Annotated in this window: 53 protein-coding genes (1 of these 53 cut by a window edge); 26 read left to right on the top strand and 27 right to left on the bottom strand. The window is 61.1% G+C overall.

The window, feature by feature from the left end; all coding sequences use genetic code 11:
- Window positions 1–191 carry the 3' portion of a phosphatase PAP2 family protein gene (locus BV106_RS31835; protein ID WP_038171659.1) on the top strand. Its footprint begins 625 nt before the window's first position, so the window shows 191 of its 816 coding nt (coding positions 626–816); the start codon falls outside the window, past its left edge; the stop codon is at window positions 189–191.
- Between the two features lie 187 nt (window positions 192–378).
- On the opposite strand, the gene BV106_RS31830 is transcribed toward BV106_RS31835, so the two are convergent.
- Entirely contained in the window at window positions 379–2,103 is a 1,725-nt protein-coding gene (locus tag BV106_RS31830) for a glycosyltransferase family 39 protein (protein ID WP_051946664.1), read from the bottom strand.
- Window positions 2,104–2,267: 164 nt separating this feature from the next.
- Window positions 2,268–2,621: a hypothetical protein gene (locus BV106_RS31825; protein ID WP_038171657.1), complete on the bottom strand. Its 354-nt coding sequence runs from the start codon at window positions 2,619–2,621 to the stop codon at window positions 2,268–2,270.
- Between the two features lie 210 nt (window positions 2,622–2,831).
- Here BV106_RS31825 and BV106_RS31820 point away from each other — a divergent pair, with 210 nt between their 5' ends.
- On the top strand, window positions 2,832–4,589 hold the full coding sequence (locus BV106_RS31820) for a cation:proton antiporter (protein WP_038171683.1): 1,758 nt from the start codon (window positions 2,832–2,834) through the stop codon (window positions 4,587–4,589).
- Here BV106_RS31820 and BV106_RS31815 read toward each other — a convergent pair.
- Window positions 4,570–5,019 carry a helix-turn-helix domain-containing protein gene (locus BV106_RS31815; RefSeq protein ID WP_038171656.1) on the bottom strand — a complete coding sequence of 150 codons (450 nt, stop codon included), beginning with the start codon at window positions 5,017–5,019 and terminating at the stop codon, window positions 4,570–4,572. The two genes, BV106_RS31820 and BV106_RS31815, sit on opposite strands and share 20 nt — an antisense overlap.
- A gap of 128 nt (window positions 5,020–5,147) precedes the next feature.
- Between BV106_RS31815 and BV106_RS31810 the strand changes: the two genes are divergently transcribed.
- Entirely contained in the window at window positions 5,148–6,377 is a 1,230-nt protein-coding gene (locus BV106_RS31810; RefSeq protein ID WP_038171655.1) for an MFS transporter, read from the top strand.
- Here BV106_RS31810 and BV106_RS31805 read toward each other — a convergent pair.
- Together BV106_RS31805 and BV106_RS39085 are read right to left on the bottom strand one after the other, a co-directional pair.
- Window positions 6,367–7,188, bottom strand: a complete 822-nt coding sequence (locus BV106_RS31805) for a hypothetical protein (RefSeq protein ID WP_038171653.1) — start codon at window positions 7,186–7,188, stop codon at window positions 6,367–6,369. The two genes, BV106_RS31810 and BV106_RS31805, sit on opposite strands and share 11 nt — an antisense overlap.
- A 31-nt stretch (window positions 7,189–7,219) precedes the next feature.
- Window positions 7,220–8,305 carry a L,D-transpeptidase family protein gene (locus BV106_RS39085; protein ID WP_265596283.1) on the bottom strand — a complete coding sequence of 362 codons (1,086 nt, stop codon included), beginning with the start codon at window positions 8,303–8,305 and terminating at the stop codon, window positions 7,220–7,222.
- 33 nt (window positions 8,306–8,338) lie between these two features.
- On the opposite strand from BV106_RS39085, the gene BV106_RS31795 reads away from it, so the two are divergent.
- Window positions 8,339–8,947 (top strand): YdeI/OmpD-associated family protein, encoded by a 609-nt coding sequence (locus tag BV106_RS31795; RefSeq protein ID WP_038171652.1) that lies wholly within the window; start codon window positions 8,339–8,341, stop codon window positions 8,945–8,947.
- Window positions 8,948–8,956: 9 nt separating this feature from the next.
- Here the strand turns inward: BV106_RS31795 and BV106_RS39080 are convergent, their stop codons facing one another.
- The 4 genes from BV106_RS39080 to recG form a co-directional block, all read right to left on the bottom strand.
- Window positions 8,957–9,325, bottom strand: coding sequence for an OmpA family protein (locus BV106_RS39080; protein WP_051946661.1), 369 nt, complete (start codon window positions 9,323–9,325; stop codon window positions 8,957–8,959).
- On the bottom strand, window positions 9,282–10,400 hold the full coding sequence (locus BV106_RS39075; protein WP_038171651.1) for a hypothetical protein: 1,119 nt from the start codon (window positions 10,398–10,400) through the stop codon (window positions 9,282–9,284). The genes BV106_RS39080 and BV106_RS39075 overlap by 44 nt, the downstream gene beginning before the upstream one ends.
- A 71-nt stretch (window positions 10,401–10,471) precedes the next feature.
- Window positions 10,472–11,635, bottom strand: coding sequence for a trypsin-like peptidase domain-containing protein (locus BV106_RS31780; protein WP_051946659.1), 1,164 nt, complete (start codon window positions 11,633–11,635; stop codon window positions 10,472–10,474).
- A 133-nt stretch (window positions 11,636–11,768) separates the two neighbouring features.
- Window positions 11,769–13,877: an ATP-dependent DNA helicase RecG gene (gene recG, locus BV106_RS31775; protein WP_051946657.1), complete on the bottom strand. Its 2,109-nt coding sequence runs from the start codon at window positions 13,875–13,877 to the stop codon at window positions 11,769–11,771.
- Between the two features lie 103 nt (window positions 13,878–13,980).
- Between recG and BV106_RS31770 the strand changes: the two genes are divergently transcribed.
- The 3 genes from BV106_RS31770 to BV106_RS31760 all read left to right on the top strand — a co-directional run bounded on the left by BV106_RS31770 (window position 13,981) and on the right by BV106_RS31760 (window position 17,476).
- Window positions 13,981–14,931 (top strand): histone deacetylase, encoded by a 951-nt coding sequence (locus BV106_RS31770; RefSeq protein WP_038171674.1) that lies wholly within the window; start codon window positions 13,981–13,983, stop codon window positions 14,929–14,931.
- A 62-nt stretch (window positions 14,932–14,993) separates the two neighbouring features.
- On the top strand, window positions 14,994–16,286 hold the full coding sequence (bioA, locus tag BV106_RS31765) for an adenosylmethionine--8-amino-7-oxononanoate transaminase (RefSeq protein WP_038171672.1): 1,293 nt from the start codon (window positions 14,994–14,996) through the stop codon (window positions 16,284–16,286).
- Between the two features lie 104 nt (window positions 16,287–16,390).
- Window positions 16,391–17,476, top strand: a complete 1,086-nt coding sequence (locus BV106_RS31760) for a hypothetical protein (RefSeq protein ID WP_038171650.1) — start codon at window positions 16,391–16,393, stop codon at window positions 17,474–17,476.
- 458 nt (window positions 17,477–17,934) lie between these two features.
- Here BV106_RS31760 and BV106_RS36555 read toward each other — a convergent pair whose 3' ends face one another.
- A complete protein-coding gene (locus tag BV106_RS36555; protein ID WP_051946655.1) occupies window positions 17,935–19,062 on the bottom strand; it encodes a M23 family metallopeptidase in 1,128 nt (375 codons plus the stop codon).
- Window positions 19,063–19,101: 39 nt separating this feature from the next.
- Complete coding sequence (locus BV106_RS31750) at window positions 19,102–19,860, bottom strand: hypothetical protein (protein WP_038171649.1); 759 nt, start codon at window positions 19,858–19,860, stop codon at window positions 19,102–19,104.
- 103 nt (window positions 19,861–19,963) lie between these two features.
- Between BV106_RS31750 and BV106_RS31745 the strand changes: the two genes are divergently transcribed.
- Together BV106_RS31745 and BV106_RS31740 are read left to right on the top strand one after the other, a co-directional pair.
- Window positions 19,964–22,276: a dienelactone hydrolase family protein gene (locus BV106_RS31745; RefSeq protein WP_038171648.1), complete on the top strand. Its 2,313-nt coding sequence runs from the start codon at window positions 19,964–19,966 to the stop codon at window positions 22,274–22,276.
- A gap of 212 nt (window positions 22,277–22,488) precedes the next feature.
- On the top strand, window positions 22,489–23,673 hold the full coding sequence (locus BV106_RS31740) for an SGNH/GDSL hydrolase family protein (protein ID WP_038171646.1): 1,185 nt from the start codon (window positions 22,489–22,491) through the stop codon (window positions 23,671–23,673).
- A 25-nt stretch (window positions 23,674–23,698) separates the two neighbouring features.
- Here BV106_RS31740 and BV106_RS31735 read toward each other — a convergent pair whose 3' ends face one another.
- Complete coding sequence (locus BV106_RS31735; RefSeq protein ID WP_050029861.1) at window positions 23,699–23,941, bottom strand: DUF4332 domain-containing protein; 243 nt, start codon at window positions 23,939–23,941, stop codon at window positions 23,699–23,701.
- A gap of 164 nt (window positions 23,942–24,105) precedes the next feature.
- Between BV106_RS31735 and BV106_RS31730 the strand changes: the two genes are divergently transcribed.
- The gene (locus tag BV106_RS31730) at window positions 24,106–25,344 is read left to right on the top strand and encodes a class I SAM-dependent rRNA methyltransferase (RefSeq protein ID WP_038171644.1); all 1,239 of its coding nucleotides are present in this window, start codon (window positions 24,106–24,108) and stop codon (window positions 25,342–25,344) included.
- Between the two features lie 9 nt (window positions 25,345–25,353).
- On the opposite strand, the gene BV106_RS31725 is transcribed toward BV106_RS31730, so the two are convergent.
- Complete coding sequence (locus tag BV106_RS31725; RefSeq protein WP_038171642.1) at window positions 25,354–25,737, bottom strand: prepilin-type N-terminal cleavage/methylation domain-containing protein; 384 nt, start codon at window positions 25,735–25,737, stop codon at window positions 25,354–25,356.
- Window positions 25,738–26,179: 442 nt separating this feature from the next.
- Complete coding sequence (locus tag BV106_RS31720; protein WP_038171640.1) at window positions 26,180–27,358, bottom strand: FG-GAP and VCBS repeat-containing protein; 1,179 nt, start codon at window positions 27,356–27,358, stop codon at window positions 26,180–26,182.
- Between the two features lie 90 nt (window positions 27,359–27,448).
- Here BV106_RS31720 and BV106_RS31715 point away from each other — a divergent pair, with 90 nt between their 5' ends.
- Entirely contained in the window at window positions 27,449–28,591 is a 1,143-nt protein-coding gene (locus tag BV106_RS31715; RefSeq protein WP_265596282.1) for a prolyl oligopeptidase family serine peptidase, read from the top strand.
- 78 nt (window positions 28,592–28,669) lie between these two features.
- Here BV106_RS31715 and BV106_RS31710 read toward each other — a convergent pair whose 3' ends face one another.
- The 4 genes from BV106_RS31710 to BV106_RS37830 all read right to left on the bottom strand — a co-directional run bounded on the left by BV106_RS31710 (window position 28,670) and on the right by BV106_RS37830 (window position 31,815).
- Window positions 28,670–29,362: a DedA family protein gene (locus BV106_RS31710; RefSeq protein ID WP_038171637.1), complete on the bottom strand. Its 693-nt coding sequence runs from the start codon at window positions 29,360–29,362 to the stop codon at window positions 28,670–28,672.
- Between the two features lie 68 nt (window positions 29,363–29,430).
- Entirely contained in the window at window positions 29,431–30,039 is a 609-nt protein-coding gene (locus tag BV106_RS36550; RefSeq protein WP_051946653.1) for an HAD family phosphatase, read from the bottom strand.
- A gap of 9 nt (window positions 30,040–30,048) precedes the next feature.
- The gene (locus tag BV106_RS31700) at window positions 30,049–31,146 is read right to left on the bottom strand and encodes a hypothetical protein (protein ID WP_081892499.1); all 1,098 of its coding nucleotides are present in this window, start codon (window positions 31,144–31,146) and stop codon (window positions 30,049–30,051) included.
- A gap of 102 nt (window positions 31,147–31,248) precedes the next feature.
- On the bottom strand, window positions 31,249–31,815 hold the full coding sequence (locus tag BV106_RS37830; protein ID WP_265596281.1) for an N-acetyltransferase: 567 nt from the start codon (window positions 31,813–31,815) through the stop codon (window positions 31,249–31,251).
- Between the two features lie 74 nt (window positions 31,816–31,889).
- Here BV106_RS37830 and BV106_RS31690 point away from each other — a divergent pair, with 74 nt between their 5' ends.
- The 3 genes from BV106_RS31690 to BV106_RS31680 all read left to right on the top strand — a co-directional run bounded on the left by BV106_RS31690 (window position 31,890) and on the right by BV106_RS31680 (window position 34,637).
- The gene (locus BV106_RS31690; protein WP_265596280.1) at window positions 31,890–32,732 is read left to right on the top strand and encodes a hypothetical protein; all 843 of its coding nucleotides are present in this window, start codon (window positions 31,890–31,892) and stop codon (window positions 32,730–32,732) included.
- 86 nt (window positions 32,733–32,818) lie between these two features.
- Window positions 32,819–33,712: a TIGR01777 family oxidoreductase gene (locus BV106_RS31685; RefSeq protein ID WP_038171633.1), complete on the top strand. Its 894-nt coding sequence runs from the start codon at window positions 32,819–32,821 to the stop codon at window positions 33,710–33,712.
- Window positions 33,713–33,758: 46 nt separating this feature from the next.
- On the top strand, window positions 33,759–34,637 hold the full coding sequence (locus BV106_RS31680; protein WP_038171631.1) for a haloacid dehalogenase-like hydrolase: 879 nt from the start codon (window positions 33,759–33,761) through the stop codon (window positions 34,635–34,637).
- Window positions 34,638–34,677: 40 nt separating this feature from the next.
- On the opposite strand, the gene BV106_RS31675 is transcribed toward BV106_RS31680, so the two are convergent.
- Window positions 34,678–35,109: a nuclear transport factor 2 family protein gene (locus BV106_RS31675; protein WP_038171629.1), complete on the bottom strand. Its 432-nt coding sequence runs from the start codon at window positions 35,107–35,109 to the stop codon at window positions 34,678–34,680.
- Window positions 35,110–35,291: 182 nt separating this feature from the next.
- Between BV106_RS31675 and mpl the strand changes: the two genes are divergently transcribed.
- The 3 genes from mpl (at window position 35,292) to BV106_RS31660 (ending at window position 38,530) form a co-directional block, all read left to right on the top strand.
- Window positions 35,292–36,674 carry a UDP-N-acetylmuramate:L-alanyl-gamma-D-glutamyl-meso-diaminopimelate ligase gene (gene mpl / locus BV106_RS31670; protein ID WP_038171626.1) on the top strand — a complete coding sequence of 461 codons (1,383 nt, stop codon included), beginning with the start codon at window positions 35,292–35,294 and terminating at the stop codon, window positions 36,672–36,674.
- A gap of 76 nt (window positions 36,675–36,750) precedes the next feature.
- Complete coding sequence (locus BV106_RS31665; RefSeq protein ID WP_038171624.1) at window positions 36,751–37,521, top strand: M14 family metallocarboxypeptidase; 771 nt, start codon at window positions 36,751–36,753, stop codon at window positions 37,519–37,521.
- Window positions 37,451–38,530: an alpha/beta hydrolase gene (locus BV106_RS31660; RefSeq protein ID WP_081892496.1), complete on the top strand. Its 1,080-nt coding sequence runs from the start codon at window positions 37,451–37,453 to the stop codon at window positions 38,528–38,530. Before BV106_RS31665 ends, BV106_RS31660 begins: the two co-directional genes overlap by 71 nt.
- Window positions 38,531–38,616: 86 nt before the next feature.
- On the opposite strand, the gene BV106_RS31655 is transcribed toward BV106_RS31660, so the two are convergent.
- From BV106_RS31655 to modB, 6 genes are all read right to left on the bottom strand, one after another.
- Entirely contained in the window at window positions 38,617–39,315 is a 699-nt protein-coding gene (locus BV106_RS31655) for a response regulator transcription factor (protein ID WP_051946646.1), read from the bottom strand.
- 8 nt (window positions 39,316–39,323) lie between these two features.
- Window positions 39,324–41,063: a PAS domain S-box protein gene (locus BV106_RS31650; protein ID WP_038171620.1), complete on the bottom strand. Its 1,740-nt coding sequence runs from the start codon at window positions 41,061–41,063 to the stop codon at window positions 39,324–39,326.
- 98 nt (window positions 41,064–41,161) lie between these two features.
- Window positions 41,162–42,070 carry an SMP-30/gluconolactonase/LRE family protein gene (locus BV106_RS31645; protein WP_038171618.1) on the bottom strand — a complete coding sequence of 303 codons (909 nt, stop codon included), beginning with the start codon at window positions 42,068–42,070 and terminating at the stop codon, window positions 41,162–41,164.
- 51 nt (window positions 42,071–42,121) lie between these two features.
- Window positions 42,122–42,982, bottom strand: coding sequence for an alpha/beta hydrolase-fold protein (locus BV106_RS31640; RefSeq protein WP_265596279.1), 861 nt, complete (start codon window positions 42,980–42,982; stop codon window positions 42,122–42,124).
- Window positions 42,983–43,027: 45 nt separating this feature from the next.
- A complete protein-coding gene (locus BV106_RS31635) occupies window positions 43,028–43,666 on the bottom strand; it encodes an ATP-binding cassette domain-containing protein (protein ID WP_038171612.1) in 639 nt (212 codons plus the stop codon).
- Window positions 43,663–44,334 carry a molybdate ABC transporter permease subunit gene (modB, locus tag BV106_RS31630; protein WP_038171609.1) on the bottom strand — a complete coding sequence of 224 codons (672 nt, stop codon included), beginning with the start codon at window positions 44,332–44,334 and terminating at the stop codon, window positions 43,663–43,665. The genes BV106_RS31635 and modB overlap by 4 nt, the downstream gene beginning before the upstream one ends.
- Before the next feature lie 143 nt (window positions 44,335–44,477).
- On the opposite strand from modB, the gene BV106_RS31625 reads away from it, so the two are divergent.
- A complete protein-coding gene (locus BV106_RS31625; protein WP_265596278.1) occupies window positions 44,478–45,104 on the top strand; it encodes a DUF4412 domain-containing protein in 627 nt (208 codons plus the stop codon).
- Window positions 45,105–45,219: 115 nt separating this feature from the next.
- Here the strand turns inward: BV106_RS31625 and BV106_RS31620 are convergent, their stop codons facing one another.
- Window positions 45,220–46,242: an alpha/beta hydrolase-fold protein gene (locus tag BV106_RS31620; protein WP_051946645.1), complete on the bottom strand. Its 1,023-nt coding sequence runs from the start codon at window positions 46,240–46,242 to the stop codon at window positions 45,220–45,222.
- A 215-nt stretch (window positions 46,243–46,457) separates the two neighbouring features.
- Here BV106_RS31620 and BV106_RS31615 point away from each other — a divergent pair, with 215 nt between their 5' ends.
- The 3 genes from BV106_RS31615 to BV106_RS31610 all read left to right on the top strand — a co-directional run bounded on the left by BV106_RS31615 (window position 46,458) and on the right by BV106_RS31610 (window position 48,254).
- Window positions 46,458–47,120 (top strand): hypothetical protein, encoded by a 663-nt coding sequence (locus BV106_RS31615; RefSeq protein ID WP_038171605.1) that lies wholly within the window; start codon window positions 46,458–46,460, stop codon window positions 47,118–47,120.
- Window positions 47,121–47,221: 101 nt separating this feature from the next.
- A complete protein-coding gene (locus BV106_RS39070; protein ID WP_265596277.1) occupies window positions 47,222–47,806 on the top strand; it encodes a hypothetical protein in 585 nt (194 codons plus the stop codon).
- Between the two features lie 157 nt (window positions 47,807–47,963).
- Window positions 47,964–48,254, top strand: coding sequence for a barstar family protein (locus tag BV106_RS31610; RefSeq protein ID WP_038171602.1), 291 nt, complete (start codon window positions 47,964–47,966; stop codon window positions 48,252–48,254).
- Window positions 48,255–48,595: 341 nt separating this feature from the next.
- Here the strand turns inward: BV106_RS31610 and BV106_RS39065 are convergent, their stop codons facing one another.
- On the bottom strand, window positions 48,596–49,018 hold the full coding sequence (locus tag BV106_RS39065; RefSeq protein ID WP_038171600.1) for a hypothetical protein: 423 nt from the start codon (window positions 49,016–49,018) through the stop codon (window positions 48,596–48,598).
- Between the two features lie 11 nt (window positions 49,019–49,029).
- On the opposite strand from BV106_RS39065, the gene BV106_RS31600 reads away from it, so the two are divergent.
- The 5 genes from BV106_RS31600 to BV106_RS31580 all read left to right on the top strand — a co-directional run bounded on the left by BV106_RS31600 (window position 49,030) and on the right by BV106_RS31580 (window position 55,578).
- Complete coding sequence (locus BV106_RS31600; protein WP_038171598.1) at window positions 49,030–49,476, top strand: hypothetical protein; 447 nt, start codon at window positions 49,030–49,032, stop codon at window positions 49,474–49,476.
- A gap of 64 nt (window positions 49,477–49,540) precedes the next feature.
- On the top strand, window positions 49,541–50,047 hold the full coding sequence (locus BV106_RS31595) for an ankyrin repeat domain-containing protein (RefSeq protein WP_038171597.1): 507 nt from the start codon (window positions 49,541–49,543) through the stop codon (window positions 50,045–50,047).
- 914 nt (window positions 50,048–50,961) lie between these two features.
- Entirely contained in the window at window positions 50,962–51,348 is a 387-nt protein-coding gene (locus BV106_RS31590) for a hypothetical protein (protein ID WP_265596276.1), read from the top strand.
- A 623-nt stretch (window positions 51,349–51,971) separates the two neighbouring features.
- Window positions 51,972–53,912 carry a DUF4838 domain-containing protein gene (locus tag BV106_RS31585; RefSeq protein ID WP_038171593.1) on the top strand — a complete coding sequence of 647 codons (1,941 nt, stop codon included), beginning with the start codon at window positions 51,972–51,974 and terminating at the stop codon, window positions 53,910–53,912.
- Between the two features lie 337 nt (window positions 53,913–54,249).
- Window positions 54,250–55,578 carry a hypothetical protein gene (locus tag BV106_RS31580; protein WP_038171591.1) on the top strand — a complete coding sequence of 443 codons (1,329 nt, stop codon included), beginning with the start codon at window positions 54,250–54,252 and terminating at the stop codon, window positions 55,576–55,578.
- Window positions 55,579–55,834 lie beyond the last annotated feature (256 nt).

Raw genomic sequence — 55,834 nt, 5'->3', positions numbered from 1 at the left:
CCCGCATGTACGGGAACCAGCATCATCCCTCAGATGTGGCGGTGGCCATCTGGATCGCCGTATTGTTTGGCATTCCGCTGGGGATTGCGGTGCGCCGCGTGCGCTACATGAAAGCTGCAGGCGATCCTGAGGAAGTGGTGGTGTCGGATGAGGATGAAGTGGTAGAGGCCGGTGAGGCTCGGGCGGGTTGATGGGGCTCTTGGCTAAACCACAGAGGCACAGAGAACACAGAGGGAATGCAAAACTTCAAAATCCAAACTTCAAATGGGGTGTCACGGCCGCCCCGGATTCTATCTTACTAATCCTGACCCAAATTCAGTCTCTGTGTTCTCTGTTCCTCTGTGGTTTAGATGATACCGGAACGAATCGCCGCTGACGTCACTTCTGTGCTTTGACCGGGATGATCAATGTGAGTTCTACCCAGCTGCTCCGGGCGAGGTTGTAGCCTTCCACATCGACGACCTTGGCACCTGGCAGGCTGGCTGAAAGAGCATCCACTTCCTGCTGATTATCCTTGCTGGTGGTGATGGCGCTGCCGTTGCGCCACTGCTTGATGCGGTCGCTCAAGGTCCATTCCCGCCGCAGCAGGACCACGGCACCGGTGCGGCCTTTGGTCAGACGTTCCTTCACCCGTTCCATTTTTGACAGCATGGTCCACTGGCGGTCGGCGTAGAAGACCAGGCTCGGCTCGGTGAAGCCCCAGGCGAGGAGGTCTTTGTCTCCTGGGACCTGCTTTAGTTCCGGAGTTAGTCGAATGATGGGGTGCTCGGTCCGCAAAGCCTTTCCGAAGGTCACTAGACAGCCCGCTGCCAACACAACCGCCAATCCCATGGCGACACGGTGGCCGCGCTCCACGGCGATCCCCAAGCTCACGAGCGCCAACAGCAGACCCGCACCGGCGGTGATCACCCAGCGCAGCGAATTCACGGTCACCCAGGAGCCGGACCAAGCCAGGCTGAGGGCAGCCACGGCAACGAGTGTCATCAGCCCGGCATAAATCCAGCCGAATCGGCCCCAGGAGATTCCTCTCTCGGAAGGTGCCGCAGCCAGCGTGCTGCCCAGCAGCAGGAAGAAGCCGGGGAATCCTGGCATCACGTAGTGGGGCAGTTGCGTGGCATAGGCCAGAAAGATCAGATACGGCGCGGTGAACCAAGCCAGCAGCAGGGTGGTCTGGGCATTCCAGGAGGCCCGTAGATGCTTCCATACGAGCGGCAGAAAGGCGATCCACGGTAGCAGGCTGAGGAAGGCGGTGGCGAAGTAGTAGAAGGGCAGGACGACGCGTCCGTTGAAGGCCTGCGTGCCGCGCTTTACGACGTGCTCTCCCATGCCCACCTTCCAGAATAGCCCATGTGTCTGCATCAACGCAGGGATGCCCCAGGATGCGACGATGGCCAGAGCGAGAAGGACTCCCCAGCCCAGCCCCAGCCGCCGCCAGGGGGCAGGTTTGCGCCAGAAGGCGAACCGCCACAACAACACGGCCAGCACAGGAACGAGCAGAGCGATGGGACCCTTGGCCAGGAAGCCCGCACCGATCGAAAGCCAGAGCATCCACCAGGACCAGGAAAAGGGTCGCCTGTTCACATCCGGCCCCGTGAGGAGCTCCAGCAGGGCGGCCATGGTCAGCGTGACACATAGAACCATGGGCATGTCTGCCACACAGAGCCGTCCGTGAATCAGCGCCTGGAGGCACGTGAGCCAGCCTACAGCCGCCCACCAGGCGGCCGCCGGGCTGAAGATGCGCTTCCCGGTGCGAAACACCACCAGCGCCACCAACCAGACGGCGACCACGGAATGCAAACGAGCGGCCAGTTCGTTGAAGCCGAGCAGCAGGTAGTGCAGGCGCATCCACCAGTAGGTCAGGGGCGGTTTATCAAAGCGGTACTCCCCATTGAAGTAGGGGATCAACCAGGTGTCCTTCTGCATCATCTCCATCGTCGCGTGTGCGAACCTGGGCTCATCGCGATCCATGAGGGGGATGTCCCCTGTGCCGGGTAGATAGAGCAGGGCTGTCAGCAGAATCAGCAGGAGCCAGGCTGGAAAGAGGCGCTTCTGAGGAAGTGAGGGCGAGGCGGGAGAAGGGGCAGTCTGCGGATCAGCGGTCATGGGTGCGTACCGCCGCCTCTCGACCTGAAACCCTTGCTCCGTCCATGAGGGGAAAGCAAAGATCTCGTGACATGGTTGACTGCCTCGTGGTCAGGCACAAAAAAACCGCCCCCTCGGGAGCGGGGGCGGTTGAGAGTGACTGGCAGATTCTGAGTGGCCGTGCTCTAGCCTTTGTGGACGCTGTGGCAGGCCTTGCAGTTGCCGGCGGTTTGCAGTTCCTGCAGTGCGCCGGGCTTCTTGGCGGCGACGTCTTCAGTGGCCTTGACCAGCTTGTCGGTCTTTTCCTTCCAGCTCGCCGCATCGCCCTTTTCCGGGGACTCAGCCGGGAGGGTCTTCACATAAGCCAGGAGCTTCTGGGCATCGTCATCAGAGCCCTTGCCGGTGGCCACCTTCTTGTAGAGGCTGGTTTCTCCCTTCATGGACTCCTTCATCATGGAGGAGATGTCTGCGAAGGCCGGGGCTGCGAGAGCGAAGGTGAGGCAGAGCAGGCCGGCGAATTTCAATGAGGTGGTTTTCATGGGGATGGCAATGACCCAAGGGAGCAGCCCGGGGATTTTTAGAGGGACAATTACAGGCAAAAACGCAACAGGAAGCAAGAAAAACTCCGCGAGGCCCCGCGATTTTATTTCCTCGGGAAACAATCGGGCAATTTTGCCACGAGATAGGTAAAAATTTCCCTAAATCGCCCTCGTGGGTTGCCTCACCAGCTCAACTGGGTATGGAAGACGATGCCCCACAACCTTGATCTCATCCTGACACTGACGGGAGGGTTGACCGCTGCGTTGGCCCTGGGTTTCATCACCCAAAAGCTCAAATTGTCCCCGATCGTCGGCTATCTGCTAGCTGGCATTCTGGTCGGCCCTTTTACTCCAGGCTTTGTCGCGGACAATGACATCGCGACGCAGTTCGCGGAGCTCGGCGTCATTCTGCTCATGTTTGGCGTGGGCCTGCACTTCCATCTCAAAGATCTGTTGGCCGTGCGGAAGGTCGCTATTCCCGGAGCGGTGGCACAGATCGCCGCGGCGACGGTGCTGGGAGCGATTGTAACGCACTTCTTCGGGTGGTCCATTGAGGCGGGCATTGTCTTTGGCATGGCCATTTCTGTCGCGAGCACCGTGGTGCTGACGCGGGTGCTTTCTGACAACCGGGCTTTGCACACCCCGAGTGGCCACATCGCCATCGGCTGGCTGATTGTGGAGGATCTGTTCACCATTCTGGTGCTGGTGCTTCTGCCTGCCATATTTGGCAATCCGGCGGATGCTCATGGGGCTGGTCATGTCGCGGAGAGCGGCAATGTGTGGGTGACCATGGGCGTGGCCATGTTCAAGCTGGGGCTGTTGTGTGTGTTCACCCTGGTGGCTGGGCAGAAGATCATTCCGTGGTTCCTGGGGTACGTGGCCAAGACGGGCGCGCGGGATCTCTTCACGCTGACCGTGTTGGTGCTGGCCCTCGGCATTGCTGTGGGGTCCGCCAAGTTCTTCGGGGCTTCGATGGCCTTGGGGGCATTTCTTGCTGGCATGGTGGTGGGGCAGTCGGAGTTCAGCGGTCGGGCAGCGTCAGAGGCGCTCCCTATGCGGGATGCGTTCGCGGTGCTCTTTTTCGTGTCCGTGGGCATGCTGTTTGATCCCGGTGCACTCAAGACCGGCTGGCCGTTGATGCTGGCCACGTTGGCCATTGTCATCATCGGCAAACCGCTCGCGGCGTTGGCAGTGGTCCTGTTCTTCAAGAAGCCACTTTCCTCGGCGCTCTCCATCGCCGTGGCGCTGGCGCAGATCGGGGAGTTCTCCTTCATTCTCGCGGCGCTGGGCACCTCGATGAAGATCCTCCCGCCGGAGGCGACCAACGCCCTCGTGCTCACCTCTGTGATCTCCATTACCTTGAACCCGCTCATGTACAAGGGCATCGCTCCTTTGATCAAGTGGCTGGAAAGCAAGGGATGGGCCCGTCCGCCCCGGCCAGCAGATGTGCAGAACGTGCTGGAACTGGATGACACGGTCCACCGGGTGGTGGTGGTGGGTTACGGTCCGGTGGGTCGTACGCTCAGCCGCATCCTGGAAGACAATGGCTTCCGCCCCGTGATCGTGGAGATGAATATCGAGACAGTGCGCAAGTTGCTGGCTGAAGGCAAACCGGCTGTGTACGGCGATGCCGCACAGCGGGAGATCCTGCATCATGCTGGCATTGAGAAGGCGGAGGGCCTCATCATCGCCGCCTCCGGTGTCCCGGCCAAGGAGATCGTGGAGGCTGCCCGCGACCTCAATCCCAAGATCCGCATCCTCTCCCGCACCTCCTACCTCAACCAGGCTGAGGCCCTGCGGCAGTGCGGTGCGAATGCTGTCTTCACCAGCGAAGGGGAAATCGCTCTGGCGATGACGGACTACCTGCTGGAGGAAATGGGCGCCACGGACGAGATGATCGACCGTGAACGCGACCGCGTGCGTGAAGAGCTGTTCACAGCACCCGCTCCTAAGACGGCAGTTTCCTGACAAAGGCATCCTGTGGCCCAAGCACCCGTCCGTCGCGGGTGCTTGGTGCCATCTTGCGCACCGGTCGGCCGGTTTTGCGCTCGATGAGCTGGGAGTGTGGCTCCCCTGATTGAAAGAGGTGCTGTTCTGCCCACTGACGGAAGCCCACCACCACGGGGAAGAGCGCTTCGCCCTTCGGCGTCAGCACATAGTCCTGGTAGGCACTGCCGTCTGAGGCGGGCTCCATGGTCAGAATGCCGGTCTCCACCAGGGTGTGCAGACGGTCCGCCAGAATGTTGCGCGCAATGCCGAGGCTCTTCTGAAACTCGCCAAAACGACGCAATCCGTCGAAGGCATCCCGGACAATGAGAACTGACCACCGGTCGGCCATGATGGCGGCGGCTCGGGCCACTGGGCAGGCTTGGTAGGGGGGCTTCTTGGTGCGGGGCATGGCAGTACCTTTCAGCAGGGCGCTTCTGAATAATCAGACGCCAGGTCAGTTTGAGGAATCCAGTTGCATTTTAAAACTCGTTTCATTTTGTGTAAACTGGTTTCATTTTGCAACTGGATCGCTTCCCCATGGATCACTCTGCCTGCCCCCTATCATCCATTCCAGACTCTGCCCCTCCGGCGTCCGCTGCGATGCCGCGGGCATGGGTGCTGCTCTTCGCCATCGCCTGCGGGATCTGTGTCGCCAATGTCTACTATGCCCAGCCGCTGCTGGAGACGCTGGCGACGGAGTTTGCCCTGACGCATGCGGCAGCCGGGGGCGTGGTGACCGTCACCCAGGTGGGCTCCGCGCTGGCGTTGTTGTTCCTCGTACCTCTGGGGGACCTGGTGGAGCGCCGTCGGCTGATGTTGCTTCAGATGCTGCTGCTGGCGGGAGCACTGGGGCTGGCGGGGGCGGCTTCGTCCCGGCCCATGCTGCTCCTCGCCATGGTCATGGTTGGACTCTTGGGCACGGCGATGACCCAGGGGCTCATCGCCTATGCCGCTACTGCGGCCCCCATCCAGGAGCGAGGGCGGGTGGTAGGCACCGTGCAGGGGGGCGTGGTCATGGGGCTGCTGCTGGCCCGGGTGGTGTCAGGCCTGGTGGCTGATCTTGCTGGCTGGCGTTTTGTTTACCTGGGCTCAGCGGGGCTCTCCCTGATGCTGCTGGGGGGCTTATGGAAGATGCTGCCCAGGCAGGAACTGGTGGTCCAGCCGCTTTCCTACCCCCGGCTGTTGGGCTCCATGGTGACCATGCTTGCCAGGGATCGCGTGCTGCAGATCCGGGGCACGCTCGCGCTGCTGATGTTCGCGGTGTTCAATATCTTCTGGAGCGCACTGGTGCTGCCGCTGTCGGCACCGCCTTATGGGTTCAACCATACCGCGATTGGTGCCTTTGGCCTGGTGGGTGCCGTGGGAGCGCTCAGTGCATCGCGTACCGGTTCCTGGATAGACCGGGGCAGGGGACAGTGGGTGAGCGGGATGGCATTGGCCCTCTTGTTGCTCGCTTGGGTGCCGCTGGCTTTCACTCTGCACAGCTTGTGGGCGCTGGTGGCAGGCATCCTGGTGCTGGATCTGGGCGGACAGGCGCTGCATGTGGCCAACCAGAGCCTGATCTTCCAGCGCAGCACCGAGGCTCACAGCCGGTTGGTGGGCTGCTACATGACCTTCTATGCCGCTGGCAGCGGCTTGGGAGCGCTGTCAGCCACCGCCGTGTATGCCCACGCCGGCTGGAGCGGCGTGTGCCTTCTGGGAAGTGGTGTCAGTCTCCTGGCCCTGGGATTTTGGCGGGTGAGCCAGCGGTGGATGCCTACCGGTTGACCTTGATCACGCCATTCCCGACCTTGATGGTGCCGGAGATGATGGGGCGGCGGGCTTGTTGAAGGAAGGGCGGGCAAAGTGCCTGCGGACGGGAGTAGTAATACCCGCTGCCGTAGTAGGGATACGTGTACCCATAGTCTGAGCCGTAGCCATAACCGGCCCCATAGCCATAGCCTGGATACCAGGGATAGTAGTAGCCGTTGTCCCGGCTGAGATAGCGCCGGTTCCGGTTGGATTCAGGTGAATAGACCTCCGTGATGGGTGCGACCGTGGGGACGGCGGACTCCACCTGCATCACCGTTGCGGCAGGCGCTGGCGAGCCCAGCATGGGCGTGGGATCTCCTGGCATGGCTGCCAGCGGTTGAGTTGGCTGGGCGGGGGCACGGGCGGCGTCGCGACGGGCTTGCTCACGATCTGCCTGCTCCTGGAGTTGTTTCTTCTCCTCCGCCATCAGTCCGGCCATCATGGTGCGCTCTTCCCGGTCGCGCTTCTCTTTGAGGCTGCGCACCCGTGCGACTTCCTGATCCTTCTTCTCCTGTTCCACCCGGGCGTACTCACGGGCTTTCAGTGGATCGTAGTTGAACTTTTTCTGTAGATCGGGCGAGAGAAGGTCGAGGCCGATTTTCGTGACCCCTTGTTCATGCATGATCGTCACGGTCTCAGGTGTGACCTTCACCACCCGGCAGTTATAGTAGGTGTCCCCGAAGTTTGTGGTCAGCTTGAAGGGCTGGCCGGTAAAGTCCGCCAGATCGCCTGCGGAAGCAGTGGCGACGAGCACCCCGGAGAGGAGGGCCAGGAGGGAGGTTTTCATACATCCATTCAATCAAATTCGGGAAATTCGGTCAAGATGGTTGAGGGGTGCCCACAGGGGTGATCCGATAGCGCTTTTCCTCCACCTTGATGATCGGCGGCTGCTGGGTGGACTCGAAGGCATTGTAGCCCTGCCGCAGATCCAGCCAGAAGGGCAGGAGTGAAGGGTGCTCCTCACTGGCCTGAAGCAGACGTTCTGAGGTCATGCGGAAGGGGAACACATGCACGGCAAAGGCAGACTGACCCTTTTTCAAGGCGGCTTCGGCCATGAGGTAAATCTCTTCAATCACGGGATCCGTCATCGCGAAGCAGCCGATTGAGACCGCCTTGCCGTGCACCATGATGAAGTTGCCCGTGCGCTGGTGGGCGAGGTCCAAGGCGTTGGGGTATCCGATATTGAAGGACAGGTGATAACTGCTGCGTGGATTGAGCGACTTCGCCGTCACCTGATAGAACCCTTCCGGGGCCTGGCGGTCGCCCTGTTTGTTTTTTGGGCCCAGCTCGCCTGACATGGCCGCGATGGGCCAGGTCTTCCACTTGCGATAGGTCGGGGCGGACTTGGGTTTAATCCAGAGTTCCAGCTCCAGGGTCTCTTTGAACACGCGGATGAAGATCGGGTCCCCGAGGGTGAAGCCTGCGTCCCGAAGTTGGGTGGTGAGTCCGGGGGTCCGGAGCTTGCGCACTTCCCCCAGGCGTTCTTCTGGGGGAACGGTGTCTGGCACACTGGGAGGCGGCAGAGGGGCTGGTGCCGGGGCGGGAGGAGTAGGGGCGGGCATGGGCGGCACCGTGGGGGTAGGGATAGGGGCTGGGGAAGAGGGCGATGGCAGAGGCGCAGTGGGAGTGGCGGGTGGAGCAGGCGGGGCGGGGGCTGGTGGAGGTGTGGCCTCAGCAGGGGCGGGTGCCGGCTTGACGGGAGGCGGGGGCTCCTTCTTTCCGCAGGCAGGAAGCAGGCAGACAAGCAGGATGATACCGGCCGCAGAGACCGGGGCAGTGGCGGAAGGCAGGCGCCTGATCATGAGGGAGGGAAAGTATAGGGGGCCAAAGTTGAGGCTGCCAACCGGCGGCTTGCCGATCATCCAGCCCACTCGGACCTTGTCACTGAGACGGGCAGAGCCCATGTTTGGTTCACTCCTCACTCCCGCAAAATCGCCATGGACTGCCGCGCCTCCCGTACCCAGGACCCCGATGAATGGATCGCCACCTGTCCGGGATTCACCCGGGAGATCTGCGAGGAGCTGCGGGACCTGATTTTTCGCTGGGAGCCGGATCTGAAGGAGAGCATCAACTCGAACATGCTGTGCTTTTCAGGGCAGAAGCGGGTGTGTGCGCTGGGAGCGTTCAACGATCACGTGGAGATTACTTTTTACCGGGGTGGCGAGGTGGCGGATCCCTCCGGCCTGTTTAATCACGGGCTGGAGAATGTGGGGATTCGCGGCATCAAGCTGAAGGAGCTGTCAGAGCTGCGCAGGCCCGCTTTCAAAGCGATGTTGCATGCAGCCGTGGCCGTGGATCGCACCCCGTCCGCCCCACCACCCAAGGTGAAACGCGAACCCTGGCCCATGCCGCCGCAGCTGGAGGCAGCGCTAAAGAAGCACAAGAAGGCCGCAGCCTTCTTTGAAAGCCTCAAGCCCACCTACCAGCGGGAGTACATGGTGTGGATCGGCACCGCCAAACGGCAGGAGACGCTGGACAAGCGCCTGGAGGAAACTCTGAGCGCTCTGGCAGGGGGCAAGAAGTGGGCGCAGCGGAAGGACGCCTGACCAGGGCTGTTAGAAGTCCAGCAGGATCTCAGCGCGACGGTTGCGGGAGCGGCCATCCGGATTGTCCGTCCCATCGGGATTGGCATTGGGGCTGAGGGGCAGGGCCTTGCCGAAGCCGACGGTTTCCACCTGACTGGGCGGGACGCCTTGATCCAGGAAATACTGTTTCACCGCCGTCGCACGGCGTTGGGAGAGCGCCACGTTGTACTGGTCGCTACCTTTGGCATCGGTATGCCCGCCGATCTTGAGCTTCTTGCTGGGGCTGGCCTTCAGGATGGAGGCCACGATGTTGAGCTGTGCCTGGGCCCGTGGGTGCAACACGGTCTGATCGTACTCAAAGTACAGGGCGATGCTTTCGCCCCCTTTGGGATTCTGCACCAGCGGAGTGTAGGGAATGCCGACCAATGCCGAGGAGCGGGCGTTGTCCGCGAGGAGGCGGGAGAGATTTAGGCCGATGATGCGCCAACCACCGGCAATTTTTTTCCATCTCCAGGCCAAACTCTGTCTCTTCCTTGTAGATGTCGGAGCGCACCTTGGCGATGATCCAGCTGGACGTCTCTGTGGAGACGGTGGCCACCAACGGCTTCTGATCCTGCAGGGCATACTTGCCGTCTTCAAAGACGATGCAGAGCCCGGCCAGCTTCACCGGTGGGATCTTGTCCGCATCCACATAGGATTGTGCCGTCTCATAGTCCAGCTTGAGCAGGGCGCGGACAAAGTTGCTGGCGTGGGTGATCGCATCCGGGGCGGCATCTACCACGAAGAGTGACTGCCCTGAGCCTGCCGGAAGCGGAGGGCCACCGGCGGGGTTGATCATGGGGGCACCGGGAGGAATCACGGCGGCAACAGCGATCTCGAGCTCCTTGGGCAGACGCAGCTTGTGCACGCGCCAGCCCATGTTGGGATCTTTGACGACATCGATCTGGAGATTGAGATCAGGGGCACCTCCCTGGGTGTTGGAGAGTGGCACCGACAGTCGTACCACGCCTTCAGTCTGGCCCAGTGTTTGCACCAGACTTACCGCTCCGCCTTTGTAACCGAGTTCTTTAATCTTCTCCATCACACTCAGGCTCGCTGCAGCTTGTGATGGGTCTCCTGCCGCCACCAGGCCGGCAGCGGACTTGAGGTCACCCTCTGCCAGATTGCGCGTGAGTTGCTGAGCAACATCCTGCGGGCGGGCGAAGCCCAAGGTCTTTGGTGCCGCGGGTTTCTTGGCGGCGGCAGGTTCCGCATCTTGAGCCGTTGTGGGCCTGGCCGCAGCGGGAGCGGGGGGCGCTTCAGCGGTTGGAGTGCTGGCCTGACCGGCAGGGGCGGGGGTTTCTTTTTCGATCCACTTTTTGGTGAAGAGAAAAAACACCGCAGCACTCATGGCCAATGCCACGACGATGATCAAGAGCGGCCCGAACGCGCCGCCACGGGCGCGAGAACGGATGGAGCAACGGGCGTTGGACATAAGCATGTAATGTTCCAACCTTTCACCCATTGCAACAGCCGGAGGCGCGTTTGTCGAGCCTGGACTGTTCCTCAGTTGGTGGCTGGTCGTGGGGCGATCTCGGCTTTGATGTTGAGGATGTGTCCGTCGCGGACCACGATCATGGGAATCTCCTGCCCTGGCCGTGCCTTGGCAATCATCAGCAACAACTCGTCCACTGATCCGAAAGTGCGCGGGCCGAACTGCATGATGACATCACCCACCTGGATGCCGGCCTTTGCCGCGGGGGATTGCTGGTTCACCGTTTCCACCATGGCGCCGAGCGTGGTGCCCAATGCGGAGTCCACAGCCACCGGTTCAGGATTTACCTCGATGCCGAGAAAGCCCAGTACCGGCGCACCGCGGTTCATGATGGCTTGAAACGATTCCTTCACATCATTGGCGGGGACGGCCAGGCCCACGCCCTGCCAGGCCTGCGTGGACATTGCTCCGCGGGTGAAGATGGCCACATTGATGCCGATGATGTCCCCCACGACGTTGACGAGCGGACCGCCAGAGTTGCCGGGGTTGATGACCGTGTCCGTCTGGAGCAGGGAGTTGGAGGTGTCGCTGAACCGGCGCTGAGTGGCACTGATGATGCCCTGGGTGACGGTGCCAGTGAGACCGAAGGGGTTGCCCACCGCATAGACCCACTGTCCGGCGCGGGCCTCGTCCGAGTTGGCAAAGTTCAGCGCGGGGAAGTTGTTTCCCCCTCCCACGATCTTGAGCACGGCGATGTCCCGCTGGGTGTCTGCTCCGATGATCTCAGTCTTGTAGGACTTGCGGTCGTTGGTGGTGATCTTGATTTGAGTGGCCCCTTTGATCACGTGGTAGTTCGTGATGACATGACCCTCCTTGCTGACAATCACGCCCGAGCCGAGGCCGGGTGACACGTCGTTGCGATAACCGCGCAAGTAGCCAAAGATGTCTCTGACCGCCACGCGGCTGATGGTGGCGGTGTCGATGCTCACGACGGAGGGCAAGACGGAGCCCGCCAGCTTGGCAGACTCCTCACTGAGCCGCGCCAGTCCCGGCACATCCGCAGGGGTCAGGCGCGTGGTTGAGGGGCTGGTGAACTTCTCCGGCCCGCTGCCGCCGGTCTGGATGTGGTCGAACAAACTGTCACCGCCCTGCCGCACCTGCCACTGCCGGTAGAGCCACGTGGCGGCGAAGAAGATGATGATGACCAGAAGGATGCGTCGGAAATGTTCAAGCATGTCTCAATGAGGTACGGCGGCCAGGGGTGGAAGGGATGGCCCCTGGGGGGCCTTCCCTTTGGAGGGAGACGGGCCAGGGATGTTAGATCTTTTTTGAGGTTCAGGAATTCGGTCGCACAGGTGGAGGGGGAAGTTATTGCATGGTGCCCTCGCCAAACACCTCCTCACCGACCATGGCACGCAGGTGGGCGTGGCCCGGCTTTGTCAGTTCAGGATCTTCCTTCAGCGTGCGTTCGGCGAGACGGCGGGCCGTGGTGACCAGCCGCGTATCGGCAAGCAGGGCGCCGAAGCGCAGTGGTGACTGGCCGCTCTGGGCGCTGCCCAAGACATCACCGGGACCCCGGCGGGTCAAATCTTCCTCTGCAATCTTGAAGCCATCCGTGGTTTCCTCCAGCAGCTTGAGTCTGGCCACGGCTTCCTTGTCTCCCTTGGGCACGAAGAGAATGGCATAGGAAGTGTGAGCTCCACGGCCAATGCGACCGCGAAGCTGGTGCAGCTGGGCCAGGCCAAAACGACTCGCGTCGTGGATGATCATGACGGTGGCGTTGGGGACATCCACCCCCACCTCGATCACGGTGGTGCTGACCAGGGCCTTGACGCTGCCCTCGCGGAACTGCCGCATCACGGCCTCCTTGGCCTCGGTATCCATGCGGCCATGCAACAGCCCGGTGGTATGCGGGGCCAGTCGTTTGGTCCATTCCTCCAGCCCGGTGGTCGCCGCCCCGGCATCGAGTTTCTCTGACTCGTCGATCAAAGGATACACGATGTAGCACTGCCGCCCTTCCTCCAGACGGGTCAGGACGAACTTGGTGACTTCATCCACCTTGGTCGCCTCCCGCACGGCGGTGATGATCTTGCCCCGTTCCCGGGGACGCTCGTCGATGGTCGAGACATCCAGGTCCCCGTAGAGGGTCAGGGTGAGGGTTCGAGGAATGGGCGTGGCCGTCATCACCAGCACGTCCGGCGTCTCGCCCTGGGCGATGAGCCGGGCCCGCTGCGCCACGCCAAACTTGTGCTGCTCATCAATGACGACGAGCCCCAGGCGGGGCAGGTTCCCCGCGCTGCGTTCATAAAGCAGCGCGTGGGTGCCGATGACGATGTCGGGGCCGCGATCGGCTTCGAGAATTTGTGGAGCGCACGATTCCAATACTTTGTCCGCAGTGCGCAGGGCCACGCGGATGCCGAGCGGCTCCAGCCAGCGGCGGGCGTTTTCATAGTGCTGCTCGGCGAGGATCTGGGTGGGGGCCATGAGGGCTCCCTGGCGGCCGGACTCCACAGCCATGAGCATGGCGGCCAGGGCCACCACGGTCTTGCCGCTGCCCACGTCACCGTGAAGCAGGCGGTTCATGGGCTGGGGCAGGGCCATGTCAGCCAGGATCTCATCCAGCGAGCGGCTCTGAGCTCCCGTCATCTGGAAGGGGAGCGCCTCGGCAAAGGCCGCGAGCAACCGCCCCTCCGCACGCTGGGAGTTTCCGCCGTGGTGTTTGAACTGGAGCTTCCTCCGCACGGCGCGGAGCTGCATGATGTAGAACTCCTCCAGAGCGAGGTAGCGCTGCGCCTGCGTGAGCTCATCGAACCCATCCGGGTGGTGCAGCGTGCGCATGGCTTTGGCACGGGTCATCCCGGCGAAGTCTCCGCCAGCCTTGGGCCGGGGCAGAATGTCGGGAAGTGCCGCCGCGGGAAGCTGCTCCATCACCTGCCAGGTGGTGCGGCGCAGGGGCTTCTGCTTCAGTCCGCCGCGCAGCCGGTACACCGGGACGATGCGGGAGGAGTGAATGCCAACCTCGTCGTCGTCCTCGTCACCACGGACGATCTCGTACTCCGGGTGGTCCATGAGGAGACGGTCCTTTATTTCCTTGATCTTGCCGTACACCATCAGTTCCATGTCCACGGCCAGGACCTTTTGCAGATACACCATGCCGAACCAACGCAGCGTGAGCTGCTGATGCATGGGATTGGCCTCCGCTGCCTCCACTATGGTCTCAAAGACCCCGCCGCGTTGGCCAAAACGCAGCACGCGTGTCTTCAACACCCGCACATGGTGACAAACTGGCGTCTCGCTGGGGCAGAACCCTTTGAAGTCCATGCGCCGACGGTCTTCATGCCGGGCGGGGAAGTGCAGCACCAGGCTGCCCGTGGTGGTGAGCCCTTCCTTGACCAGCATGCGCACGGCTGCGGGACGCAGTCCCTCCACCTGATCGAGCGGGGTGTCGAGACTGATGACGCTGGCGGCGGAACTCATGGAGAAGGCGAAGGTGTTTTCATGGCTCCTGCCGGGCGGGATTGCAAGTGCGGCCCGGGTATCCTGCATTGACACTGGAAAGGCGGACTGCTCCCATGGAGGCATGGCCACTCCTTCCTCCGGACTCGTACTTGATGCCATCAGCGCCGCACATGACACGGGTGAGGGGCACCCGGAGGCGCCGCAGCGCTACCAGGCGGTGGCCCGGGCACTCACCGCAGCGGGGCTGACCAAGACGATGACGACCATCGCCTCCCGGCCGGCCACGGACGATGAGATCCTGCTCTGCCACACGCGGGAGTACTTGGAAACTGCCAAGCGGGACGTGGCGGCTGGCAAACGAGAGCTCAGTACGGGGGACACCGCGATCAGTCCGCGCTCCCTGGAAGTGGCGCGTCACGCCGCGGGCAGTGTCGTGGAGGCGGTGGATGCCGTCATGACCGGGAAGCTCAAGAACGCCTTCTGCGTCGTGCGGCCCCCGGGGCATCATGCCCGGCCCGCCCAGGGCATGGGATTCTGCTTGTTCAACAACATCGCGATTGGAGCCCGGGTGGCGCAAAAGAAACACGGGGCCGGCCGGGTCTTGATCGTGGACTGGGATGTGCACCACGGCAACGGCACGCAGGACATCTTCTATGCAGATGGGAGCGTGATCTTTGCCAGCACCCACCAGGCCCCGTGGTACCCCTACACCGGCTGGGCGGAGGAGAAAGGGGAGGGGAAGGCGAAGGGGATGATCCTCAATTTTCCTTTTCCCAGTGGCTCAGGATATCCCGAAATTGGTGGGGCGCTGGAACATCACATCTTGCAGGAGGCAGCCAAGCTCAAGCCGGATCTCGTGATGATCTCAGCAGGGTTTGACTCCCGGGTGGATGATCCTCTGGGGCAGTTTCGGCTCACCGACGCGAACTTTGCCGCGCTTACGAAGACTCTCATGAAGTTCGCGGATGAACACTGCTCCGGGCGCCTGGTATCGGTGTTGGAAGGCGGTTACAACCTCGACGGGCTGGGCAAGGCGGTGACTGCGCATGTGACCGCCCTATCCGGGGGTTGATGCCTCTGTCATTTGGGTTCATGGGAGGGGGCGGCATCTTCAAACTCCCCCTCCCACTTCGCTTGAACTACGCGGAACTCGACAAGACCTACACCTGGCATCCCTTCACCCCCATGCGCGACTGGTGCGCACCCGAGCATGAGCCTCTCATGCTCTGCAGTGGGGAGGGCTGTTATCTGGTGGATCAGCATGGCAACCGGTATCTCGATGGGAACGCTTCCATCTGGACGAACATCCACGGGCATTGTCATCCGCGGATCAACGAGGCCATCAAGGCGCAGCTCGACCGGGTGGCGCACACCTCCTACCTCGGATTTGGCAATCCTCCCGCAGCGCAGCTTGCCAGTGAACTCGTCGGGCTCTTTCCCGATGGCGGGTTGGAGAAGGTCTTTTTCTCAGACAACGGCTCCACGGCCATTGAGGCCGCGGTGCGCATGTCCCTCCAATTCTGGAGGCAGAACGGCCAGCCCGGTCGGGACGTGATCCTGGCCTTTGATGCGGCGTATCACGGGGATACCTTGGGAGCTGCAAGCTTGGGCGGCATTCCGCTCTTCAAGGGGAGCGCCAACCAGTTTGGGTACGTGGTGCAGCGGGTTCGGACGTTTGAGGACCTGGCCGCGCTCCCGGCGGACGATCTGCAGCACATCGCCGCCGTTATCATCGAGCCGCTCGTGCAGGGGGTGAACACCATGCGGATCTGGCCCAAGGGCATGCTGAAGGCTCTGGAAACCTGGTGCCGCGGTCAGGGAATCTTCCTCATTCTGGATGAAGTGATGACGGGCTTAGGCCGTACCGGCACCATGTTTGCCTGTCAGCAGGAAAAAGTGGTGCCAGACTTCCTCTGCATGGCGAAGGGGCTCTCTGGAGGGTATCTGCCGCTGGCTGCCACGTTGGTGAATCAACGAGTTTATGAAGGCTTCCTGGGCGCTCCGTCCGAGGGGCGCACCTTCTTCTACGGGCACAGCTTCACGGGCAATCAGCTCGGGTGTGCGGCGGCGCTGGCCAGTCTGGCCGTCTTTCGCGAGGAAAAGGTCCTGGAGCAACTCCCGGCGAAGATCAAGGCGTTCGACCGCCTGCTCCAGGGGCTCACAGACATGGCCCATGTGCTGGAAGTTCGGCGTTGTGGCCTGATTGCGGGCATTGAGCTGGTCAAGCAGCGCTCTCCGCGCCTTGACTACGAGACAGCGGAGCAGGTGGGAGCCCGGGTGTGCGTGGCCGCCCGCAAGCATGGGCTGCTGACGCGACCCATTGCCAACACCATCGTCCTCATGCCGCCACTCTGCGTGGTGGAGTCCGAGTTGGAGGCGATGGTGAGAGCCGTGCGCCTTGCGGTCGAGGAGGTGTGCGGCGCATGAGGTGGTTCGTGGGGCGGATGGAATAGGAGAAATCGGCCTAATAAGCTGAGGGTGCCGGGCGTTGAAGCCGTTCGTACTCCTCTTTGTCCAGAGCTATCGCCCGCATGAACCGCCCTCTTGCTTCCCTGCTGATCGTTGGAATTCCCCTTGCTCTTTCCGCCTGCGGCAAGAGCGAAGCCACTGTCGTCAAGGCGACTCCAGAGGCCGCTAAGGAGGTGGTGCAGCAGGAGGCGAAAGCGGCAGTTGCCACGACTCCGACGGAGACTGTGAAGGCGGAAGAGGCCCTGAAGACGGATCAGCCCCAGCCGGAGGCTCCCGCTCCAGCCGTTCCTGCTCAACCCGCTTCACCGTATGCGGTCACCGACTCCTTCTCTGGACTCGGTGACTTTGGCAGTGGGGAACCCATTGAGCGTCAGGATCTTCCTGAGCGCGGGGTGATGGCATTCAAGGTCGCCAAGGATCAGAGCACCTTTGCTCCAATGGAGCACTGGGAGCAGTACAATTTCCCTTTCCAGTCGAAGCGCTGGGGCCGCTACAGCGTCCGGATTTCCTATTCGCTCAAGTCTTCCACACTGGGGGTGCAGTTCAAATTCGGTGATCTTCGCCTCAAGAAAACGCTGGTGAGCACCAGCGGCGCGACCAAGCGGCTCTACATCGGCGACATCTACATCCCGCAGGGGGGCGACCAGTTCATGGCGTTCTACACCCCCAACGGTGTGGCTTGGTCCACTTTCGTTTTGGAAGAAGTGGCCTTGGTGCCCACCCAGGAAGGTGAAGAAGTGAAGCCGACGGAAGACGGCTCCCTGCAACTGCTGGCCAAGGACGCCACCACCTGGAGCGAAAACATGCGCTACGAGCCCAAACCCGAGAAGAACTGCCTGGGTTTCTGGACGGAGAAAGAGGACTTCGCTGAGTGGGAATTCACCGTGGACAAAGCGGGCAAATACAACGTGACCGTGCACCAGGGCTGCGGAGCCGGCGGCGGCAGTGAAGTGGCCATTCAGATGGGCGAGCAGGCGCTGAAATTCAAGGTGCAGGATACCGGTGGTTTCCAGAAGTGGGCTCCCGTGAACGTGGGTGAACTGGAGATCAAAGAACCTGGCACCTACCGCCTGGCCGTGAAGCCCCAGAGCAAAAATGGCGGCGCCATCATGGATGTGCAGAAGATCATTCTGGCACCTGTGTCCTGAGGTGGGTGCGAGTATGCCGGACCCGTAATGGCGGGTCTGGGGGCGGGATGGAAAGCCCGAGGGTGATGGGATCCCGTGTTTTCATGGGGGAAGCCCCACGCCAACGGCGTGATACACAATAGCCCGGGGTCAGACCGCGAAGCGGTCGCCACCCCGGGGAGCACGCGGTAGTGATGGAACTCCAAGGGAGTTCTACAGGCCGTCCAGATCACCCGGAGGCGACTGTCCCGCATGTGGTGGACACGTCAGGGTGCGGCCGCGGTTTGTAGAACTCACTTCGGAGTTCTGGTCCACTCGCTCATGTACCCAGGGTGGCGGCTCGTGCCTCGCCTGACCCTGGGCTAATTTGTATGACGCCCTTGGCGTCAGAGCAGTTGAGTGTGACAAACGGTGAGTACTTCACCTGGCGCATCTGTGGGAACGGAATCGAAATCCGGAAGGAGCGTAACTACTGCCCCCTATCCCTTCTTCTTCCCTGACACCTTCTTGCTCTCCTCTTCCTTCGCAGGTGCTGGGGCGACAAAGTCGCCGGTAACGAGGTCCAGGAAGCGTTTGCCGGAGGCGGTCAGGGTGCCTTTTTCCCCGCTGCCCGCGATGTAACCGCGTGTGTAATACCCGTGAGGCATGTTGCGATCCTTCACCCAGGTGATCTGGGCCTGGGTCACGGTGAGCTGGCTGGGCTGGACGCGGATGGGCAGACCGGAGTCGCCGAAGGTGATTTCCCAAGCCGGTGAGGCGGCGGTGGGTGCGTCTCCCAACCAGGGGTAGTGGCTCAGCAGTTCCAGCTCGCCCTTGCGAGGCACCACGGCTTTCCAGGTTGGCTCGGTGCTCCGGACAAAGCTGGCAATGGAGAGGGCTGGGTCCTTCTGGTGGGCCAGGTAGAAGGCAGCGATGTTAATGCCCGTAAGGTTGATGCCGTTGTAGATGCCGTGCTTGTTGGGGCTGGGGCGGAAGTTCTGGGCGTGCCAGTCATCAAACCGGCTGCTCAGCATGAGGTTGAGCTCCAGGTGGACGTGGGCCCGCTTCTGATTCAGCCCGCTGCCCGTGTAGCCCATGACGCCCAGCTGGGTGCCGAGCTGCACTTCCTGCCCTGCCTGCACGGCGATTTTGCTGAGGTGAGCGTAGAGGGAGAAGAACGAGCCGTCTGGGGTGTCATGCTGCACCACCACGTAGCGGCCGTAGTTGCTGGCCCCCGCCAGTTGGGAACAGTGCACGACCTTCCCCGGAGAGATGGCCCGGACTTCATCGGTGGGATCACCGGCGGCATCCCGCTTGGTGGGGGCGATGTCGATCCCTTCGTGGAAGGCCATCAGCACCATCTCGCTCCCATGCCGCACCGGACCCCGCACGTACCCGTACTGCCCGCCTTCCCATGGCGCGGAGACCTGATTCTCAAAAATCCGGTCCACATACATGTAGAAGGAAGCATTGTCCCCGCGCAGCAGCGCGTCGTTGTCGGTGGGCAGCCCGAGCGGGAACACGTAGGGAGACACGGACGGTGTCCCCGGTGCTGGCGGTGCTTGGGCGATCAAGCTGGCTGTGGCGGCCAGCAGACAGGCGACGGCGGGAAAAATCCGGAACATCATGTTGCGAAGACAGTCGTAGGGGCTTGCCGAGGTGGAAACTTATCGCTGGGGCAACAAGGGCTCAGTGGGCACGGAAGGAACTGGGTTCGTCGGAGGAATGTAGGGCTCTGGTGCGCCAGGGCGGGCAGGTGTGGGCCCTGGGGTCGGGCTGGCACCTTCCACTGGGATGCGGCTCGTTGTCGGGGCAGCGGGCAGGCTGGGCACTTCGGGCTCGACGGGGCGGCCTTCCTTGCGGGCTTTTTCAGCGGCCTTCTTCGCGGCACGGTCCGCTTGGAGAGCATCCTTGCGCTCGCGTTTGCCCACGGGGGCCATGTCCATGTTCTTGTTCATGGTCGGCGGGCCGCCGGGTTTGATGCGGGGCGTTTTCTTGTCCATCTGGGCGATCGTCTCAGCGTTGAATCCCTTCCAGATGGTGATCATTCCATCTGTGACCGGATCATCCATGACCACGAAATCCACCGGCTTGCCATTCACCATGGCGATCAGGTATTCCCCCTTGCGGCCGCGGGTGATGATTTCCAGCGATCCCTTGCCCCGGAAATCAAGCTGGAGGGCGCATCCCTGGGTGCCGTCATCTGCGGGGAAGGGATGGAATGCCACCACGTTCTCCTGAGAGATCTCTGGGATGAGCTTGAACAACATCCGCTGGCCACCCATGTCGAGCGGGAAGTAGGTCTTGGGCGGGTCCTGCTCGGTGGCCTGGGCGTGGAAAGTGATCGAGTAGGGGATCTTCTTGCTCATCCCCATGAGGAAGGGGGCGAGGATCAGAGCAAGCAGGAAAGGGACAAGGCGCTTCATGGCGGAGATTCAAACGGCAGCGGGCGGAGAATGCAAGAGGGGACTCGCAAGCAGGTAGCGGCAAATGTTGACCAACGACCGCCGATTTGGTTCGCTTTGATCCATGCACTTCCATTTTGGCTGGATTCCGGTGTGCCTGGCCCTGGCGGGTCCGGTGTGGGGGCAGCAGCCCCTGGTGGGTACCTCTGTGCTGGAGGAGGCAACTGGCGATGTCAGGTCGGCGGCTCTGGTGGCGGACATCGATCAGTTTGCCACCCAGTTAATCAAGGATGCCGAGGGAAAACGTTCGGCTTTTTGGAAGCTGGATCTCAGTTCAGCCAAGTCGTATGAAGCCTCGGTGGAGCCTCGTCGGGCTCGTTTGGGCGCGATACTGGGGTTGCATGAGCTCGATGTGCGAGTGCCCATGGTCGGGCTGGAGTACCTGAGTTCCTCAGTGCATGAGCTGAGGCTGGCGGAGGCGGCAAAGTACGTGGTGCATGCCGTGCGCTGGCCCGCGCTGGAGGGAGTAAACGGCGAGGGGATCTACCTCAAGCAGCGGGCGGAGGCAGTGGCTTGCGTCATCCTGCTACCGGATGCGGGGCAGACTCCTGAGGAGCTGGCCGGACTGGTGGAGGGGAAGGAGATGCTGGGGCAGGCGGCCCATGAGCTGGCGCTGGCCGGGTGTGATGTGGTCATCCCCGCCTTGATCAACCGGCAGTCGGATTTCTCCGGCAATGCGGAACTGGGGCTGCGTACCGACCTGTCTCACCGGGAATGGATCTACCGGCAGACTTTTGAGCTGGGGCGCAATGTGGGTGGCTATGAACTGCACAAAGTGCTGGCGCTGGTGGAGTGGATGCAGGCACGCAAGGTGCCCGTGGGGGTGGCGGGATACGGCGAAGGAGGACGTCTGGCACTGCTGGCTGCCGCGTTGGACAAACGAATCGATGCCACGCTGGTGAGCGGAGCCTGGGAGGAACTGGAAGATACCTGGCAGCGTCCTCTGGAGAGGAATGGCTTCGGCCTGATCAAAGAGTTTGGGGAGGCAGAGATCGCCAGCCTGGTGATGCCGCGTCCTCTCATCATCGCGCACGGTCAGTACCCCGCGCTGCCTGCGGGAGGTGAGTCAAAGGCTGGTGTCAGGAAAAACGCGGCCCCCGCCAATCTTGACCATCCTGAAGAGGAGGCGGTGAGAAAGGGCATCAAGCGGGCGAGGCAACTCGTGGGAGACAAGCTGGCGGAGCATCTCCGGCTCGTGATCGCGGAGGAAGGGGATCTGGCCATCTTTCCCGTGGAAGCTGTGGGCTGGCTGCGCAAGGCGCTGCAGGTGGGCAAGCTGGAGGCCCCCTCCGAGCTGCGAATCCGGCGTGGGTCGCTGCCGGATGATCGAGCCCGGCAACAACGTCTGGTGAATGAACTGGTGAATCATGCTCGGCACGCGCTGCAGGTGTGTGAAAGGCAGCGGACGGCCCTGGTGTGGAAGCCGCTCGCCGCTGCAAAGACGGACGACGTGCGAATGGCCACCACCGCAAAGCTTCGCAAGGCGTTCTGGGAGGATTCAATCGGTCGTCTGCCAGATCCCGTGGGGCCGCCTGCCGCCCAGAGCCGCGTGCTGGCTCAGAATGAAGACTTTGTCACGCACGAGGTGATGATGGAGGTCTGGCCCGGGGTGTCTGCCTGGGGTTATTTGCTTGTACCCACCGGCATCAAGGAGGGCGAGAGGCGTCCGGTGGTGGTCTGCCAGCACGGCCTGGAGGGGCTGCCTGAGGATGTCGTCAATGAAGACTCCTCGGCCAAGGCCTTTGGGGCCTACAAGGGGTTTGCTGCGACTCTGGCTCGCAAGGGCTATGTGACCTTTGCTCCCCACAACTTCTACAGGGGCAAGGACCACTTCCGAGTGATTCAGCGGAAACTGAATCTGGTGGGGCTGAGCTTGTTCTCCGTGATCATCGGGCAGCATCAGCAGACGCTCGCCTGGCTGAAAACGCAGCCCTTTGTGGATGGCGAGAAGATTGCCTTCTACGGACTCAGCTACGGCGGCAAATCTGCCATGCGCATTCCTGCCGTGCTGCCGGACTACTGTCTCTCCATCTGCTCCGGCGACTTCAATGAGTGGGTGCGGAAGTGCGCCACGGTGGATCTGCCTCTTAGCTATGTGTACAGCGGCGAGTACGAGATCTGGGAATGGAATCTGGGCAACACCTTCAACTATGCCGAGATGGCGGCGCTCATCGCTCCGCGTCCCTTCATGGTGGAGCGTGGCCACGATGATGGCGTGGGTCTGGACGAGTGGGTGGCCTATGAATACGCCAAGGTCTTCCGGTACTACAACAAACTGGGTCTCGGGGGGAAGTCGCAGATCGAGTATTTCAACGGACCGCATACGATCAACGGGAAGGGGACGGTGGAGTTCCTTCGGCAGCATCTGGGGCGGTAGGCCGGTGATTCAGTAGTTCAGTGATTCAGTAAAACAGCAGGTCAGTTTTGGTTCTAGGTAATATGGTTGCGGGGGACGGGTCATGGGTTGTTGAGGGGGGCGCCTCTAGGCGGGTCAGTGGACCTTGTGCGTTTCTCCTGCAAGATGGTGGTCGAGTGTTGGCGTTTTGGTTGAGGCTCAGAAAAAGAGCTGCTTCTGATTTCCAATTTCCCATGAAACGCCGATCCTTCATCACCACCACGCTGTCCCTCTCCACTGTCCCGCTGATGGCTCAGAAAGGGGCCACGGTGATTTCCCCTGAAGGGGGCAAGTCTGCGACGATCACCTCAGAGCCGGTGCCGAGTTCCATCCCGCCGCAGCCTGCCAAGCCAGCGGCCAAGCCGTTGACCTGGCACGATGCTGCTCCTTATCTGGAAGGGCGGGGCTGGGGAGATGAGGCCCGCAAACGGTACTACGACCGGTTCCCTTCCGTGGCGGAAGGCAAGGTGACGGACACGGTGTGGAATCTGAGCCGGGACAGTGCCGGGATGCTGGTGCGCTTCAAAAGCAACGCCACCAACATTCAGGTGCGGTACAAGCTGCTCAAGGCCAATCTGGCGATGCCGCACATGCCTGCGACCGGGGTGAGCGGTGTGGATCTCTACGCCAAGGCCGAAGACGGCAAGTGGCGCTGGGTGGGCGTGAGCAAGCCAGACAAGCAGGAGCTTCAGGCGGATCTCACGGGTACGATCAAGGGAGAGGCTCGCGAATGGATGCTGTATCTGCCGCTGTTCAACGGCGTGGAGAAGTTGGAGATCGGCGTCAGTGAGGGGGCCACCTTTGAGGGGCTAACCGCTCGGCCCAAGCCGGTGGTGTTCTACGGCACCTCCATCACCCATGGGGCTTGTGCGTCGCGTCCGGGCATGGTTCATACCGCGATCCTCGGACGTCGGCTGGACCGGCATGTCATGAACCTCGGATTCTCCGGCAATGGGAAGATGGATGCCGCCGTCGGCGATCAACTCGTGAAGCTGGACCCGGCAGTGTACGTGATCGACTGCAACCCGAATATGGGCGCGGAGTTGATCCGTGAGCGTTGCGTCCCGCTCGTCAAACAGCTGCGGGCTGCCCGGCCCAAGACGCCCATTGTGCTGGTGGAAGACCGTCGCAATACGAACTCCTGGATTCATCCGGATCGCGCCAAGTACCACACCGACAACCACGTGGCGCTCAAGGAAGCCTTCGACAAGCTCAAGGCCGAGAACGTGACCGGTCTCTTCTATCTCCCGGGCGACAACTTGCTGGGAGACGACTCCGATGGCGCAACGGATGGCTCGCACCCGAGCGACCTCGGCTTCTTCCGTCAGGCGGATGCGTTTGAGCCGGTGCTGCGGGAGGCACTGAAGGCCGCGGAGTAGCGGCCTTGCTGGTTGACCCTTTTCGTCAGGCGGCAGTGCCCCAGGACTGCGCCTGGCGAATCCATTCCCGGACCGTGTCCAGCGTCGGGAGCTTCCGCACCAGACGTTGTTCGGAGTTCACTTCCTCCATCCAGCGCAGCAGCTTCTCTGGCTGGTTCTTTGCCAGATCGGTGGGCGAGCTGATGCCGGAGGCGCTGAGCAAGGAGGCAAAAGACTTCTCTGCGGCCGGGAGGATCTGGGTCAGGGGCGTGATGTTGTTGGTCGTCATGTCCAGGGGAAGGGGAGGGGTAGTGGGCTCCCCTTTTAGCCACGGTCCCGGTCCTTGTATGTAAAATTGGGTCCCATCCAAAATAGGGGGGTACCTTAAGTCCATGCTCCTCTTTCAGGGTTGCGAGTGACCAGGATCGGGGTATCAACCTCAGTTCCAAATCCATGCCCGCTCCCAGCCACCGCCGCCCCGTCCGTCCCCGCCAAGTTCCCACCGGAAGCGAGGGCTGGTCCACGCCCTGGGTGCAGATCAAGTACTACAATTTCCACCCGAATTTCTTCCCCAACATGATCATGGCCGCTTCGCCTGATGCGAAGCGTGGTGACGCGGTCACGGTGTACGACAAGGAGGGGAAGCCTTTCGGGCACGGATTTTTCAGTCCGGGGGCCCGCGTGCCGTTGCGCGTGTTCCAGCATGGTGCGGAACCCCTTGATCCCGATCATTTTACCAAGGCGCTGCGCCAGGCGGTGGATCTGCGGCTGAAGACTCTGGCCCTGCCCCAGCAGAGCGATGCCTTCCGCGTGGTGCATGCGGATGCCGACGGCATTCCCGGTCTGATGGTGGACAAGTTTGGCGAGGTGCTGGCGGTGGAGTTGAGCAATGCCTCAGCCCTCCAGAGGGCAGGGGAGTGGATTCCCCTTCTGCATGAGCTGCTGGGCACGACTCAGGCGGTGGTGCATTTCGACGACGCCCCGATCCGTGCCGAAGGGTTGGTGCCCCATCAAGTTCTGGAGCAGGTGAATCAGCTCAGTGCCCCGGAGGCAGGCACGAAAATCACTGAAAACGGCATGCGGTTCCATGTGAACTTTGCCGAAGGCCACAAGACAGGTTTCTTCTGTGACCAGCGGGACAACCGGGCCCAACTGGGCCGCTGGGTGAAGGACTGCCGCGTGCTGGACGTCTGTTGCTACTCCGGCGGTTTCTCCGTGGCGGCCAAGCTCGGCGGTGCGGCTGAAGTCATCGGCGTGGACTTGGACGAGAAAGCGGTAGAGCAGGCCAAGAAGAACGCCAACCTGAACCAGCAGCGCATCGACTTCGTGCATGCGGATGCCTTTACCTACATGCGCCAGATGCAGCGCAACGGAGCGACCTGGGACGCGGTGGTGCTGGATCCGCCCAAGCTGGTTCATTCCCGCGAAGGGTTCGAGGAAGGTAAGGCCAAGTACCATGACCTCAACAAGCTGGCCATCTCCCTGGTGGCCAAGGGCGGGCTCTTTGTTACCTGCTCCTGCTCCGGTCTCATGCCGGTGGAGCAGTTCGAGGAACTCGTGATCGGCATTGCCCACCGCAACGGGCGCAAGCTGCAAATCCTGGACCGCACCGGGGCGGGTTCAGACCATCCGGTCATGTCGAACTGCCCCGAGAGCCGCTATCTGAAGGCGCTCTGGGCGCGGGTGTTTTAGAAGCCTGGTTCAGGGATGGTAGGTCAACCTGCCGTCCTCCAGGCGGATGTACTTTTTCGCATTCGTGACCGCCTCAGCGTCAGGTTCGGGAAAGGCAAAGTAGTTGCCGCGGAGGACGCCTGTCTCCACGGCCTTGCCGCGGGTCACGTCTTTCAGGGCGGCGTCCAGGCTGGAGACCTCCCATTGGACTCCAGCAGCGCGTCCCGCCTCAAAGACCCCGACGATGTTCTGGGCATTGCGGCGGCGTTGGGCATCCTGAGTGGCCTCCCGGTAGTCGTCCAGGCCGACCAGGGCAATGGACACGATCACCCCGATCACTGCGACCGTGACAAGAGCCTCCACGAGGCTGAAGCCACGGTGAAAAGAGGACAGGGGACTGCGTGAACGCTGCATGCACAGAGGTATAGCAAATCAGAATCCGTTTTGGCTGTGATTTGTTTCGGTTCAGGTGCCAGCAGGCAGGATCGAGTACTCCTTTGTGTGGATGGAGTGGAGGGGTTGAGGAGCTAAGTTGGCTGGAGGGTTGCCGTCTGCGGTGTCAGGGGACGGGCGATTGAGCGGGGCGCAGTGGCATAGCGTCCTTTGCCGTGATGGACCTCAGTGTTGGAGTACCGACTTTAGTCGGCGGAAGTTCTCCAACCACAGCCTGAGCCGACTAAAGTCGGTACTCCAACCCCGGTACGGAACGGAGGTTGTAGTCCGGCTGTCCCAACCGGGTGGGGAGCGAAGAAGGGCGTGGAATTTACGTTGCACCTCGTTGTCATCTATAACCTCTCTTACACGGTACGACTGAGCGGGGCTGGCCCCCCCTGCCTCCTTTATTGACGGAGCTCCGTTAAGGCGTCTCGTTCCAATAGATCTTGACGTTCTTGGTCCGGCGGCCGGCGGCGATGATGTCGGGCTTATTGTCGCCATTGAGATCGGCCACGGCGAGGTCTTCGCAGGCCATCTGGTTGTCATCGATGCTGTAGTCCTTCCATGCTGAGCCTGTTGCATCCGGCACCCACATCTTGACGCCCACCCGGGCCAGTTTGTTGGCATTGGCGCGCCAGCCAGCGACGATCTGATTGCGGCCCAGACCGAGAAGGTCGGCACTGGCCAGGGCGTGGCCGTCGTCGAGGGTGGTGCTCAAGGCGATGCGGTTAGGGGTGCCATCTCCGGCGGGGACGTTGTACACGGCCAGGTCGTTGCCATGCATGGGCTCAATGGCGGCGACGAATGTGGCTGTGCCCAGCTTGCCTTCCCGGACTTCGCCGGATCCTTTGAGCGGACCTCCTGCTTCATGCTTCACGCGATGCTCCTTCTTCCAGCCACTGGTGGTGGGGGTGAGCCATTCGATGCCTTCTTTGCCGCCCAAACGGAGTCGCTCGAAGTTCTCCCCATCCTGTTGCACCACATCGAAGTTGTGGGTCATGTGCATGTCTCCGGACACAAGCTCAGTCTTCCACTCTGCCTTGGGATCGGCGGGCTTTTGGTAAGCTAGGACCTTCACGCCCTCGCCTTCGCCGTTCTTGTTGCCGCGTCCGTGAAGTGGCACGACCACGAGGTCGTAACGATCAGGGCTGCGTTTCACCCACTTCATACGGTGGGTGGTGGGTTCATGAGTCAATTTCACCGGCTCCCACTTCTGGGTGCGATCAGCCGGAGGAATGAGGTAAAACACCGCCCCGCTGTTCACCGTGTCGGAGGGGTTCCACTCTGCGCCCACGGCGATCTCGCACTTCCCGTCGCCATCGATGTCCCGGGCAGCAATGCAGACGTTGTCCTTGGCCGTCAGGTTCTCGGCAATGACATGCTTTTTCCAGGTGGGATTTTCGTACCAGACGAAGGCAGTTTTGTCTGCCAGCAGGATGTCGGGCTTGCCATCCCCCTGCACATCCGCAATGGCGAGCCCGTAGCCAATCTGGATCTGGTTGTCGATCTCCTGGGCTTTGAAGACCGGGGTCTTGTCCTGTGCAAACGTGGAAAGACAGGAGGTGCCGAGGAGGAGGGCGAGCGTGGACAGTGCTTTCATGAGGAATGCGGGCAAGGTTTGCCTGAGAGCGTGGAAGCTGACGTAACGGGTCGTGCTGCAAAAACCTGTCGGGTATTGCGTAATTGACTGGTGAAACGAGTTCCCCATCTAGCAATCAAGACAGGTGTGATGGTCGCGGCGGTCGGTGTACTGCTGGGCCGGACTTCAGCAAAAGCGGCAGACGACCTTCCCAAAGAGCTCGCCCCGTACTTCACTCCACCGGCTGAGTACGTGGGCAAAGTGACTGCCGGTCCTCGCTTGGTGGACCTGGCCTCGGGCAAGACACCCCAGACGAAAGAGGAGTGGGCCGCCCGGCGCAGTGAAATTCTGAAGACCTGGCAGGGCTTCATGGGCGAGTGGCCGCCGGTGCTGGAGCATCCCAAGCTGGAGATCCTGGAGACCAGCCGGCGAGAGGACTTCACCCAGCACCGAATCCGACTGGAGATTGCCCCAGGCCAGACGGGGGAGGGTTATCTCCTCATCCCCGATGGGAAGGGACCATTCCCCGCTGTGTATGTGCCGTTCTATGATCCGGAGACCAGCATCGGCCTGGGCAAGAAGCCGCTGCGGGACTTTGCGTATCAGCTCACCAAGCGGGGTTTTGTGAGCCTGAGCATGGGGGCGCCCGGGGGCGACGCCCGCAAGCCGGTGCTGTCCGACGCTGCGAAATGTCAGCCGCTTTCCTATCTGGGCTACCTGTCTGCCAATGCCTGGCAGGCCCTGGCAGACCGTTCGGAGGTGGATCGCAATCGCATCGGGGTGATGGGGCATTCCTACGGTGGCAAGTGGGCCATGTTCGGCTCCTGCCTCTGGGAGAAGTTTGCCTGTGCTGTGTGGTCGGATCCCGGCATCGTGTTTGATGAGGCCCGCATCAGCATCAACTACTGGGAGCCGTGGTACTTGGGCTATGAGCCTGGCTACACGCGCAAATCAGGGCTGATCACGTCGGAAAGTCCACGAACTGGCCCCTACAAGCAGATCATGGAGCAGGGGCGCAGTCTCAGTGAGTTCCAGATGCTGATGGCCCCCCGGCCGTTCCTGGTCTCCGGCGGGTCAGAAGACTTTCCCTCCCGGTGGGCGGACCTGAATCGGGTTCGCGAAGCCTACACTGTGCAGAAAGTCCCGGCGCTGGCGGGCATGCACAACCGGCCGTTGCATGAGCCCACTGAGGAGTCCAATGCTCTGGCCTACCGGTTCATGGAGTGGGCGCTCAAGGAGCGTCCGGTAAGGTAACCCTTGGTAGAGGAGCTACAAAAAGCCCGGAACCCCATGGGGAGTTCCGGGCTGTTAAGGGAATCAGAAACCGGCAGATCAGGCGGCCGGCTCGGCATCACTGGCTGCTGCCGCGGTGGCGGCAGCCTCTTTGCGGGCCTTCCACCACTCGAAGACGATGGGCAGCAGCGATACGAAGATGATCAGGATGACCGTGGCCTCGAAGTTCTTCTTGATGATCGGGATGGTGCCCAGGAAGTAGCCTGCGAGGGTGAGGCTCACCACCCAAACGACGGCGCCGAGGATGTTGTAGTAGGCAAAGGAGCTGTACTTCATGCGGCCGATGCCAGCGACGAAGGGGGCGAAGGTGCGGACAATGGGGACAAAGCGGGCCAGGATGATGGCCTTGCCGCCGTGCTTGTCATAAAATTGCTGGGCCTTGACGAGGTAGTCCTTGCGGAGCAAAACACCGTTTTCGCGATTGAACACCGCGGGCCCAAGCCTGCGGCCGATGGCATAGTTCACGGCGTCTCCAAGGACACCAGCTACAATCATGAGCGGGATCACGTACTCAAGCCGGAGGCTGTTCGTGAAGGCGTCGTTGGCCGCTACCGCACCTACTGCAAAGAGGAGGGAGTCACCCGGCAGGAAAGGGGTCACGACCAGACCGGTTTCGCAGAAGATGATGAGGAACAGAAGGCCGTAGATCCAAATGCCGTGCTGGCTGATGAAACCCGGGAGGCTTTCATCCAGATGCATGACGAAGTGCAAGAACTGCTTGAGTAACTCCATAGGCGAAGAGCCTACACCACCCCAGCAAGCGGGGAAACGAAAAAGGCCTTATTTGCGTGACAGGCGCGTCACTCTGCCGCACCCAGCCAGGCCCGCAGTTCCGCCTCCAGAGCGGCATGGCGCTCGTGGTGGTAGTGGTGGCTGACGAATCCGAGACGCTGTCCGGTCGCGATATTGTCCTCCAGATCATCGATATAGAACGTGTGCGCTGGATCGAGCCCATACGCGGTCACGGCCTGCTGAAAAATCGCGTCGTGCGGCTTCATGCACTGTGCCTCGTGGGAGTAAATGCCGCCGGAAAAGCGCTGGAAGACCGGGAATTTGGCAAAGAGCCACTCCTTGTGCAGGCCGCTGGTGTTGGAGAGCAGGTACAGAGGCACTTTCCCAGCCAGCTCTTCCACGAGGGCAATCATGGGGGCGTTCTCCGTGAAGATGTCTCCCCAGGCGGTCACAAAATCGTCCCGGGTGCCGTGAAACCCGATGAGCCGGGTGCTCTCGCGGATGAAGTCGTCATCGCTGATGCGGCCGGACTCCAGATCGTCCTTGAACGGGCGGAGCCGTGCCAGCACCTCGGCTTCGGTGGCATCACTCAGGGTCGCAAACCGGCGGGCGGCCGGGGTGAAATCAAAATGGACCAGCACATTGCCGATGTCGAAAAGCAGCGCGGGAGCAGGCATGGGGCTGGGTCAGGGAGCGTGGGCGATCACCCAGGAGGCGATTTTCAAGGCGGCATCCGGCTCGCTGAGGGCTCGCATATTGGCCTTCATGCGGCGGGCCTCCGATCGGTTGTTGGCGAGGAATCGGGCCGCTTCCTGGCCGGTCTGTTCCGGGGAGGAGGTAGTGACGCCACACTCATGCTTGGTCAGCAGCTCCGCATTGCCCTCTTCCTGGCCCGGGACCACGTAGTCGATGATGGCGGGGCAGGTGGCGGCAAGGGATTCGTGCAGGATGGCTCCACCTGCCTTGCAGATGACGAAGTCATGCGTCTGCAGGAGGCGCGGGATGCGGTTGGTCCAGCCGATGACTTCCACGGACCCATCCGGGACGGAGTCCACAAAACGGGTGACTACGTGATAGAGCCGGGAGGCGTGCTTGCCCACGGGCAGGGTAAGCCGGGTGCCAGCCTGAAGGAGGGGGTGCAAGGAGGCCAAGGTCCGCTCCACGTGCTTCACGCTGGTGGAGGGCAGATAGAGGATCTTCCCGTGAGGGGAAGCCGATTCCTCAGAGGTGGGCTGTTCCCGAAAGTCCAGACTCACGGGGAAGCCGGCCACATGGATCTCGTCGGCGACGCGGCAGAGGCGGAGCGCGCTCTTACGCGAGTCCTCATCCGCCACAAAATAGGCGTCGCTGGGGGCGATGAACCAGATGGGGTGGATGCTGATGGAATCCGTGATGACCGTGTAAACCGGCGGGGTGGTCGCGCCGGTGGCCTGGATCTGCTTGAGAAGCTTGGGATAGATCGGGTAGGTGCAGACGATCACCCGGGGGCGGTGCTTCTTCAGCAGTGCTGCCAGAGCCTTGCGCAGTCCCGCCAAAATGTCCGGGCTGCCGTCGAAGCTCACCTTCGCTGAGCGGCCGTAAATCCAGGCCCACACAGAGGGAGCACGCGTGATGAGCATCTGGTAGTTCTCCTTCATCACAGGAGAAAGGGCCGGATGCGCGATATCGAACAAGTCCACTACCAGGGCCTCTTCTTGAGGCGCAAGACGGCGCAAGCCGCCCGCCACGTTGCGTGCCGCAGTGTTATGACCGTCGCCGAAGCCTGCAGTAAGGATAAGAATCACGTGAGGGAGCCGATTTAGTAGCCGTCATGCAGACAAGCGCGAACAGAAAATCACATTTCTGTCACATCAAAGGAAAGCGCGTGTCTGCGCCCATGCTGGGACTCATTCCAGTCCCAGTTGCTGGGCGGTGAGCTGGAAGGCGGAGGTGTAGCCCACCGTGAAGGGGGTTGCGGTTTCCTGCCATCGCAATGCACGAAAGTGCTCGTTCCCGGGATCGTACGGGCAAGTCGGTGTTTTGAAGGGTGAAAAGCCAAAACGCTCGTAGTAGGCGGGGTCGCCAAGGACGAACACTGGCTCCTCCTTCAAGGGCGGCGACTGCAAGCTATGGGCGACCAAGGCTGAGCCGATGCCCTGGCGCTGGGCCTCAGGAAGCACGGCCAGCGGTGCGAGATGCCAACCGATGGGGTGGGTTTCGTTCGTCGCCACCGAGTACAGAATGAAACCCGCGATCTGAGAATCTAGCAGCGCCACCCAGCCGTGATGGATCTCCGCCCCGGTCATGATCAATTCCACCAGCGTGGATTCGTACAGGCTGGGGGCAAAGGCAGCGTCGAGGAGGCGTTTGACCTCGGGCAAGTCTTGCAAGGTGGCGGGGCGGATGATCATCGGCGGGCAGTGTCCCACATCCTCTGCATTGAGGAGGTAAAAAATCTTGGGGGCTTCGGTCACGGGATCAATTTTCTCCACATGCAGTGGTGGTGGCCCTGTTTTCAGTGGCCGCCTCGAAAACGTTTTGCCACGCCATGAAACTCCCCCCTCTACTGTCTCGCGTGTTTTCCCTCCGGTCCGCCCTGCGCGGATTCTTTGCCCTGGCCCTGACCTCCTTGGCCACCCAATGTGCCTCTCCCGTCTCGTCTGGGAGCAGCTCCGACGGGGCATTGGGAGGCTCTGCTCGCACGGCTTCTCTGACTGAGAAGAGTCGGCCCGGCTTGGGGACCGGTTTCGGCGAGTCCCGGTGGTCGGAGGTGGACAGCACCACTTTCCGACGAGGCAGTTCCCACCCGGCCGTCAGCGAGAAGATCTTCTACAACGATCGACAGGGTGTGCTGGCGGCCACCGGGGGAGGTGGCCGGAAATTCAGTGGGTGGAAGAAGATCGGCAGTGGTTCGGTGTCCTTCGGTCTGAAGAGCGAGGGGGGCTGGCTTCGTGGGGTGGAGGACGGCAACACCTACGTGATTGGCGAGCCTGGAGAGCGGTATGACATTCTGCTGCGCAACGAAACCAGCCGCCGGGTGGAGGTGGTGGTGTCGGTGGATGGGCTGGATGTTCTGGACGGGAGACCGGCTTCTGTGCAGAAGCGCGGTTACGTGATTCCAGGACACGGGTCGGTGCGCATCGAGGGCTGGCGTACTTCCATGAACCAGGTGGCGGCCTTCCGCTTTGCCAGCGTCTCCCGGTCTTATGCGGCCATGAAGCACGGCGACACCCGGAATGTGGGCGTCATCGGCGTGGCCGTCTTCCTCGGGGAGGATGCGGTGCCGCACTTTTCAGACCCGGTTCCCGGCCCCTGGCGTACGGGCGACACTCAGCGGCGCGAGAAGGCGAATCCCTTCCCGGCGAGTGGTCGCTGGGCCTCACCGCCCTGAGCTGGCATCCAGAGGTGACGGAGAACAGGGCCAAGAATCACCCGCTTGGCCTTGCAAGTTCTCGGTCTGGGTCTTGAGTTCCCGGCATGAGAATCGGCATCACGGGTGGGTTGGGGTTCATCGGCACGGCCGTGGGGCGTGAGGCCCAGCAGCGCGGCCATGAAGTGATCGTTTTTTCGCGCAAGCCCCAGTCACCGCCAGAGTGGGCGGTGGAGTGCCGGGTGCTGGACATGACCGAGAAGCCAGCCCTGAACCTGGGTGGCCTGGACGCTATTGTCCATCTGGCCGGTGAGAGTGTGATGGGCTACTGGACCGATGCCAAGAAGCAGCGGATCCGTGACAGCCGCATTCCGGTGACGGAAGCCGTGGTGGATGCCATGAAGGCCAGTCCAGACGGGCCCAAGGTGCTCCTGTGCGCCTCCGGGACCGGAGCCTATGGTCATCGCGGCGATGAGGTGCTCACCGAAAAGACCCCTATGGGGACAGGATTCCTGGCAGATGTCTGCCGGGATTGGGAAAAAGCGGCCAACGAAGCGCGCCAGATCCTTGGAGCCCGCGTGGTCCTGCTGCGGACCGGGATGGTGCTGGGGCAGGGCGGGGCGGCCTGGCCGATGCTGAAAAAGATCTTCAGCCTGCGCCTGGGCAGCCGTCTGGGTGATGGGAAACAATGGGTGCCCTGGATCCATCTGGAGGACGAGGTGGGGCTGATCCTGCATCTGCTGGAGACCCCGGCCTGTAAAGGGCCCTTTAATCTCTCCGCGCCGCATCCGGTGACGAATGCGGAGATGACCCAGCAGATTGCCAGTGTGCTGGGCACGACGACGTTCATCCCCACGCCCGCCTTCGGCATGAAGCTGCTCATGGGCGAGTTGGCCTCCGTGGTGCTGGAGAGCCAGCGGGCTGTGCCCCAGGCGGCGCTTGACAGTGGCTACGTCTTCAAGCACTCGCAGTTCCGCGAGGCCGTGGCTTCGCTCGTTTGATCCTTTTGACCCCCTTTAGATTTTCTTTCCTCCTCACTCCTTCCTCATGGCAGCCGCTCAGACCACCATTGGCCTAGTTTACGATTATGATCAGACCCTCAGCCCGTACTACATGACGGATGAGGTGGTGTTCCCTCACTTCGGCATCCATGTGGAGCAGTTCTGGAAGAAGGCGCACGCCCTCGTAAGGGAGGATGGGTTCGACAATGAACTGGCCTACCTGAAGGTCATGCTGGACTGCCTGACGCCCGTCCGGCCTTCCAATGCAGAGCTGCGTGCGCTGGGCTCCAAGCTCCACTTCTACCCGGGCCTGCCGGACATGTTCCAGGAGATGAATGGTGTGCTGCGCCCCGAGCACAAGACCATGGGCATCAAGCTGGAGCACTACATCATCTCCTCTGGCCTCAAGGAGCTGATCGAAGGCAGCGCCCTGCGTCCGCATGTGAATGCGGTGTTTGGCTGTGAGTTCTCAGAGGATCGTGAAGGGCGCATCAACTTCCCCAAGCGTGTCATCGGCCACACCACGAAGACTCAGTATCTCTTCCGTATCAACAAAGGCATGCTGGAGCCGGGGGACGATGTGAATGACCACATGCCGGCGGACATGAGGCCTATCCCCTTCCAGCACATGATCTACATCGGTGACGGACCCACGGATGTGCCGTGCTTCACCCTCATGCGCAAATACGGTGGCAATGCGGTGGCGGTGTACAACCCGGCGGACACCACCCGCAGCAGCTTCCGCAAGTGTTACCAGCTCACGGCCCATGCAGACCGGGTGAAGTACATCGCACCCAGCGACTACCGCGGTGGCAGCCACCTGCGCCTGCTCCTGGAGGAGATGGTTTTGGAAATAGCGGATGGCATGCTCCGGCGGAAGCGCTTTGAGATCGAGAACGCCACGGTGAGCGCGCCGGGATTTTGAGAAATGCGGGTGATGGAGTGATGGAGTGATGGAGTGCGGGCTAGGAAGTAGGAATGGGCTCGTGTTGGAGGGCCGCGTTCATGGTGGGCACGTCGATGTAGGGGGAGAACTTGGTGATCTTGCCGTCCTCCACCTGCCAGACGTGCACCACCGGGACTTCGAAGCTGGCACCGTTGGCGTTGACGGTGCCACGGGTGCTGCCGATGGCGACGATGCATTCCGCGGCATCGATGTAGCGGTCCACGGTCACCTTGGAGTCGATGTGCTGGAGGATGAGGCCGAAGAAGCGGCTGAAGCCCTCCAGTCCCTCAAAGGTGCCTCCCCAGGGGAGCTCAGCAGACTGGGAGATGACGGCATGAGGCCCCAGCAGGCCGGCCACGGTGGCCACATCCCGGTGCTCAAAGGCGGTGTACAGCTTCTGGACAAGCTCCAGGGCGGGGGAGGGGGACGCTGGGGAGGAGGTTTTTTCCATGGTTGGGGAATTTATCCCGGTTTCCCACCCGGGATGCAAGTGTGGGTTCACTTGGTGTGAACGATGTCACCACCTGAGGAAGATGCAGGTGGGCAAACACTCGCTTGCACGGACGCCTGCTCCACTCTAAGAAGCGCGGCTCAGCCTTTTGCATTTTCCGGATTTCCCCCAGTCATCGCTTCATGAGTCAGATCAAGCACTTTCACTTCATTGGCATTTGCGGTACCGCCATGGGATCAGCTGCGGCCGCCTTCCGTCAGCTAGGACACAAAATTACAGGCTCTGACAACGCGGTGTATCCACCCATGTCCACGATGCTGGAGAGCCACGGCATTGAGATCGCCAGTGGGTACAAGGCGGAAAACCTGCCTGAAGATGCGGACATGTATGTGGTGGGAAATGCGGTCTCCCGGGGCAATCCCGAAGTGGAGGCCCTGCTGGAACGCAAGCTGCCCTACACCTCCCTTCCGGAACTGCTGAAGTGGGAAGTGATGCAGGGGAAGCGGAACTTTGTGGTTTCCGGCACGCATGGCAAAACCACGACGACCTCCATCCTCACGTGGCTGCTGGAGCACGCTGGAAAAAATCCCGGCTATCTCATCGGCGGTGTGCCGGATAATTTCGATGTCGGAGCGCGTTACTCGGACTCCGAGTGCTTCGTGATCGAAGGGGACGAGTATGACACGGCCTTCTTCGACAAGCGGTCCAAGTTTCTCCACTATCTCCCGGAAGCGGTGATCGTGAACAACATCGAGTTCGATCACGCGGACATCTTCGACACGCTGGATGACATCCTGCTGACCTTCAGCCGCCTGCTGCGCGTGGTGCCCCGCAACGGGAAGGTGTTCCTGAACGGGGACGAGGCCAACTGCCGCAAGTTGATGGAGGCCTGCCCGGCCCCGGCGGTGACCGTGGGCACTGGTGAGGATTGTGAAGTGCGCCTGCGGGTCACTTCCGCAGCACCAGAGCACACCGACTTCGAGCTCAACGGGGTGGCCTTCCGCCTGCCGATGGTGGGCGAGTTCAATGCCCGCAACGCCGCCATGGCCATCTGTGTGGCGCGGTTTGCCGGTCTTTCGGACGATGAAATCCGCGCGGCCCTCCTGGAGTTCCGCGGGGTGAAGCGCCGCCAGACCGAGCGCGGTCAGGTGCATGGCATCACGATCATTGACGACTTTGGCCACCATCCGACAGCCATCCGGGAGACCCTGCGCGGTCTGCGCCAGAAGTATCCCCAGAGCCGTCTCTGGGCGCTGTTTGAACCGCGGTCCAACACCAGCCGCCGCAACACCCTGCAGGGAGAGCTGATCGAGGCTCTCAAGGAGGCAGATGGCAGCATCATCGCCGCCGTGAACATGCCGGAGAAGGTGCCCGCGGGCCAGCTTCTGGATGTGGACGCGGTGGCGGCGGCGGTCAGTGCCTCCGGGCGGCCGAGCTACCATGAGCGGAACGTGGACGCCATCATCGAGCGCCTCAAGCCCTTGGCAAAAGAGGGTGATGTGGTGATCGTCTTCAGCAACGGCGGGTTCGAAGGGATCCACGGCAAGCTGATGGAGCGGCTCTAAGAGTTGCGTTTTGCAGGTCGGCGGGCTTCCGCAGACGTAGTGAAATGCAGCCTTGAAAACTGCCACGACCCCCGCGATGCCCGTCCACCCCCTGGTCAACCACCGCGCCCATGACTACCGGGCGCTGGTGAGGGAGTGGCAGGCGCTGGCGAAGGAGGCGGGACTGAAGATGGAGGTCTTCGCCCGGGTGGGGGAGCTGCCCGTCTATGTGCTGCGGACCCGAGACGCGGCCAAGGACACGCGTCCGACGATCTATCTCTCCGCCGGCATTCACGGAGACGAGCCCGCCGCACCCTGGGGGCTGCTGGCTTGGGCCAGGGAGAACGTGGCCCGATTCAAGGAGGACCGGTACCTCATCTTCCCCGTGATGAATCCGCACGGGCTGATCCTCAACACCCGGCACGACCAGGATGGGACGGATCTGAATCGGAGCTTCAACGCCACGGAGCATCCCCTGATCTCGGCCTGGCACCGGGTGGTGGCGGGGCGGCAGATTGCCATGGGAATCTGCCTGCATGAGGACTACGACGGTCAGGGCAATTACCTCTATGAGCTGAACCCGCAGAGTCCGGTGGTCGGAAACAAGATTCTGAAAGACTGTTCCCGTGTTTTACCCATCGACCAGCGAAAAAGGATCGATGGCCGGGCTGCCAAGGGCGGCCTGATCGTGCGCAGGGTGTTGCCGGAAATGCCTGGCCAGCCTGAAGCCATTGTGTTGCATTTGATGGGTGCCCCCCTCACACTTACCTTCGAATCCCCCTCGGAGTTCTCCCTGCATGACCGAATCGAAGCGCAAAAGACCTTCATCCAGTCTGCCCTGGAACATGGCCTTCGCCGTGGTGGATGACCTGCCTCCTGCCAGTGCCCATGACTCTAAGCTGCAGGCCTTTTGCTCCTTCTGGTGCGGCATCTTCTGCCTCTTGCTGGCCAGCTGTAGCAGTTCTGGAGCCGTGCGTCAGATGAAGCCAGAACTGGGAGCGCAGACTTGGCGGAGCTATGACGGCAAGGTGATGCCCTGGCGTGAGGGCAAGCCGGTGAAAGGCGGCAAGGTGAAGGCGGTGGTCATCACCGTGCATGGCCTCAGCGGGGCGGCGATGGATTTCTGGATGCTGCGGGATGCCTGGCCCGAGATGGGCATGGCCGTGTATGGCATGGAAATGCGCGGGCAGGGGAATGACCCCGACCGCCGGCGCCGGGGAGACATCTCGTCCGCCGAGGTCTGGCAGAAGGACCTGCTCACCTTTCACCGGCTGGTGCGGGAGCGACACCCTGGGGTGCCGGTCATCTGGTACGCGGAAAGCCTGGGCACCCTGATCGCCCTACACACGGTGACCGACCAAATGCGGGACCCGGCAGAACTGCCTGCCGGGATGGTGCTCTCCTCACCTGCGGCGGGCTTGCGCCTGCGGCCGAAAGGGGCCCGGGCCACGCTGCTGTACTCTGCCATCGCCCTGCTTCCCGGGGTCAAAGTCAACCTGGAGCGGCTGGGGGGCGTGGATGACAAGCAGATTCGCGTGACGCATGACACCACGCACGGAGCCCAGATGGCAATCACCTCCCATTATGTGTCCCACTTCACCCTCCGTCTGCTGGGGGAGGTGGATGACATGATGCGTACCGCTCCTCATGCAGCCACCAAGCTACAGGTGCCGGTGCTGGTGCTGGCGAGTCCGAACGATGTGATCGCCAGTGAAGAGCAAATCCAGATCTTCTATGACCAGATCGGCAGTGCGGACAAGACGATCAACTGGTACCGCCAGTCCTACCATCTGCTGCTACACGATTCCCAGCGCCAGCAGGTGCTGGAGGATGCCACGAACTGGGTGAAACATCACACGCAGGCGGGCGGCAGATAACGGGGGGCTTTGAATAGCTGGAAACGAAGCATGGGCGGGGGGAGCGGCTCTGCCCAGCCAACCATCCGGACAGAGTCGCCTGAATTCTAATCGGTGCCGAGTTTCTGACGCTCAGCCCAGCGCACGGCGTAGCGCAGCACGGAGGCGCCGTCTTCCAGCTTGAGCTTCTCGCGGATGTGGGCGCGGTGCACTTCCACTGTCTTCACGCTGATGTTCAGGGCGTCCCCGATCTGCTGGGTGCTCTTGCCTTCGCTGATGAGCTGGAAGACCTCGAACTCGCGATCACTGAGGCGCTGCACGCCATCCACGGGGCGGGCGGCACCGCGGCCGGAGAAGGCCTCCATGATCTGGGCGCTCATGGCGGGGCTCACGTAGCGGCCGCCTTCCAGGACATTCCGGATGGCCTGCAGGAGGGTGGTGCTTTCCGCGTCCTTCATGACGTAGCCCCGGGCTCCCGCCTTCAGCACGCGCTGGGCGTAGAAGCTCTCGTCGTGCATGGAGATGACGAGGATGGGGAGGTCGGGGTGAAGGGCCAGGGCATCCTTGATGAGCTCCAGGCCGTTGCGCCCCGGGAGGGAGATGTCCACCGCCAGCATGTCCGGCTTGCCCTGCTCCAGCTGCTGGAGCGCGTCCTGCGTATTGCTGGCCGTCCAGAAGCAGCGAAGGTCTGGCTGGCTCTCGACCAGCTTCTGCAGACCGTCTCGCAGCATGGTGTGATCGTCCACGAAGGCGATCTTTTTCTTGTCGGAGTTGGGGTCGTCAGGGTCGATGTTTGGCTTGCTCATGGCGGTCGTTAGTTGGGATTGCAGGTGGAATGGGAGGCGATGACCACAGCGGCGGTGCCCCGGATTCCGTCTTTGCGCGGAGAAATGCGTACGTTTGCCCCGATCGCATTGACGCGATAATGGATAATTTTTAAACCCATGCCGGTTCTATTTTCTGGTGTGTCGCGAAATTCCACTCCGTCGTTCAAAACCTCAATTCTCACTGATTCTGCGTTCATTTCCAGACGGATGTCGATTCGGGTGGCATTGCCATGTCGGGCGGCGTTGTTAACAAGTTCCTGGGCTATCCGGTATAAGTTTACCGCAGCGTTGGGGTTGTCCACCATCACAGAATGCGGACAATAGAAGAAGCACGGGATTTCATACATGGACTCCACGTTTTTCGTCAGTTTGGCCAGGGCGCCCATGAGACCGTCGCCCTCCAGGTCCACCGGAGCGAGGCCGCGGGCGATGTTCCGGCAGACGGAGGTGGCCTCCGCGATCTGGCGGCTGATCTCTGCGGCCTGCGCTACATTGGGCGGGGCCTGGTTGCGCAGGGAGTCGGTGAACAGCTCGCACTTGAGCTTGATGGCGGCCAGGCGCTGGCACAGGTCGTCGTGGAGATCATGCCCGATGTTGCGCCGTTCCCGCTCGCTCACATTGAGCATCTGCTGCTCTGAGGCCTTGCGGTCGGTGACGTCCCGACACAGGGCGGCGATCCGGTAGACCTCGCCCGCCGCGTTCTTGACGGGGAAGAGCCGCCCCTCGATCCAGCGGATGGAGCCGTCAGGATGCTGGATGCGGTACTCACACTGGGACATGGTGGCACCGTGCATGAGGGGATCCATGGAGTGGTCCAGCGCCTCCACGTACTCCTCCAGGACGTAGTCCTTCCAGCTTTCCGGGTCCTCCATGAGCCGCTGGATGCTGCGTCCCCACATGGTCTCATACGCTGGGTTCACATAGATGACCTTCCGGTCCCGGGTAAAGATGAAGAAGAGGTCGCCCACGTTGTCCGCCAGCTGGTGGAAGCGGTCTTGGTTCTCCCGGAGGGCGCGGCTCAGCTCGGCAAATTCATCTCCCCCGGAGAGGGGCTCCGGCAGGGCCTCGCCGGCTTCTGTGATGCGGGCCTTCTCCAGGAGCTGCCGGGTGCGCCGGGTGAAGAACTGGTGTAGCCCCAGCCACAGGAGCAGGCAGGCCACGGCGTGTACCCCGGCGGAGACCAGGCCCTGGCTGCGGGCGCTGCCGTAGGCGATGGTCACCGCCTTGGTCAGGTCATGCTCAACGATCACGAGCCACTGGAGGGGATCGTCCGACTCACTGGGCAGAGGGCGCACGGCGTAGGCGGCCTGCTTGTGATCGGTGCTGTAGGCTGGGGCGCGGTCCCGGGCCGCACGGAGGGCTAGTGCCACCGCCTGGGGAGGCAGGGGGGTGGCGGCGGGTTGCCCCAGCCAGTCTGCCCGGGTGCTGAAGACGATGGTTTGGTCTTGATTGCAGATGACGGCCCAGTGCACGCGGGGATCCCGAGCCAGGAAGGCGAGCTCCCGCTGCAGGCTGGTTTCATTCGTCCCCTGGCGTAGGGCGACCATCTCCGCCAGACGTGCTGCGGTCCGCTCCGCCTGGTCAATGACCCGGTCCTCCGCAATGCGCAGGTCACTCCGGAGAAGCAACCACGTGTTGAACGTAACAAACCCGAGACTGAAGACCAGCATCAGCAAAGGGATGCTGATGCGGAGCGGCGGCGGGAATCGCTGCCAGAATGACGTCATGCTGCAAGAACAACGCAAGCAAGGACAAAACGCAAGTGCGGATTGTCAGGCCTGCTGCTGAAAGTCGATGAAATAATGCCCCTCTGTGAGGTCTCCTGCTAGGGCTTGGCGGCAGCGGGAGCGGTGGTCCATGCGGCGCGGGTGTTGGTTTTGCGTTTGTAGATCTTGTCCCCGGCGCAGACGTAGAGCCAGTCCCGGCCGGGGCCGGCGAACTCCACGCTCACGATTTTGGCCCCCAGATAGGGTGGTGCGATGGTGCCGGAGAGGCGGCCCATGGCATCGAAGACCTGGATGCCGAGCTCGGTGGTGACGTAGTAGCGGCCTTTCTCATCCGTGGTGGCGCCATCACCCAGCGCCTCACCTTTGGCGTTGTTGGGGGAGACGAGCATCGTCATGTACGGAGATCCGCCCTTGAGCGTGCCGTCAGGCTGGATCTGCCAGGCCCAGACCTTGCTGCCGCCATGCTCGGACACGGCCAGCGTGCTCTGGTCAGCGGAGAGCGTGATGCCATTGGGTCGAAGCACGTGGCCTTCATCTGCCACAAAGGTCTTGCCCTCAGGGGTGATGCAGTGGATGCGCTTGGTTGGTGTCTCTGTGAAGTACACGAACCCTTTGGAAGTGACGATCAGGTCATTGGGCTTCACGTCCTTGATCAGTTCCTTCACGGTGCCGTCCTTTTCAAACACCACCACCTTGCCTGCCTTGTTCTGGCAGGCATAGAGGCGGCCATCTGGTCCGGGGGCCAGGCCACTGATGCCGGGCTGGTTGTCGATGAGGAGGTTGACCTTGCCATCTGGACCCAGCTGGTAGATGCCCTTGCCGGACTTCACATCGGTGAAGAGTAGGTTGCCCGCAACGTCGGTGGCCAGGCCGTCGGTGAAAGCGAAGCCGGTGACGGCTTCCTGCCAGCCTTCGCCGGGGACGAGGTTGTCATGCAGGGAGGTGTCCTGGGCCATCAGTCCGGCCAGCGGGGAGAGAAGCAGTGCGGCAGCGAGAAATTGTTTCATAAAGCCTGGGGAGAAGGATCGGGTGGGATCGGTCGGTGGTGGGAGGGGCGTTTACTGCTTGCGCCAGAGCCATTGCATGGCCTCGGGGAAGATGGAGCCGCCGTGCTTGCTGTTGTGCTGGCCGTCGCCGTACTCAAGCTTCACATCGTACTTCATGTAGTTGAGGGAGGAGAACATCATCTGGTTGGCCAGCGGCCAGTTGCCGTAGGGGTTGTCCAGATCGTTGGCTCCGTCTTGCAGGAAGATGCGCAGTGGCTTGCGCTCGGCGACGCGGATGAGATACGGGTACGCATGGCCGCCAGCAAGGTCCACATAGCTGCCGATGGTGGAGAAGACCTTGCGGAACTTGTCTGGCCGTTCCCACGCGACCGTGAAGGCGCAGATGGCCCCGCTGCTGGCTCCGCCGATGGCCCATTGCTCGGGATCCTCCACCAGCTTGTATTGCTTCTGCACCTCAGGGATGATCTCCTCGAGCAGGAACTTCGAATACGTGTTGCCGAGGGTGTTGTATTCCTTGCCGCGGTTGTTGGACTTCCAGGCACTCTGAGGCTTCTGCTCACCCAGATGGCCGGGATTGATGAAGATGCCGATGGTGGGTGGCATGGCCCCGGAGGCGATGAGATTGTCAAAGACGGTGGGCACGCGCCAGTTGCCCTTGAGGTTCACGTAGTCATGCCCATCCTGAAAGACCATGAGGGCGGCGGGCTTTTCGGCGCTGTACTGGGCGGGCACATAGATCCACCAGTCCCGCGTGGTGCCGGCATACACCTTGGAGTTCCAGGTGGGCATCTGGGTGAGGGAGCCTTTGGGCACGCCGGGCTTCTCCAGCGCCAGTTCGCCGATCTTGTAGTCGTCAATGGCTGGAGCCTGTGAGGCGAAGAGAAGGGCGGTGAGGAGGACAGGGAGGCGCATGCGCATGGTGGCTGCTATCAACGCCCGCCACGCAGAAAATGTTTCCTACGATCGCCTCGTGCATTGCCCCCCGGCGATCTCGAGTACTTCATCGCAAAGCATCTCGATCTCATCTCGGGCATGGCTCACGTAGATCATGGGGATGGAGAACTCGCGGCGGATGGCCTGAAGGTAGGGCAGCACGCGCTGACGCAACCTCTGGTCGAGGCTGGAGAGGGGCTCATCCATGAGGAGGATGGCCGGGGAGGCCAACAGGGCGCGACCGAGCGCGACGCGTTGTTTCTCCCCGCCGCTGAGGTGGTGCACCCGGCGGTCCAGGAGCGGGGCGAGTTCGAGGATATCCACCACCTTTGCGCTGGGAAGGGGACTTCCGGGCGCATGGCCAAACTCGAGATTCGCCCGCGCATTGAGGTGGGGGAAGAGGGCGAGATCCTGTGGCACATAGCCGACCTGTCGACGCTCTGGTGGCAGGTGCTGGCGCGCGGCTGCATCATCGAGCACGCGGCCGTGGAGTTGCACCCGGCCAGCGGTTGGTCGGCGCAGGCCGGCTACCACCTCAAGCAGGGAAGTCTTGCCCGCGCCAGAAGGGCCAAAGAGGCCGGTGACCGGGGCGGCGAGCTCCACATTCACTTCCAGGGCGAAGTCGGCCAGCGGGAGGCGGAGGTTTTCCAGGATCAGACTCATGAGGGCTGCCTCCGGCGGGTGAGGAGTTCGCTGATCCAGAGGGCGGCGAAGGCCAGTACCACGGAGATGCCCAGGAGCTTCATGGCATGGGCATCCTGGCCGGTCTGGACGAGCTGATAGATGGAGAGCGAAAGGGTGGAGGTCTTGCCCGAGATAAAGCCTGCCACCATGATGGTGGCGCCGAACTCGCCCAGTGCGCGGGCGAAGGACAGGACGACTCCGGCAGCCAGGCCCCGGCGGGCGAGCGGAAGGGTGACGGTCCAGAAGACGTTCCAAGGGCCGCGACCCAAAGTGCGGGCGATGCCCTCCAGACGCACGGGGACCCCTTCAAACGCGGTGCGCAGGCTGCGGACCAGCAGGGGGAAGGACATGACCGCGAGGGCCACCACGACGGCTTTCCAGGTAAAGACGATCTCCCAGCCGAAGGTTTGGTAAAGCCAGCCCCCGACGGGGCCGCGACGGCCGAGGAGCTTGAGTAGCACCAGTCCCGTGGCCACAGGGGGAACGACCAGGGGCAGGGCCACCAGGGTCTCCACCAGTGTCTTGCCCGGCCAGCGCTTCCGTGCCAGCAACCAGGCGAGGGCGGCCCCGGGTGGGAGGATCAGTGCCACCGCTGCCGCTGCCGTCCAGATGGTGAGCCAGAGGGTCTGCCAATCTTCAGGAGTCATGGGCGCGGTGCGGAACGGAGAGGGGAGCGGGCGGGTGTCCAGGTGGTCCCTAAGGCGCGATACGGGGGCTGTCAATTCTGCCCGGACGGTCCGGGATGGTCCTTGACCAGCCGGGCAATGCAGACTTGCTTGCTCCCCCTCCCATGAAACCGCTTTCCTTCTTCGCCGCCCTCCTGCTTTGCATTGTGCCTGCCACGGGGCGTGCGGATCTGACCCTGGTGCAAAAATCCAACAGTACCGGGGCGCAGAACCCTTCTGTGATGAAGGTGAAAGGCACCAAGATCCGCATCGACAGTGGAACGGCTCAGACCAATCTCATCGATACGACCACGGGAGAGATGATCATCCTCATCCACGGGACGAAGAAGCTCTCCAAAACCAACTTCAAGACAGGACCGGTGGCGGCGGAGATCGCCAAGTCGCTGGCCTCCGCCCGGCTGCACCGGCCACTGGGCACGGGCAAAATGGAGAAGATAGGGGTCTACAACTGCGAGATCCACGAGTGGGACTTCGGTGGCGGCATCAAGAGCAAGCTCTGGGTGGCAAAGGACTTCCCCAACTATGAAGCCATCAAGACCGACCTCGCCACGCTCAGCACTCTGGGCGGTGTGAATGTGCTGAACGACATCAATGGCATGGTGGTGAAGAGCCATGTGGATCTGGGCGGGGCCACGGCCACCACCACCCTGGAGGACGTCAAGACCACGCCGCTGCCAGATGCCGACTTCGTGGTGCCAGCGGACTATGAGTTGGTGACGGACAAGAAATAGGAAACAAGCCGGGATCCCGCCGGCAGGGAAATGAGTTGCAAACAAAACCGGGCTGCCTTTGTCAAGGTCAGCCCGGTCTGGTCGGGAATGGATCTAGCCTGGCATGGGGCCGGGGCTACTTGGCGGCTGGAGCAGGGGCCGGGTCGGCTGGTTTTTCTGTCTGCCAGATCCAGCGCAGAGTGTTAGGAAACAAAGACGCCCCGTGCTTGCCGTTGTGGGTGCCTTCGCCCAGAACGAACTGATAGTTCCAGCCGGCGAACTTGAGCGCCGCGGCCATATCCTGGTTCGCCAGGGGCCAGTTGCCGAACTGGTTGTCGATGTCATTCTTGCCGTCCTGGAGGAACACGCGGATCTTCCGGCGGGATTCGAGGAGCTTCTCTAGCTCCGGGGTGTTGTAGGTGTTCTTGGCCACCTCAGGCTTGGTCTTGCGGATCTGCGCAGGGTAGGTGTAGCCGCCGCGGATGTTGGTGAAGCTGCCGATGTGGCTGATCACCTTGCGGAAGGAGTCAGGGCGCTCCCAGGCCACGGTGAAGGCGCAGATGCCGCCGCTGCTGCCACCGGCGAGGGCGCGCTGCTCGGGATCATCAGTGAGCTTGTACTGCTTGCTCACTTCCGGAAGGATCTCTTCAAGGAGGAACCGGGCGTATTGATCAGAAGGCGTGTCGTACTCGAAGCTGCGGTTGCTGCGGGGTTTCTCCCCGGGATTGGTGGCCGGGAAACTGCCGGGGCTGATGAAGATGGCGATGGTGACGGGCAACTCCTTTTTGTGGATCAGGTTGTCCAGAACATAGGTGGCATTGTTGGGCCCGGCCTGTTTGGGGTCACCTTTGGAGGCCCCGCCGTCCTGCAGCACGAGTACGCTGGCGGGCTTGGAACCATCATACTGGGCGGGGACATAGATCCACCAGTCGCGGGTCGTGCCTTCAAAGATCTTGGACTGCCAGGGAGCCATGGGGATCACCTTGCCGCGTGGCACCCCTTCCTGGGCCACGGAGTCCGGCCCCAGTACATACTGGTCATCCTCCGGCGCAGCTGAGGCGGACCGGGAGAGAGGGAGCGTCGCCGTTGCCAGGAGCAGCGGCAGGGCAACTTGGAGACGGGAGCGTGAAAAAGTTTGGGAGAGGGCGCGGAAGGTCATGGCTGGATGCCGCCGTGAAAATGGGCGGCAGGCTGAGACGAACGCAGGGGAGGGCGGGGATCTTTCGGGGATGGAGAGAGGGGCAGGGATGGTGAAGGAGGATTCATGTGGGGAGGGATCAACTGTCGCCTTAGGTTCGAGCGTGAGGTGTGGTCACGCGATGGGGGGAATCTCAGACGGCTGTTTCACGAGGCGCGGAAGTGACAGGCAGCGTGATGACCTGGAACAAACCTATTGGTTGCCTGCAATTCGACTTTCAGAATAGCCTGTGCCGAAGGATGCTGCGGATCATCAAGAAGATCGCACGGTGTGTGAAGCAGCCGGCGGATGTTGAATTGCTCTTGGTCATGTCAGCTTACAATCGAGATCGAATCTTCCCACTGCTGAAAGCAATAAGGCCCATGACTTTAGTGACGGCTGAACAGGAGCAGTTGCTTCAGATGGCATTGCGAACGGAGGGGGCTGCGATGCAGATGCGGGTCGCGCGAGCTGTGCTCGACAACAAGTCATTGCGCGGGCGGAGCGTGTGGGAGGGGAGTGCGAATCTTGTGAAGCAAGTTTGCTGGGCGGACGTGAGCCGTTATGATCTGACTGTTATGCCCAACCTGGTGGAGGCGCTGCGTACCATGTGCTCGCTGAAGCTGATTGAGCCCGCCTTGAGACCAGTGATCTACGGGATGATACGAGACCCCGGGATGCTTTTGCCATTTCGAGCGATATTGATGTCTGTCTCCCGAGTCTTGGCAAAGCAAGGGGATCAAGAAGCAAGAAGGCTGCTGGCGGTGATGGCGCAGGATGCCGATCCTACGCTTTTCAAGAATGCCAAGGCCTATCTGAACGAAGATCCGCTGCTGCGGGGAGGCGAAGGGGATCTGTAGTTGGACCCTGCCGTGGTACAAAGGGTCTGTCCCTTTGTGAGATTCACGCCCATCCGCGAGCGATAGAACTGAAATCATTACACACCGATTTTTCCGTCCTAATGAGTAATCAATTTGAAGACCATTTTGGTGCAAGTTACCACGCTAGCATGGTAACTGAGCCTGAATATTCACAACTGAGTCTTTGCTTTCCAGGGGCAGTGAAAGACGGTTGGGTTGATGGGCTTGGAATAGAGTTTTTTCCACAGCGAGGAGAACCTTGGTATGGCACTTTCGCTCGTGGCAACCTGTCCAAGAATGCAGTAAATTTCGCCGGAAGTTGCCCCGATAAAATCCGTGCGATAATCATCTCGAAAGGAGAAGGCTATTTGGTCAATGTGGACCAGCCTAAGAAGTGGGAAGGAATATCGTTGCGTCCGTTGATGGGCGTAAAATTGGATGCCGAACAGCAGATCATGATTGTTTGGGACTTTGTCCGCATGTTGTGCATTGATCAAAATGGCATACGTTGGAGAACGTCGTCCATTTCTTGGGATGGAATCAAAGATGTCACCGTTCACGGTAATGAGATTCGAGCATCTGTGTGGGATGCCCCGTGTTCATGTTTCAGCACAGCGACGATACACCTCGCAACTGGCAACGTGAGCGGCGGGAAATGCCCGCCAACACCCGGTTCGCCGCCGTGAGCCCCTCGAGACTGAGCTTTGAACTCCAACTATGACGCCCCATCCCGTGACCTGGACCAATGACGAGGTTGGTTTTGTTGCCGCAGTGCGATGAGACAGGCTATTGCGGGAAGGTCCCGTCATTCCTCTGGCGGACTGGAAATAACAACTGAAGACGATGCGAATTACGATAGATGGTAATACCATAGGCAGCGAGGCAGACTTTCATGATGCCCTAGCGAAAATCCTTGACTTGGGAGACTTCTACGGGCGTAATCTCAACGCGCTTTGGGATCGTCTCACGGCTGACGTGGATCGCCCGCTAGAGATCGTTTGGATCAACGCTTCCGAAAGCAAAAAGAACCTGGGAGACATACAAGATAAGATTGCAGAATTGTTCCGAGATGTAGAGGCACATGATAGAGGTTTAAATTTCTCGGAGCGTTTTCAATTTAGTTTTGTTGACTAAATGCCGCAAAAACAGGTGGGCACGAGCAACTCAAAGTCGTCCTGTGGGAGACCGAAAGTGTCGGTCCCTATATCGCACCCAAAGACGTTGAATGAGTATGGAAGAGGTTGTCATCATTAAGGCGCTTCGAGAGGCCGTAAAGTCTGCTGACGTGACCAAGGTTCGTGCTTTGATCGGCGTTCAAAGGAAAGGCTTCAACTAATGACTCCCTTCGGTACTTGGCTGCATGTGGCGGCGAAGACTGGAAATGTTGAGATGGTCGAATGTTTGTTATCCCTTGGTGCGGATGTTAATGCCATTGGAGGGGCATTCGGTGGGACAGCAGTAAACTTAGCTGCAGGTTACGGAAACTCCAAGGTGGTGGAAGTTCTTTTGGCTGCCGGTGCTACCTTGGACGTGAGTGAACCAGAAAGGGGTACAAAGTGTCTGTCCCTCTGTGATGCCGGGTAGTGATGCTTGCCGAAAATGTGGAAGAGCCGTCCCGGCTCTTGAGCGTTGAGCGTAGGATGAGCCGACCATCGGGCAGTGGAGGTGTTGGTGGCGATGAGGGAGAAGCTGACGTCGTCGGCTTCCACACCTGAGATTTCCGGCTGCGGATACCCAAGGTAGCCTCGCTGGAAGCTCGGCAACCTTGGGCTGTGGTACAGATCCCCTGCGGGGATCGGCTTCAGAAGGGCGGCGGGTGCAGAGGTCTTTGACTCCCATCCGCGATGGCGGCCCTTGTCTTCGAGTGGGGATTGCCGATACTCAGGAAATTCAACCATTGTGCGTGACCATGGCGATGTATTTCAGTCTGGTGATCGAGTGTTATCGGGAAGTTGATGCTTTCCGCATCAAGGAAGGGCTTGAATCCCTGGTCCTGTGCCTTGACGACCGAAGGGTTCCCATGGCGAACCTCGATCTGTACACGAAGTCCGACTTTTGGTATGTGACTGCGTGCCCAGTGGGACCTGGATACTCGAACTTCGGCTTTGGGGAGGGGATGAATGAGCCAGCCATGGTTGCGAGGATCATCGACGAACTCTACTTGAGTCTAACGGGCGAGAATGGAATTCGCCGGGCACTTTGCGGGTATGAGGTGCATGACGTATTTGAAGACGAAAGGGGAGAGGCGGTTTTGAATCGGTTTGATTTTTCGGACCTCATCTATCATCGGGATGCTGCGGAGCCTCAGCCGGGGGCTCAAGAGTTCGGCAGAGAGTTTTACAGAAATCTCGCGTGAAATTGGCTTTTGAAAAAGACGTGGTGCAAAGTGTCTGTCCCTTTATGACATCCAAAGACGTTGAATGAGTACGGAAGATGTTGTCATCATCAAGGCGTTGCGAGGGGCCATAAAGGCAGCTGACGTGACCAAGGTTCGTGCTTTGATCGGCGAATCAAAGGAAAGGCTTAAACTCATGACAGCCTTCGGTACTTGGCTGCATGTGGCGGCACAGGCCGGAAGTCCCGCGATTGTCGAATGCCTGCTATCTCTAGGTGCCGATGTGAATGCAAAAGGGGGGGCGTTTGGCGGGGCCGCCATCAATGTAGCCGCAGCCTTTGGCAACCTAAAGGCAGTGGAATTGCTTTTGGCTGCCGGTGCAGCCTTGGACGTGAGTGAACCAGAAAGGAATCCGCTTTTCAGTGCCATTCAGGGTGGAAGCTCAAAGATCGTGAAACTGCTCATAGCGAAGGGGATTGACGTTCGAGTGAAATACACAGGGAACTCGATGAAGGATATGGATGCCTTGGGGTTTGCTGAGGAGCGAGGCGAATCTGAAATTGCCAATTATCTTGCGGGCTTAGTTGGATGACGAATAGAGATCTGCGGAGCTGCCTTTTTGACCTCAATATGGATTCATGAGGAAAGGGAACTCCAGGTGTTTTCCAGTTCGGGTGGATGTAGGCGTCTTCTTGGGACTTGGATCTTGAATGCAGGGGCCTCGTTTGGAATGTCCTGGAGGTGTTGGTGGCGATGAGGGAGAAGCTGACGTCGTCGGCTTCCACACCTGAGATTTCCGGCTGCGGAAACCCAAGGTAGCCTCGCTGGAAGCTCGGCAACCTTGGGCTGTGGTACAGATCCCCTGCGGGGATCGGCTTCAGAAGCCAAGCGGGTGCCACAGAGATGACCTGCGTAATTCCTCTATCGTTCGCCGAAATGCTCAACAAGCTCGTCGCCTGGAGGCAGGAGGGATACTTCTGGGAGGAGGAGTTTTATGGGTACTTTGGGCAACCGGATCAGTTCTTGAAGTTGCAAGGGCGGGGGCAAAAGCGCGTAAACCTTCCTTGAGATGCTGCTGCCGCCGTGGTTTGCTTGATCAACTATGCCTTCAGCAGAGCTAACACGAGCGGGGCTTCGGGTGGTTTTCGAAACAAATGCCGAAGCAGAGTTGCCTTTGGACGATATTTGGAAGGTTCTCTCGTATACAGAGAGTCTTCCGGATGGCGCTGTGGTGCGCTACTTGAGTTTTGAGACCTCAGATGGACACGCAGTGGAGGTCAACGACTCCGACGTTGGTTGGGGAAGCGTCTTGGAATCCGTGCCCCGTGTTTTTGGGGGTGCGAATGATGTCTGCCCCACGATTGTTTTTCCCTTGCCAAATGAGCCCGCAGTGGTGGTTTATTCTCGCAATCAGAGACCTGTGAATTGACCCCGCCTGCGGGAACTGGCGGAGTGCGAGCGGATGATCGGAACGTTGAGCTTCATCGAATGAACATAGACGAGCCCATGAAATCTCTCAGCTTTACCCTCCCTGTTGACCTGATTGGATATTGGTGGGTGGAGCATGATTTCGAGGGGGCACCAGGTGTTCTCATTTTCGATGAGAAAGGGTATGCGGTGCAGTTTCTTGCGACGAACGATCGAAGCAAGGGGCAAGGGATCATGCGGCTGTGGTTCACGTTGGATGATCTAGTTACGCTGAGGTTTAGGCTGTCGCCCAAAGGGAACAGTTGGACGAGGACGGTGGAGCGCACCGAAACTGGCTTTACGATCTTTGCCGGGGACATCGCCTTTCCTATCTGGCGTGCCGAGCGGACTGAATTGCCTGATTGGCTTGAGGCGGACTATCAGGCTGCGATTCAGAAGCTGGTGGAGCAGGAGAAGGGCGATTGATGTTTGTTTGTTGCGTTGGAGTGCCGCGATCCGCCGTCCCTCCGGGACGGGAGATTATTGTGTTCATAGTCCGGTGGTTCCCGGCCTGATGACAGGCCTCCACCACCGGCCAATTTCCGGCGTCCCTCCGGGACGGTTTCATGCTTCCTCGAACTCCGTGCTCAAGGGGCAGCCTCCAGGCGCCCATCCGGGACGGGGGCTTTGAGAAGTGGGCAAAGTTTGTAGGGTGTAACGAGCTCCAGCGCTTGCTGCCTCGCGAAGCGTCTTGGAGTGCGTGTGGCTCGACACCGCTTTGGCGGCTGTGGTGATGGGATAGAACCTAGGTACGGGAGCAGGGGTGGTGCGTTGTCTAAAGGAGATGGGGGGCTTCCGCGGGTGAGCAGCGGGAGGGGCTTGCTTGTGGCCTAGCGAGTAGGCTTCGCCGGCTGGCAACGGTCGGAATTGGATTGGGTGCTTCTTCGGCAGGCAAAAGCGGCGTCGAGCCGCCAGCACTCCAAGACACTGGCGTGCGGCAAGGTGGTGCCAGGCTTCTGCAAAGTGCGTAGGTGCGATGTGATCACGCTTTTCCACGAAATTTTTTCCAAACCGCTTCGTTTCAGCGCGGGAATCAGCATTGCTTTCCTATGACGATAAAATCCTTTGGCCTGCTACTGGTCGCGTTGAGTTCAGTGTCCTGGCTGCGTGCGGCCGATCTGGTTCTCGCTGAGAAGGGGAAGGGGGCTCTTCCCATTGTATTGGCGAAAGGGTCCTCAGCTTTCACGCGGGCGGCGGTGAATGAGCTGGCGGCCTCCATTGAGAAGGTCACTGGGGCGCGTCCGCAGATCATCGAAGGTGAGTTGGCGGTGGTGCCGCCGCAGGCGATCTGGGTGGGGGTGCAGCCGGGAGTTGCGAAACTGTTTCCTGGAATGGACTTCGAGTTTCAGTTTCCTGAAGAGACGCTTCTGGCGGCGAACGACAAGCATGTGGTGATCGCGGGACGGGATCGCTGGGCGGCCCCTGATGCCCAGACGGAGTATGGCACGGTGAATGCGGTCTATACTTTCATACAGGACCAGCTGGGTGTGCGCTGGCTCTGGCCAGGGGAGCTGGGGGAAGATGTGATTTCCAAGGACCGCATTGTGCTCGCACCGTTTGAGCAACGGTATCATCCCCAGATCCGTTCCCGAGAAGGGGTTTTTCACTACTCCAGTCTGGGCGACAAGGGGTATGGCAAATCCCATGAGTGGACCCTCCGGCAGCGGCTCCAACTGGGCTCGCTGACGATGGAGGGCGGACACGGCTTTGGGGATTGGTGGGAACGCTACCATGAGAAGTACCCGGAGATCTTTGCCCTGCAGCCGGATGGCACGCGCAGCGGGTTCCCGAATCCCCGTACGGCCAAGCTTTGTGTCTCGAACCCTCTGGTCCTGAAACTCTGGCTGGAGGAGGTGGAGGCAGACCTAAATGCGAATCCTGGCAAGACGGTCTTTAATGCCTCACCCAACGATAGCTGGGCCAGTGGACATTGCGTGTGTGCCAACTGCCGGGCCTGGGATCATCCCGATGGAGAGCCGAGACGCTTCAACTGGTACAAACTGGCTGAGGTGCATCCGGCTCTTTCTGACCGGGACGTGACCTTTGCCAACAAGGCTGGAGAAAAGCTAAAGGCCAAGTACCCGGGGAAAGACTACTGCGTGCTCATGCTCAGCTATGGCCACTCCCGACCTGCGCCAGTGGTGGCCCGTCCCGCAGACAATGTGATCATGACCTTGGTGGCGAACTTCTACGGAAGGACCGGTCTGGTGGATGTGGGATCGACAAGAGGGGAGACGTATCGCGAGCAGTTCGATGCCTGGGCCAAGGTGACCTCGTCGTTTTTCTGGCGTCCCAACACGGGCAGCCCAGCAGGGTGGCAACAGGGGCTGCCTGATCTGTCCACCCAGCAGACGATCCGGGATCTGAAGGATGTCGCGGCGGCAGGATGTCGGGGCATCTACATCGACGGAGTCTGGGAACATTGGGCAACCCTGGGACCACAATACTACGTGATGGCCCAACTGGTGTGGGACTCCAAGAAGGATGGGCAGGCGATTCTTGCGGATTACTATCAGCGTGGATTTGGCCCGGCGGCCGGGGCGGTTAGAGAGTACTATGAAGGCCTGGAGAAGGCGCGCATGGCCTACACGGCCAAGAACCCGGATGGTGGTGTGTTTTTGTTCCCTGAGCTTTACACGCCGGAGCTTCTTCGCGAATCGCAAGAGAGACTGACTCGGGCGGCTGCGGCGGCACCAGCGGGTTCGCTGTATCAGCGTCGGGTGGCGTTTGTCCAAGTGGGGCTGGACTACACCCGTCTGGTCATGGATAACGTGACGCTGATGGGCCGCTATTGGAAAAAGAAGGACGAGGTCGTGGCCAAACAGGTGAGAGACAATTGGGCCGCGATTGACAAGCTGATCAACACCACCCCTTACGCGATCAACGTCGGCCCTGTCCGGCCGATCACTCCGCGCATGGCGGGATTACATCCCGACTATCCACCTGCGAAACAGAAGAAGGCGAAGGCGGCGGAGTTGGATTTGAACTAACCGCTGGTTGAGGAGGGTGGGCGCCTCAGCGTCATGGTCTGTTGTTCCGTCTGCGACGGGCAGTGTGCTTGAGAACGGGGGCAAGGCTTCTCAATTCGCGAAGCGTCTTGGGGCTTGTTTGTGAACCAGCGAGTGGGCTGCGCCGGCTGGCAACGGTGGGGATTGAATGGGGCGTCTCTTCTGCAGGCGAAAGCGGCGTCGAGCCGCCAGCACTCCAAGACACTGGCGTGATGTGTGGACGGGCCAGGGCGAGAAGACGGGATGGGTAACGTGGAGACGGAGAGTGTCTCGCGAAGCTGGTGTAAAGCCCGGCGTGACTGGCGCGTATGCTCCACACATGCGCCATCTTCTCTGTCTTTCCCTTGTCCTCGCCACCGCGCCGCTCCCGATGCTCCAGGCTCAGAGCGCGCCGTATGATGTTTTCCCCGCGGCGGAGGCACCGTACTACCGGGTGCGGTATGAGGCGTCCAAGGAACCGGGCGGGTTGATCTTTCCCGTGAACTACACGGTGTGGGTGCCGCCGGGAGTGAAGATGCTTCGCGGTGTGATCGTGCACCAGCACGGTTGTGGTGAAGGTTCGTGCAAATCCGGTCTGACGGGGGCGTTTGACCTGCACTGGCAGGCGCTGGCTAAGAAGCATGATTGTGCGTTGCTCTCACCCGCATATGAGCAACCGGAGAAGGCGGACTGCCAGATGTGGTGTGATCCGCGCAATGGATCCGGAGCGGCTTTTGAAAAGGCGCTGGGGGACCTGGGGAAGGCGAGCGGTCATCCGGAGCTGGCCAGTGTGCCGTGGGCGCTGTGGGGACACAGTGGTGGCGGGCACTGGGCCGGCGGCATGACGCTCCTGCATCCACAACGGGTGGCGGCGGCGTGGCAGCGCAGTGGGGTGCCTCTACTGAAGGTGAATCCTGAGCGGGCAGCGATCAAGGCGCATCTCATTCCTGATGAAGCGGTGCAGGTGCCGATCATGTGCAACTTGGGCACGAAGGAGGGTGTCACGGTGAAGGAGGGGCGTTTCGCCGGCGTGTGGCCCTCGAACGAAACGTTCTTCAGCGAACTGCGGGCCAAGGGCGGCCTGGTGGGAGTGGCGGTGGATCCGCTGACGAGCCATGAGTGTGGCAATCAGCGCTATCTGGCGATCCGTTGGCTGGATGCGTGCCTGACCGCGCGTTTGCCAGACCATAGTGGGGGTGCTTTGAAATCGATGTCGAAGGAGGGGGCGTGGTTGGCTCCGTTGCTGGGGGCCGAAGCCGTACCTGCGGTCAAATTTACCGGGGACGTGGGCAAGGCAGTGTGGCTGCCGGATGAGGCCACCGCCAAGGCTTGGATGCAGTATGTCAAAGACACCGCGATCGCCGACATCACCCCGCCGCCTGCGCCGACCAAGGTACGGATTGAGGGCTCAGAGTTGAAGTGGGACGCAGAGGCGGATCTGGAAAGTGGTGTCGGCCATTTCATCATCGAGCGCGACGGGAAGGAAATCGCGACGGTGCCAGCGCAGCCGAAGAATCCCTTCGGCAGGCCCGTGTTTCAGGGGCTGCAATACAGTGACACTCCGGCCATGCCGCTGGTGCAGATGAGTTACGCTGTGGCTGAGGGAACGAAAGCGGAGGGCTATCGGGTGATTGCGGTGAATACGGCGGGATTGAGGTCTGGGAAATAACGTGGTTGGAGGGTTGTTGATTCGGCGGTGGGGGCAGATAAGCCAGACCGCCACAACTCCTTCGGAGTAGGTGCCGCTATCCGCTGTAACCCAACGTAGACTCGCTCGATGCTCGTCAACGTTGGGCTTGTGGCCGCATCCTCTTCGAGGAAGAACTTCCGTGCGACCGGAGGTGCTCGCTCAATCTTGGGCTCAAGGGTGTGGTGCCGCCGGGACTACGCAAGGGTTGAGACAGTTCGGTCGGCGTCAGTAAAAG

Origin of the sequence: Verrucomicrobium sp. BvORR106 (genome assembly GCF_000739655.1) — a bacterium.
GTDB lineage: Bacteria > Verrucomicrobiota > Verrucomicrobiia > Verrucomicrobiales > Verrucomicrobiaceae > Verrucomicrobium.
This window is presented reverse-complemented; position numbering and strand designations above follow the sequence as displayed.

Coding starts and splice junctions, on each gene's coding strand:
- BV106_RS31830 (WP_051946664.1), bottom strand. CDS start 2,103: ATGACCGCTGATCCGCAGACTGCCCCTTCTCCCGCCTCGCCCTCACTT.
- BV106_RS31825 (WP_038171657.1), bottom strand. CDS start 2,621: ATGAAAACCACCTCATTGAAATTCGCCGGCCTGCTCTGCCTCACCTTC.
- BV106_RS31820 (WP_038171683.1), top strand. CDS start 2,832: ATGCCCCACAACCTTGATCTCATCCTGACACTGACGGGAGGGTTGACC.
- BV106_RS31815 (WP_038171656.1), bottom strand. CDS start 5,019: ATGCCCCGCACCAAGAAGCCCCCCTACCAAGCCTGCCCAGTGGCCCGA.
- BV106_RS31810 (WP_038171655.1), top strand. CDS start 5,148: ATGGATCACTCTGCCTGCCCCCTATCATCCATTCCAGACTCTGCCCCT.
- BV106_RS31805 (WP_038171653.1), bottom strand. CDS start 7,188: ATGAAAACCTCCCTCCTGGCCCTCCTCTCCGGGGTGCTCGTCGCCACT.
- BV106_RS39085 (WP_265596283.1), bottom strand. CDS start 8,305: ATGGGCTCTGCCCGTCTCAGTGACAAGGTCCGAGTGGGCTGGATGATC.
- BV106_RS31795 (WP_038171652.1), top strand. CDS start 8,339: ATGGACTGCCGCGCCTCCCGTACCCAGGACCCCGATGAATGGATCGCC.
- BV106_RS39075 (WP_038171651.1), bottom strand. CDS start 10,400: ATGTCCAACGCCCGTTGCTCCATCCGTTCTCGCGCCCGTGGCGGCGCG.
- BV106_RS31780 (WP_051946659.1), bottom strand. CDS start 11,635: ATGCTTGAACATTTCCGACGCATCCTTCTGGTCATCATCATCTTCTTC.
- recG (WP_051946657.1), bottom strand. CDS start 13,877: ATGAGTTCCGCCGCCAGCGTCATCAGTCTCGACACCCCGCTCGATCAG.
- BV106_RS31770 (WP_038171674.1), top strand. CDS start 13,981: ATGGCCACTCCTTCCTCCGGACTCGTACTTGATGCCATCAGCGCCGCA.
- BV106_RS31760 (WP_038171650.1), top strand. CDS start 16,391: ATGAACCGCCCTCTTGCTTCCCTGCTGATCGTTGGAATTCCCCTTGCT.
- BV106_RS36555 (WP_051946655.1), bottom strand. CDS start 19,062: ATGATGTTCCGGATTTTTCCCGCCGTCGCCTGTCTGCTGGCCGCCACA.
- BV106_RS31750 (WP_038171649.1), bottom strand. CDS start 19,860: ATGAAGCGCCTTGTCCCTTTCCTGCTTGCTCTGATCCTCGCCCCCTTC.
- BV106_RS31745 (WP_038171648.1), top strand. CDS start 19,964: ATGCACTTCCATTTTGGCTGGATTCCGGTGTGCCTGGCCCTGGCGGGT.
- BV106_RS31740 (WP_038171646.1), top strand. CDS start 22,489: ATGAAACGCCGATCCTTCATCACCACCACGCTGTCCCTCTCCACTGTC.
- BV106_RS31735 (WP_050029861.1), bottom strand. CDS start 23,941: ATGACGACCAACAACATCACGCCCCTGACCCAGATCCTCCCGGCCGCA.
- BV106_RS31730 (WP_038171644.1), top strand. CDS start 24,106: ATGCCCGCTCCCAGCCACCGCCGCCCCGTCCGTCCCCGCCAAGTTCCC.
- BV106_RS31725 (WP_038171642.1), bottom strand. CDS start 25,737: ATGCAGCGTTCACGCAGTCCCCTGTCCTCTTTTCACCGTGGCTTCAGC.
- BV106_RS31720 (WP_038171640.1), bottom strand. CDS start 27,358: ATGAAAGCACTGTCCACGCTCGCCCTCCTCCTCGGCACCTCCTGTCTT.
- BV106_RS31710 (WP_038171637.1), bottom strand. CDS start 29,362: ATGGAGTTACTCAAGCAGTTCTTGCACTTCGTCATGCATCTGGATGAA.
- BV106_RS36550 (WP_051946653.1), bottom strand. CDS start 30,039: ATGCCTGCTCCCGCGCTGCTTTTCGACATCGGCAATGTGCTGGTCCAT.
- BV106_RS31690 (WP_265596280.1), top strand. CDS start 31,890: ATGAAACTCCCCCCTCTACTGTCTCGCGTGTTTTCCCTCCGGTCCGCC.
- BV106_RS31685 (WP_038171633.1), top strand. CDS start 32,819: ATGAGAATCGGCATCACGGGTGGGTTGGGGTTCATCGGCACGGCCGTG.
- BV106_RS31680 (WP_038171631.1), top strand. CDS start 33,759: ATGGCAGCCGCTCAGACCACCATTGGCCTAGTTTACGATTATGATCAG.
- BV106_RS31675 (WP_038171629.1), bottom strand. CDS start 35,109: ATGGAAAAAACCTCCTCCCCAGCGTCCCCCTCCCCCGCCCTGGAGCTT.
- mpl (WP_038171626.1), top strand. CDS start 35,292: ATGAGTCAGATCAAGCACTTTCACTTCATTGGCATTTGCGGTACCGCC.
- BV106_RS31665 (WP_038171624.1), top strand. CDS start 36,751: ATGCCCGTCCACCCCCTGGTCAACCACCGCGCCCATGACTACCGGGCG.
- BV106_RS31660 (WP_081892496.1), top strand. CDS start 37,451: ATGACCGAATCGAAGCGCAAAAGACCTTCATCCAGTCTGCCCTGGAAC.
- BV106_RS31655 (WP_051946646.1), bottom strand. CDS start 39,315: ATGAGCAAGCCAAACATCGACCCTGACGACCCCAACTCCGACAAGAAA.
- BV106_RS31650 (WP_038171620.1), bottom strand. CDS start 41,063: ATGACGTCATTCTGGCAGCGATTCCCGCCGCCGCTCCGCATCAGCATC.
- BV106_RS31645 (WP_038171618.1), bottom strand. CDS start 42,070: ATGAAACAATTTCTCGCTGCCGCACTGCTTCTCTCCCCGCTGGCCGGA.
- BV106_RS31640 (WP_265596279.1), bottom strand. CDS start 42,982: ATGCGCCTCCCTGTCCTCCTCACCGCCCTTCTCTTCGCCTCACAGGCT.
- BV106_RS31635 (WP_038171612.1), bottom strand. CDS start 43,666: ATGAGTCTGATCCTGGAAAACCTCCGCCTCCCGCTGGCCGACTTCGCC.
- modB (WP_038171609.1), bottom strand. CDS start 44,334: ATGACTCCTGAAGATTGGCAGACCCTCTGGCTCACCATCTGGACGGCA.
- BV106_RS31625 (WP_265596278.1), top strand. CDS start 44,478: ATGAAACCGCTTTCCTTCTTCGCCGCCCTCCTGCTTTGCATTGTGCCT.
- BV106_RS31620 (WP_051946645.1), bottom strand. CDS start 46,242: ATGACCTTCCGCGCCCTCTCCCAAACTTTTTCACGCTCCCGTCTCCAA.
- BV106_RS31615 (WP_038171605.1), top strand. CDS start 46,458: ATGACCTGGAACAAACCTATTGGTTGCCTGCAATTCGACTTTCAGAAT.
- BV106_RS39070 (WP_265596277.1), top strand. CDS start 47,222: ATGAGTAATCAATTTGAAGACCATTTTGGTGCAAGTTACCACGCTAGC.
- BV106_RS31610 (WP_038171602.1), top strand. CDS start 47,964: ATGCGAATTACGATAGATGGTAATACCATAGGCAGCGAGGCAGACTTT.
- BV106_RS39065 (WP_038171600.1), bottom strand. CDS start 49,018: ATGGTTGAATTTCCTGAGTATCGGCAATCCCCACTCGAAGACAAGGGC.
- BV106_RS31600 (WP_038171598.1), top strand. CDS start 49,030: ATGGCGATGTATTTCAGTCTGGTGATCGAGTGTTATCGGGAAGTTGAT.
- BV106_RS31595 (WP_038171597.1), top strand. CDS start 49,541: ATGAGTACGGAAGATGTTGTCATCATCAAGGCGTTGCGAGGGGCCATA.
- BV106_RS31590 (WP_265596276.1), top strand. CDS start 50,962: ATGAAATCTCTCAGCTTTACCCTCCCTGTTGACCTGATTGGATATTGG.
- BV106_RS31585 (WP_038171593.1), top strand. CDS start 51,972: ATGACGATAAAATCCTTTGGCCTGCTACTGGTCGCGTTGAGTTCAGTG.
- BV106_RS31580 (WP_038171591.1), top strand. CDS start 54,250: ATGCGCCATCTTCTCTGTCTTTCCCTTGTCCTCGCCACCGCGCCGCTC.